The organism is Pseudoalteromonas thalassia (assembly GCF_049257215.1).
Classification (GTDB): domain Bacteria; phylum Pseudomonadota; class Gammaproteobacteria; order Enterobacterales; family Alteromonadaceae; genus Pseudoalteromonas; species Pseudoalteromonas lipolytica_C.
The window spans coordinates 57,672-115,342 of record NZ_JBMMUE010000013.1; the positions used below are offsets into that span (position 1 = coordinate 57,672).

The following is a 57,671-nucleotide window of genomic DNA, read 5'->3' on the forward strand; positions in this document are numbered from 1 at the left end:
TAAAACGGCGCAGCCCTGCATGATGCGTCAATGCACTGACCTCTCCGGTCTCAATATCATAACGGTATAAGTCAGAAATACCCTGAATAGCGCCTTTAGCAACGGTTGTTGTGGCGGTGAAGAACAGGGTATTTTCGTCTAACCACTGTGGGTTTTTTATGCCCTGTCTATTAATTTGATGAAGCACATGTTTTTGTTTACGTTTAAAAACACGCGGTGCTTTATCAGCAATATCAGCAGGGTCATCATCGAGTAGCGCTTGCTGTTCTTTCGCAAAGTCATCTGCTGCCTGTTGATTATCATCAGTGCTGTAAATAACTAAACGCGTTTCGTCATCTTTGTTTCGCTCAACAATAGCAAGTTTACTGTTATCTAAACTTAAAACAGGGTTCGAGGCGTATAAATCAAGTTCTAACCAAAGCTTACTTGTAAGTGCTTGCTCACTTACTTCTTTAGCCATAGCTTTGTAAGTATATTCGGCAATAAAACGACGATAGAGTCGCTCTGGTGAGTCGTCAAATACGCCGCTAAAGGCCTCATCAAAATCACGCGATTTAACCGCTTGCATGCGCGTCCAAACTGCATCAAGAGTTTGCGCTGAATAGCTCTCTTCAAGCCATGCAAGAAAGCGAGACCCCATTAAATACGCCATAGAACCAGCTAAAAAGCCCCCTTCGGTGCTGCTTAGCTGACCATACCGTGGCAGCGCACCTTGTTGTGCAAATTCAACCAGTATCGCCTCTGAAAGGTTATCGTATAAACGCCCGCGACCAGTCATTTTCGACTCAAGTAAGGTTGCATACCCTTCGGCGGCCCAGCGCGGCATTTCACCATCAACTAAATCGTAAATATCCCAACTATTGCGAATAGCTTGGCGTAAATCGCTTCGTGTAGGCTGAGCAAGGTGCACTAAATGAATATATTCGTGCAAAATCAATAGTTGCTGCCAACCATCAGTATTAGAAATCACGGTGTCAGATTGCGGTGGTGTAGTAAACAAGGCCATTAAAGGCTTGTTTGTCACCGGTAGAGCAAAGCCATTCGAGGCGTTGAATGGGTCGAAAACCAACACATCGACGACTTCATCAAGGGCACGGTTTTGCTGTTTTAATACCTTATCGCGGACAATTTCAAGTTCGGTTGCCGCGGAGCGGGCCCATTGCTGGTTCTGCGTACTAAAATGCACGTTAAAGTGTTCGGTATGAATAGTTTGCCAAGTCTCTTGACTTGAAGCGTGGCCAGCGGCAAGTAGCGCCACCGTTAATAGGGCTTTTTTCATCACAATCCTTGATTAGCAAGTTGCTTAGTTCAAGGATTAGTATGCGTACATTTTTTAAGTGATTGTAGTAAAAAAATGTAAGAAATTAATCTATTTTAATTGGCCTAACTAAACCGAGCAGTTGATAGATTATAAAAATAGTCGCAGCAAACATTAAACTACTTCTTAGCGCACCTAAGCCAGCCAGCATCATGGTCATTGTTAACAACAAAGCGATGCCTGTCACAGCAAAGCTAACACACAACCCGGTGCACTCTTTTTTAGAATGAACAAAGTACAATAAAGCGACAACACCAAAGATAGCTAGAGTAGGTAAAAAATAAATCATTATGAGCCCAGTTACTTAACACTGCGCTATCATACCTAAAATCAACACAAAAATAAAGTTATTGAGAATTATTTTCATTTAAAACCAATTCCGCTCAACGCCTTCTATTTCATATAGGGCGAAATCAGCAAACTGCTCAGCCAGCTCTGCTTTTAAGTAAGGCATTGATACAGAACCAGAAGCTAGTTGTATATACAAGCTTTTAAGCTGTGATCGGCGCATTAAGTAAGTGCTTGTTGTTGTAACACTTTGCGTTTTGTAAATTTCAAAAACACGATATTGAATACCTAACATGCCTGTTTTAAATACAGCAAAGAAACGGCCATCATGTTCATACATCGCCATACCTGTTTTTTGATAACTTAAAAACACACCAATCATCAACAACAGAGCCACTAAAATGCTCCAAAGCATCATAGTAGCATTAAATAAAGCATTGAAAATTAAAGCAGAAACTATAGTTGGCAGTAGCACGTATAAAAGTGTGTTCTTATAAAGTAAAGCCCGCTCTGGCTTTATAAAGTGAAGCTCTGTTAAATCAACAAACCAAGGAAATAACCAACGACACACAGTTTGCACTTGTTCTTTAGTTAAGACTGGCATCACAAAAGTTTGTTTATTTTTATGTGCCGCGACCCCAGCGGCTATACCGCCACTACTTACTTGTGGGCAAATTAAGGTATAGCGATTAAGGAGCCTAGCAATAATATTCTGTTTGATTTGCACACTTTGAATTTTCAAAACACTAATCGATAGTTGCTGACGCTCAAATAAACCTGCCACACGCTTAAACTTATCGTCCTGAAAATAAAGCTTAAAATTAAAAAATCGCACTAAAGCCATCACTACAGACAGTAAAATGGCAAACAAAACAATTGCAATAACCATGATTAACACTGCTATTGCGGCGGCGCTGCCAACGAAGGCAGCTTGCTCATTAAGCATGGCCTCAAGGCGGTTTATGATATTTTTTTCGAGGTACTCAAGAATCACATTCATAAATGGAGCCAGTGCGGCTAAGGCCAAAATCGCCATGTTCGACATCAAACCAAATTTAGCAATTTCAGCATTGCTAATCGTTAAGGTGTGCGACTTGTCAACGGCTTCGCTTTGCTCAATAGGCGGCTGATTTTGTTGTTCTAACTGAGCCTTAAACGCCATCACTTGTTCGCGTACATGCTCGGCATAGCTAAGCTTTACTCCCGGGATCACAGCTTCTTGAGCGCTACTTCCGGCAGCATCAAATATACAATTAACTAAATTAACCGGCTGAAAATAAAAAGGTTCAGCAATATTTACGTTTTGTACTCGAGCAAACTTTAAGGTTAATCGCTCTTTCTTGAATACCCCTTTATTGAGCAGTATTTCGTTACCATCCGTTATGCGATATTTAAAATTACGATAATAAGCAAAGGCATATAACATTAAAAATATTGAAGCGACTGAAGCGGCTACCTGCCCCCAAAACAGCTTTTGCTCTACTTGAGTGACAAATAGCACCAAAATTGGCAATAAGTTCAAAAGGCCATCTTTTATAAAGCGCAGTGCAAAATGAACAATAAAGTACAGTATTGCCCATGGCGAGACACGTTGCCATTGCTGATCATTCATCGGCAAACTCATTATCTTGAGCTGATGTGATATCACCATAACCCTGCACAAACTGACGGACATCATTGCATTGTTCGTCAGTTAACCCGCTGATATGTAAATCAGCACTCATGCCACCCGCACTGTAAAGCCTGAGTGTTGCTAAGCCTAATTTTCGCTCAATTGGGCCGCGATGAATTTCGGTATGCTGCACGCGAGAAATAGGCAATAGGGTAACTTGTTGCCAAATTAAACCTCGTTTAAATGCAATATCATGTTCGCGTACAGCCACGCCTTTGGCGCGCACACTAAAATAGTTATAGCTCAGGGAGATTACGACAAGGACAGGTAAAATAGCTAACCAAGGTGCTGCAACTGCCTCGGTCAAACCTTGATTTAAGTGCCTAACCACAATAATTGTGAGCATCAATGGGATGTAAAATAATAGCCAATTTATTTGTACTTGCCAGATAGCATTTTCTGCAAGTGGCTGAAATTGAATCGTTTGATGCTTTGGAAGGGTTTCTATTTGTTGATTACTAAACACGGTAATTCCTTGTAAAGGCCAGCTGTGCCGGCCTTACGTGCTAACACTGAGTTTATATACCCAAACCACCTCAAGATGCAGAATTCAGCGTTTCACAGGTGCTTAATATCAAGGCGTTACTTTGCAAGAATGGCAGTCCCTTTTAAGAAGTAACAACGATGAGAGTAAGTGCCTGTGAAGCGCCCAAAGGGTTGGTTTAAAAGCGATTTATACTGCGTTATTGATTTTAATAATAGAACCACTATTACTTGCAATCAATGCCTTGCCTAAATCGCTTTTAATTCCAACTGAAACTCGCATCTTGAGGTGGTTTGGGTATAAGTTACACCCAGCGTAGTTTTGTTGCAAGTGTATGGCTTGCACCGGGTGCAAGCTCTACTGCATCGTCAAGTACATTAGCGGCTTCTAGACACAACATCACGTGATATTCGTCATCAGCAAAATTTGATAACCGTTTTGATTTCTCGATCCATGGGTTCCAAAGTACACACGATGTTGAATTTTCGCGGCCTACTTCAATAATGCCATCTGGCGTGATGATACGTTGCGTATCTTTCGCTTCGGTGTAAACCATGTCAGTTTCACGTGCAAACGATACGAGTTCATTTTGCTCAAATGGTCCTTCTGCAAATTCGATGTATTTCGCACCTTGCAGACCATCTACTTTTGTTTCTTCGATTGCAGGCGTTGGGAAATATGTGTGCAGTGCTTGAGTAAACTGAACGGTTTGGTTATCTAAGTTAGTGGTTGTTAAACGCAGCTCTAAACTAGAGGTTAAAATAAACTCGGCTAATAGCTTAGTTTTATAAGGCCAATACTTTTCATCAATTTGCGTCATAGGCAATGACAAGCTGATATAAATAGAATCGTCTTGTTCTTTTACTTCTTCAGCACGCCATAAACTTGTACGAGCAACACCATGCGCAGGCCAGCCTTCATGTTGGCTTACACCAAACCATGGCCAACAAATCGGAATACCACCTCGCACACCTTTACCTTCTTGGTAATCTTCTAATTCAGAGACCCATAATAGTGGCTTTTTATCGGTTGGCGTGAACTCAGTAATTTGTGCACCTTGTAAAAAAATCGTCGCTGTACAAAACTCGCTTGCAACCTTAATAAACTCAAGTCCGCTTTCACTTTGCTCAATCGTAACTGATGGCGATAACTTCATAACTCGTCCCATTTGATGAAAGAAAAACCAACCTTACCCAATGCAACCGTCATTAGTAAATAATATTTAGTTATTTACATAAATTGTTTTACTACAAAAAGGTAAGTCACTTTATAAGTGCATGTTAAGTCCTAAGAACATTTACTAAAGTTAATTGACTAAATTTAAATTTTTATTCTTACTCTAAACAAATAATCCACCTCAAAACCAGCGATATTAAACAGTATTTATAGCTTAGATAGCCATTATTTATTTGAACTCAATTTATTAGACATGTAATATTTCGCGATTGCGGCTGTGAGCGTCGCCAATTTAAGAGACAGAAACATGCAAAAGTATGACGAGCTATTAGTGTCGTTACGTAAGGTGATTAGAGCTATCGACCTACACTCTAAACAACTCAATAAAACATCAGGGTTGACAGGCCCACAACTACTCATTATGAACGAAGTTGCACAAACCGATGGCATTACGGCAAGTCGAATTGCCCAGAATGTGAACTTAAGCCCTGCAACCGTGACAAATATTTTAGACCGCATTGAGAGCCGAGAGCTCATCACCCGCGTGCGCAGTCAACTTGATAAACGTCGTGTCAGTTTGTATTTAACCGAGCGCGGAAAACAGCTGCTTAATCAGGCTCCGCAGCCCTTACAAGAACACTTCATAGAGAAATTCACCGCTCTTGAAGAATGGGAGCAAAGCTTACTACTTTCATCTATGCAACGAGTCGCTGCTATGATGGATGCTGATCAGCTCGATGCTTCACCACTTCTCGAAGTTGGCGCAATCACAAAGACGTTTGAACCATAAAGAAAATTTAAACTAGTTGATTAATATTAATTTTATGTGGCTAGTCTTGGGTTCATCACAAATATCATCTATGCTTTATAGTACCGATTCCAATACTAGCGATTATTCATGCTTAAACTTTCAAAGTTAGCCCTTGCTATTGCTTTGGGCACTACTTCTAGTCTTAGTCAGGCATCTGAAATCGATGACCTTCAAAAACAGTTACAGCTTCTTCAGCAACAAATGCAACAACTTCAGCAAAAGCTAGATGCTGCAGAAGAAAAGTCAAAACAGCAAGCTGCAAAGCAAGAGCAAATTGATGCACAAGTAGCAAAGCAACAAAAGCAACTTGAGCAGCAAACAGCTGCTGTAGCAACACCTGAGAAAAAATCAGGTATTAAAGTAGGTGGCGCTGTACGTACCAACTTTAGTCATACATCTTACAATGACGGTAATAAAAATCGTGGTGGCGACTTTGACTTTGATATTTTCAGGCTTAATTTTGCAGGTGATGTTGGTGATGTGCAGCTAAACGCTGAGATCCGTTTTTTCGATTACATGACCGCTGTTAAGTATGCCTACGCAGCCTATGACTTTGCCGAAGATTGGCAGGTGCAGGCAGGTATTACTAAAGTCCCTTTTGGTAACTGGCCGTATAATTCACATAACTACTTTTTTGGTACCACTTACTATGTTGGTTTAGAAGATGACCACGACTTAGGTGTACTATTTAAACGTAAACTGGCCGATAACTGGCAAATTGATCTTGGCTTTTTCAAAAATGATGAGTTAGGTGGCGTTGACGGTTATGTAAGCGACAGAAGTGACCGCTACTCTTACGATGTAGTTGGTTTTCGCTCAGCCGAAGAAGGTGTATATGCTGAACCAGGCAATGCTATTGGTGAATACAACACTTTCTCTGGCCGATATGGCTATCACTTTGAACATGACGGTGGCACAACAGAGCTTGGTGTCTCAGCTCTTTCTGGCGGACTACATGATGGTGAAGATAAAGCCGGCGATTACTATGCCTGGGCTGTGCACTTAAACAGCACAATTGGTCCATGGAATTTCCAACTACAGCATGGTGAGTATAACTACGATATTGATAACGTAAACCGCATGGCCGTGGGTGCTTATGCCTTTTACGATAGTATCGCCGCAGAAGCGACCATGACCAATGCCAATATCGCTTATAGCCTTCCTGTAGAATGGGGTCCGGTAACGAACCTGCAGTTTTATAATGACTACGGCATTATTTACGACAAGTCAGACAACAGCGAAGATACATGGATGAACGTAACCGGTGTATCTGTCGCTGCAGGTGGTTTATTCACTTACTTTGATTTTGTACAAGCGAAAAACCAACCATTTGTTGGTGGTTCAATTGCTGGCGACAGCGACGAGACTGAAACCCGCTTCAATATCAATATTGGTTATTATTTCTAACACCAATACGCATAAGCAAGGAGCTAGTCTCCTTGCTTTATCTTTACTCGAAAACACACAACAATTCTACGCTACTTTTAGCGCTCTGTAGTTATTAGCAAACTTCTTACCTCACGACCCAAGTGCTGACAGTTCTATTGATGCAGGTCCGATCTGTACCTATAGCAAAAACATTTTATAGCTATACAAATGAAAATCATTATTATATAGCACCATTCTGAGCTAGATTTATTGATAAAAGCTGTATAGTAGCTATATCAAATTAGCTCTTAGAAATTATGGGTATAGACCCTATGACAACATCAACTACCCCGTGCATTTACTTTGAAGACGTTGCAGAGGAACATATTCATGTCAATACTCGAGCTACTTTCTCGAGCTGAAAAGCTAAAACAAGCGATAAACACCATCACGGATGATATTGACCATCATCTATTAGCACTAGCGCCTAGTGCTGATTTAGATAACTATAAAAAGTTTTTAACCTTACAGTATGCCTTTCAATCAGAATTAAAAGGTCTATACGAACATGCTGGTTTACATCAGTATATAGATAACTTACATGATCGTACGCGATTATCTTTAATCGAGCAGGATTTAAACGATTTAAAACACCCGTTACCAAATCATAAATATCAACCCTGTCGCTTTCAAAATGCAGACTTTGCCTATGTACTTGGTTGGCTGTATGTAGTTGAAGGGTCGCAATTTTCTGCAACTACATTAGGTAAACAAGTTGAAGCTGAGCTAAAGTTAAATAATCAACGTGGTGCGCGCTACCTTGCTAAAGCCAGTAAGTACTCTAAAGGCTGTCAACTAAGTCATCTTATTGATAACCTTGAGCTCAGTGAACAGCAACAGGCCACCTTGATAGAAGGTGCAGAGCAAGCACTGCAACGATTTAAGTTTTATCAGGCCCAATTTTATTGATGAATGTGAGAGCGGCGTTTACCGCCTATAAAAATGGCTGCTATCAATTACTCGGGTTATTGATGGTGGGTTTAGGTATCATAGGTATTGCATTACCTGTGATGCCTACAACTATCTTTTTTATACTAGCATTGGCGTGCTTTACCCGCTCATCACCTAAGCTCTCTGCCTGGCTGCTAAACCACCCTAGATACGGCCAGCCTTTAAGGTTTTGGCAAGAATATAAGGTCGTTCCTACTCGCGCTAAGTTCTTAGCAGGTTTGGGCATGGCTATCGGGTATGTTTTTTTACTACAAAGTGCCGCGCCAATTTGGGTTATGTATTTGGTGGCGGTGATTGAATTAAGCGTTTTAGCCTATTTAATTAACCGCCCATCAGCGCCAAATAAACCAACCCTAATTCAAACTAAACTGACCACACACACCCGCTTAATGTTGCTTGCTTGTTTTCTCAGCTCGCAACTTGCGGTAATGGCTTATCTTGCTATTCATTTCTAACGCAAAGAAATGTAAAGAACGTAAACTCGCTTGTTATCACTAATGCAAATCATTATCATATACGTATAACAAACAAATACACCTAATTATGTTTTCTTTAAATAAACGCAGCTTTTATAGTGTAAGCCGTGCCTTACATATATACCTTTCAACTGCCCTATTCTTTTTACTTATTTTATTTTGTGTCAGCGGCATTATTCTGAATCACGTTAGTTGGCTCGAAAATGATAAACATAATGGTCAGAACCAACTACTTGTTTCTGCGGAGTTATTCGAAAAAGCACAAGCTAATCTCGACACGTTACCGAGCCTATACCCTGAAATAGAACAGTACATGCAGCAGCAATTTTCACTCAGTAATGTAAAAAGTATTGAGTGGGAAAAAGAAGATGCTTTGGTGATGCTCGACTACCCGCTGCCAGCAGGCTTTGCTTACGCCGAAATCGATTTTCAAACGGGCGAGCTCAATATTGATTATCAAACCGGTGGCTTTATGAGCCTGATTGGCGACCTACACAAAGGCCGCCATACAGGTAAAGCATGGAGCTGGGTCATTGATATCTCGGCTGTTTTGATGATTCTGTTTGCCATCACCGGATTAATTATTCTCTTTCAAAACCGTAAAAAACGGGCCGCAGGCCTTTGGTTAACGCTTCTTGGTGTTGCCACGCCTTTGGTCATTTATCTAGTTTGGGTGCCTCAACTTAAAGGAGTATCTTAATGAAACAAGCCCACTACTTAATCGCCGCTCTATTGATCAGCTGTTTATTCAGCCCACTGAGCTTTGCAAAAGACGCCAACCTAACCGTTGAGTTCACCTTACCAGAGCTAGATGTTTCTCCATATCATCGCCCTTACGTAGCGCTATGGCTAGAAACACCTGAACGTAAACACGTTACCACTATTGCACTTTGGGTCGAAAAAGCTGAATGGTTTAAAGACTTACGTCAATGGTGGCGAAAAGCCGGCCGTAGCAACGACAACTTCGATGGTGTGACGGGTGCAACAAAACGCCCTGGTACTTATACCATTGAGTGGCAAGGAAAAGATTTAAAAGGCAATCCAGTTAAACCTGGTAGCTACCTACTTAATGTCGAGGTTGTTCGTGAAGAAGGTGGCCGAGATTACACCCGCGTTGAAATCGACTTAACGAAAGACGGCAAAGTCACAATTAAAGGCGAAAAAGAGTTCGCTACTAGCTTTGTTACCATTACCAGTAATTAAGGACAAACAATGAAATTAAGATTATTAAAAACGGCGCTGATTGGCGCAGTGACCTTCACAGCAATCGCGTCTGGCTATGCACAAGCACATGCCCGTTGGTTAATGCCATCTCACACTTCTTTATCAGGTGAGAAAACTCACTATGTGATGATCGATGCCAGTATTTCAAATGAGTTGTTTAGCCCAGATAAAGCATACCGCCCGAAAGAAAAAGGCGCAGAGTACGACGACAACCTATTAATTGCCCTTGCTCCAGATGGTAAACCGGTTGAAGAAACAATTCGCGCATACTACTTAAAACGCAAAAATTCAGCGGCAGTAAGTTTATCTCAAGACGGTACTTACCATATTGCTATGCAGCAAAAACCAATGCTAATGACTTTTTATAAAGACAAAGACGGTAATCGCGGTCGTGTGTTTGCAGGTAAAAAAGAAGCAGACCTACCGGCAGGTGCAACCGACGTGCGAACTGTAAAATCAATCGCAACGGTTGATACTTTCGTTAGCCGAAATGGCACTTCTAAGCCAACATTGCTTGGTCAGGGCTTAGAAATTTCAGGCCCAACTCACCCGAACGATCTGTTTGCAGGTGAAGAGGCTAAATTCCAATTATTAATGGATGGCAAACCAGCTGCTGACGTTGAGCTTGCTATTGTTCGTGGTAGTGCTCGCTACCGTAATGAGCGTGACGAAGTTAAAGTAACAACCGATAAAAAAGGCTTCTTTACGGTGACTTTCGCTCATGCCGACATGTATCTGATTGAAGCATCTGTTGATCAAAAGCCAACAGAGGCAGATATCGATAACGTACGCTACTCATTATTCACAACGCTTGAAGTGGCGCCTGAATAATACGCTTAATTAGGCCTAAACGCGGCCTAATTCGACTTTCGAGGAAGACTGTAGTCAACAGTGTGATCGCAGCTACCGTCTTTCTCGCAATCATTAATCCCATCACCATCGACATCCCAGCTTGGGTGCATGCCTTTTAGTGCACTTTTTATTACGCTGATGTCTACTGTAAAGTTACTTTGCTCATCACGACGCGCTGCATTGCGCATCAAAAACACCCGAATCACATAATCACCATCATCAGGGATGTTAATCTCGGCATGATCTCCTTTTGCCGGGCCAACAAACAAAGCGGTTGGGTTACCTTTTGGTAAAATATTAAAGTAGTTACTCGAGTTTGTAGGAGCCAAATCAACCATTAAGGTATTGCCTTTATTAAGGTTTATTTGATATTCCAGCATCTCATAACCTTTAATTGTGTCTTTAACTTGCCAGCTTTGCTGCACCGCAATATCTGAAGCTAATAACTCATAATGACGACTATTTGGTAAATTTTGATTAGCAAACACCAAGCTGCTTACAGCCACCGAAAAACTAAACCCTATTAATAACAACAACTTCATATTCAACCTCCTTTAAAATTCTCTTTTAAAGAATGATTGGCGCTAAATTTACAATTTTTAATTCTTTTAAAGTGAACTTATAGTTACTCCATCGCAGACACACTACTTAACTAAACAGGATACCTACTATGAAACTTTTTACTTTAATAACAGCACAACCACAATTACAAAATATTAGCACTTTATTGGCACGTATTGGTTTATCGGCGATCTTTTTACTAACTGGCTTTAGCAAAATAGAATTCTTTGATGCAACAGCGCAATATATGAGTAGTGTCGGTTTACCAGAGTTCTTACTGCCGTTTGTGATTGCATTTGAGATTGTGGGCGGGTTATTTATTTTACTGGGCTTTTTAACACAACTAACCGCTGTCGCTTTTGCTGGTTTCAGCCTAGTCAGTGCTTTGTTATTCCACTTTCAACTTGATGATCAAATGCAATTTTTAATGTTCTACAAAAACATTGCAATGGCTGGCGGCTTTTTAGCATTAGCGAGTGTTGGGGCAGGCAAAATCAGCCTAGATCAACTAGTTTTAAAGCGTAGTCAGGCATAATATTAATCCCAGCCAATACCCTAGGTTATTGGCTGAGTTTATTTTTAAGAGGCGCGAGCATGGCAAAATTATTAACAGCAACCAGCCACGATATTGGTGGGCTCGATGTAAAACGCATCTTGCCGCATTTTGACAAGAAAATGGTAGGCCCATTTATCTTTTTTGACCACATGGGGCCGAATCACTTTCCTCGCGGTGAAGGCATAAATGTAAAGCCTCACCCTCATATTGGCCTGTCAACGCTCACTTATTTATTTACGGGCAGCATTTACCATCGCGATTCGTTAGGTAATAGCCTGCAAATAGAACCCGGCGATGTTAACTGGATGACAGCAGGTCGCGGTATAGTGCACTCAGAAAGAGAAAGCCTTGAGGTGCGGGCGAGCGAGCACGACATCAATGGCCTGCAATGCTGGGTTGCTTTACCTGAGAGTATGACCGAAATAGCACCGCGCTTTGAACATATCAAAAAACAGCAACTACCTGAAAAAATAGAAAAAGGCGTGTTGATGCGACTCATCGTGGGTGATGCCTATGGCTTAAGCTCGCCGGTGAAAAGCTACTCACCGATGTTTTATGTAGATACGGTAGCCGAGCAAGGTAGTCATATTACTAAACCGCATCCTCATCATGAAACCGCCGTGTATGTTATTTATGGTGAAATTAGTGTGGGTGATACTCGCTATACCCAAGGCGACTTTGTGCTACTTGATGACAGCGAGCACGAAATAACGACTCTGCTGCACAGCCGCTTTATTTTACTCGGTGGCAGTAAATTCAATAAAGTCCCTTACTTGCACTGGAACTTTGTTGCTTATAGCAAAGAGCGTATCGAGCAAGCAAAACAAGATTGGCAAGCACAGCGCTTTGCAAGCATTCCCGGTGATGAGCTTGAGTATATTGAGTTGCCCACTGCTAAAAAGTAAACTTTTCCAGCATTTACAGGTACTATTAAGCAGTTAAGTAAGCAAAGGAACATCATGCTAAGAATTACGCTAGAACAGTGGCGCATGTTTCGTGCTGTTGTTGAATTTGGAGGCTTCAACCAAGCCTCACAAGGCATTCATAAAAGCCAATCGAGTATTCATAATGCGGTTGGTAAGATTGAATCTGCACTCAATGTAAAGTTATTCAGTATCCAAGGCCGTAAAACAGTACTCACTGAATCTGGTGAAATGATACTGCGCCGTGCCAATTACTTACTTGATGAAGCTGCAAAAGTTGAGGCCATAGGTCAAACCTTAGGTGAAGGTATCGAAAGTAAATTACGCATTGCTGTTGATGCTATTTTTCCGCAGCAATTGCTTTATAAAGTGCTTAACGATACTTCGTCGCAATACCCGCAACTGCGTATTGAACTGCATGAGTCTGTGCTGATGGGGGGCAATGAGCTGCTCGAAAACGATCAGGTTGATATTGCCATTACCGGCTTTCCGATAGCGGCAAACTTTCACGAAGAATTATGCGATATCGAATTTATCGCTGTAGCTCACCCAGATCACCCTTTACATGCGATAGAGCGTGAAATCACTCTCGAAGATTTAAAGTCACACCGCCAAATTGTTGTTCGCGACTCAGCAAAAAAACACAAACAAGATGGTGGCTGGTTAGGTGCCGATCAGCGCTGGACCGTTACTCATATGCGCACTTCGATTGATATGATCAGTAATGGACTTGGCTTTGCATGGCTACCAAAAATAGCGATCGAAAAACAACTCGCTGCTGGGCAAATGAAAGCGCTCAATTTAACTCATAACAGTAGTCGTAGCGCTAAGTTACATTTGCTCTTTAAAGATGGTGACAAACTAGGTCCGGCAGCACGCGCATTTCTTGGCGAATTGCGTTATCAAGTGATGGAAAACCTATAGTTTTAGGGGCGTTTCAGCAATACCTTTAACGCCCGGCTCAAGAATAAACACGCCCCCACTGTGCGGGTAATCAGCGAGCACCGAGTCTTCTAACCCTACTGCCGCAGTCGTCACCGCAAGATGTGTGAGCTCCTCGCCGACAAATGCGACACTCGTAACACGCGGTGCGGGCAAGCGAATAAACTGCACCTGCTCACCACTTGGAGCAAAACGATAAATGCCATAACCATTCCATGCGGCAACCCAAAGATGATCTTCGCTATCGACGGTCATGCCATCAGGAAAGCCCATATTGTCAGTAAAGCGAATAAAATCTTGTTTATCAGCAAGTTCGCCTTGCTCACTCAGAGTGAAGCGGTAGATTGTTTGTTTATCTGAGTCTGTAGAATATAGAAACTGACCATTTTTACTTACCGCAGGGCCATTACTAATAGTGTAGCCATGATCTACCGCTGTCGGAGTCTGGCCATGACCAAAACGGTATAACTTGCCACTACTGCTTTGCTCTTGAGAGTCCATTGAGCCAAAAAAGCCAAAGCCTTGGCGAGACGTTTTACCATCGTTTAAGCGGTTTTGTAGCGGTTCGTGATCTATTGCATAAACTAGCTCGCGGCTAAAGTCTTCACTATTTAGCTTATAAACACCTTTAGCAAAGCCTGCCACTAATTCGCCTTGCTCGGTTTCCATCACCCAGCAAATAGGTTCTGGCATAGTAAACTGGCTAACGCGCATTGATTGGCAATCTAAACGAAACAAACGTTGCCCTAAAATATCGACCCAAAATAAACAGTTATGCGCCTTGGCAAAATAGGCACCTTCGCCTAATTGGCATTGACTAGAAATGATTACTTTAATGGTGTCATCGAGCATAGGCTTCATTACACAAACAGCTGAACTATCCTCATTCTATCTGTGTATGAAAATAAGTGCTAGGCCAGATAAACCAGCAACCAGTAAGATGATGCCGCGAATGGCCTTTTCATTGAGGTTATTGTTGATCACAAACGACAAGCCCCAGCCAATTAAAATTGCGGGTAAGCAGAAAAAGAACAACTTCACATCAGCCATATCGGCAGAGCCTGTAAGCATCAGTACAACAATGCCAAACAAGTTTATAAATACGAAAAAGGCGCTTAGGTTAGCTTTAATTTTGTCTTTATCTTCAGCTTGATAGAGCAGCCCCATTGGCGCGCCACCAGCTGACGTTGTGGTACCTAAAAAGCCCGACGACATCGACGCTAGCAAGCTTGTAATGGTGGAAATTTTCGGTTTCATACCTATGATAGACAATGCCACCACCACCAAAATACTCACCCCAAGCAATAGCTGATATTGCTTCGCATTGACATACAACATCACAATAGCAGCAAAGATAACCCCCACAGCTCCACCAATAATGGATATGCCTGTTTGTTTCATGTCTATCGCGCCACGGTGTTTAATCATTAACACCGACGTTAAAAACAGCGCATTCAAAATCATTGGTCCCGGCACCAGCTCTGGCATTAGCCAGTAAAGCACTGGCACACATAACATGCCTAAACCAAAGCCAATAACACTTTGCAGGCAAGCGCCAATAATCAGAATTAAATAAACAAGCACAAAGTCGGTCAAACTTTCTTACCACCTTCCTAACTATGAGATTTCAAATGTTTTAAATAATTATTTATTATTATAGTATCATTTGAATTGTGTAAAATTTTTTCTTTGCTTTAAGTTAATGCAACTGACAATTTAGTTAAGTCCAACCTGCATCCACTATCAGTGATTGTGCTGTCATCATGCAGCTATCATCAGCGGCTAAGAATAGCGCGGCATTCACTACATGGTCTGGTTGAATTGTTTCGTTAATACATTGACTTAAACGAACATCTTCAATCATTTCTGGGGTTAGCCAATGAGTAATTTGGCGCTCAGTCATCACCCACCCCGGAACCAGTGAGTTCACACGAATATTATCTTTACCATATGAAGCAGCCAATGAACGGGTTAAACCTTCGATCCCCGCTTTGGCAGTTGTATAGGCAGGCATACCTGTTTGCTTAATACGCCAGCTAACCGACCCCATATTAATAATGCTACCACCACCTAAGCGCTGCATCTGTTCAACCACAGCTTGCGATGAAAAGAAACACGGGCGTAAGTTAACAGCAAACTTATCTTCCCAATATTTCACATCCATATTTTCAGCTGCATGACGGGTGTCATCGGCTGCATTATTAATTAGCACACCAATGTCACCCTGTTGCTGACGAGTTTGCTCAATGGCCGCTTTTAAGGCTTCTACATCGCGTATATCGCAATGAATAAATTGCGGGTCAAACTCATATTTACCAGCTAATTTCGCACATAACGCATCGCTTTGCTCGGTTGCAATATCAACAAAGGTGACTTTCGCGCCCTGCTCGCAGAACCGCGTTACCATTACTTCACCAATTCCCGATGCACCGCCAGTAATAAACACACTCTTACCAGCAAGGCTTGGGTAAACTGTTTTTAGCTCGTTTGAATTTGGCATGATAACCTTTTGTTTTAAAGTAATTACAACGTCAAAAAGCGATACTTATTGAGCCGCTTCTTTATCAGCGATTTCTTTTTCAATAAACGCCATTGCTTCATCAATCATGTATGTCATCATGTTTTTAGCACGCTCAGGGTCGCCGCTTGCAATCGCGTTATACACTTTAAAGTGCTCTTCAGCGATGGCCTTCTTATTGCCCTTAGCAGGTGTAGTATGTTGAATACTCACGTGTAATGCGGTGCTAATAAAATCACGTAATTGATAGAAGAAACGGTTACCACTAGCATGTAAAATTGCAGTGTGGAAGGCAAGATCTGGCTCATGCATTACGCCTTCTGGCTCTTCTGCTGCCGCTTGCATTTTATCGAGTGCAATTTTAATTTCTGCAATGGCTGCTTGGTCGCCTTTTCTTGCTGCAAGTGCTGCTGCTTGTGGCTCAATCGCCAAGCGCACTTGTAAGAATTCTTTTAATACGTACAGCGATGGGCTGCTTTCTAGCAACCATTTTAATACGCTTGTATCGTATAAATTCCAGTTATCCGCAGACTCAACACGAATACCTTGTCGTGGACGAGAAGAAATCAGTCCTTTTGCTGCAAGCATTTTCACTGCTTCACGAACAGCTGTGCGGCTAATACCATACACTTCGCATAATTGTGCTTCGGTTGGTAGCCCCGTTTCAGAGTTATAATCTCCAACAATAATTGCCTTACCAAGCTCATTGGTAACTTGTTGTGATAGGTTTAAATTTTCTAAGCGCGCCATGTGTGTTCCTCAAAAGATCTGAGTAATATGATACATCTATAAAGCTATTCCGTCATCCTGGAAATAATTGATTAAAATCAATAACAAACAAAAAATAGCCTAATACAAGTGTCTATAAATTGCGCAATCAAGTCACCATTTCAACTACATAGTGTCACCTTATTTTAACAAATCTCTTTCACTCAGCCTATTTATAATATAATATTTTTATTAGACAACTAAAAAGCAAAAATTCTCTTTCAAAATTAGGTGGAACACACGATGGTCGAACTAAGTACCTTAGACTGGGCAGTGCTAGCAGGATTTTTTGTCCTGTTACTGGGCGTTGTCGTGATGTCTATGCGACAAAAAGAAGAAGACACCGCTGATTACTTTTTAGCGGGTCGTAATGCAAGTTGGTTAGTGATTGGTGCCTCTATTTTCGCATCAAACATTGGCTCGGAACATTTAGTGGGCCTTTCAGGTTCAGGTGCACAATCGGGTATGGCACTGGCTCACTGGGAAATGCAATCGTGGATCATTCTACTACTCGGTTGGATTTTCGTGCCTTTTTATTGGAGTAGTAAAGTCTACACCATGCCAGAGTTCCTTGAGCGCCGCTTTAACTCTAAATCACGTACCTTCTTATCTGTTATCTCATTGATTAGTTATGTATTAACCAAGGTTGCGGTGACGGTTTATGCTGGTGGTATCGCGTTTAAAACAATCTTAGGTATTGAGAGTATTTGGGGTATCGATTTCTTTTGGATTTCAGCCATTGGCCTTGTGGTGATCACTGGTATTTATACGGTACTTGGCGGTATGAAAGCCATCATGTGGACCTCGGTGTTGCAGACCCCTGTGCTGATTATTGGTTCCTTAGTCATATTAGTTGTTGGTTTAGATAAAGTAGGTGGCTGGGCAGAAGTTGAGCGTATCAACGATGCTAATATGCACCTTATTCGTAGTGCTTCAGATGCTGAATTCCCATGGCCTGGCATTGTGTTTGGTTCATTCATTATTGGTTTTTGGTATTGGTGTACAGACCAATACATCGTACAACGTGTTTTATCCGCAAAAGGCATTAAAGAAGCCCGTCGCGGTACCATGTTCGCCGGTTACTTAAAATTACTTCCTGTATTTATCTTCTTAGTACCAGGCATGATTGCATACGCATTGAATGTTAAAGGTATTATTAGCTATGAAACTGCTGACCAAGCCTTCCCAACGTTAGTTGCTGAGCTATTACCAGCGGGCGTAAAGGGGATTGTAATCGGTGGTTTAGTAGCGGCTCTTATGAGCTCTTTAGCATCATTATTTAACTCATCAGCAACCTTATTTACCATTGATTTCTATAAGAAATTCAAACCAGAATCATCTGAGAAGCACCTTCTGAAAGTAGGCCGTATTGCCACTATCGTTATTGTTATATTAGGTCTTCTGTGGATACCCGTGATGAGCTTAATTGCCGATGTGCTTTATGAATATCTGCAAAGTGTGCAGTCTCTTATTGCACCAGGTATTGCTGCGGTATTCTTACTCGGTTTATGTAGTAAACGCATCACTCCAACAGCGGGTTTTGTGGGCTTAGTATCAGGGTTTGTACTGGGTATGATCCGCTTAGTGTTGCTGCCATTTAAAGATGATTTAACAGGTTCATCATTTGCATGGATCACCACGATGAACTGGTTGTATTACTGTATTCTGCTATTTGTCGTGGTCGTTGCGATTATGATTGTGGTGAGTATGTTCACCAAGCAAGCAGACGAAGAACAATTGAAAGGTCTTACTTTCTCAAGCCTAGATAAAGCAACCATGAAAGAAGTGGCTGCCGGCTTAGATAAGTGGGATTACATTCATACCGCAGGTATTATTGGTATTACTGCCTTTATTTACTACCGCTTCTGGTAATCGTTCGTTCCCAAAGTTGTAGGGCGCCAATTGGCGCCCTTTTTTAGTCTGCGAGTTCTGGTGAGAACACTGGAAAACCGTTTTTATCCCACGTAATAATGCGTGCTCGCGCATGGCGATTTGGGTCTGTAAGCGGTGTGCCTTTGAGCTCTTTATAGTCACGACTGTGATAAATCATTAAATCGGTTACACCATCTTCAGCTTTTACAAAACTGTTATGCCCAGGGCCAAAACGACCTAGCTCAGCATTGCTGGTAAACACCGGCTCAGCCTTTTTATGCCAGCTAGCAGAGTCAAGTAAGTCAGCATTCACATCTGCCCATAGCAAGCCCATTGCATATCGATGATCGGTGGCACTGGCTGAATAAGTGACAAATATTTTATCGCCATGAGTGATAACAGCAGCACCTTCGTTGACCTTATAGCCTTGCACTTCCCACTCTAGGGTTGGCTCTGTAATCGCAATAATCGGTTCTTTAATTGATGTTGGTGAGTCCATTTCAGCTAACCATAAAGCCGAGTTATAGGTTGCAGGCTGGTTCTGCTGCGCCCAAATCATGTAACGCTTACCCTTGTGCGTAAAACTTGTGGCATCAAGCGAAAAACTATCAAGGTGACTGGTGACTTGCCCCATTTCTTGCCACTCACCTTGCATCGGGTTAGCGCTGTCGTTTTTAAGTGCATACATGCGAATACTAAACGGCTTTTCGATATCACCTGCGGCAAAGTAGATATACCAACTGCCATCAATCTGATGTAGCTCAGGGGCCCAAATATTGACACTCATTGGGCCTTTATCGCGCTTTTGCCAAATAACCTTCGGCTCAGCTAATTTTAAATCGTTTAAACGACAAGCTTGGCGCAGCTCAATTTCATCAAATTTCGGCGAACTACCTATAAACGTATAACAGCCACTTTTTTCATCACGAACTAACCAAGGATCAGCACGTTTAAGTACAATGGGGTTATCAATAGGCGCTAAAGTCTTGCTACTATTAGCATCAGCAAAGGCTGACAATGACGAGGCGCTTAACGCACTAACAAGCGTTAGCCGAGATATTTTTTTGAGCATAATGTGTCCTGTATTTCGTCTCGATTTTATTGTTAATATTGTATTACATATTATATAGTAGCTGGATGAACACAAGAGTTAAAACAACAAAAGGTATTCAAGCATGAGACCCGTAAGTAACGTGACACAAGCGATGAAGTGGCTTTCAACAGGGCTACTTTTTTCTGCCGCAGCCGTATCTGCAAAGCAAGTTGAAGTACATGACCCAGTGATGGCGAAAGAAGGCGATACATATTATGTATTTAGCACAGGCCCTGGTATTACCTATTATGAATCTAAAGATTTAACCAACTGGAAACTTACAGGCCGGGTATTTAAAGACGAGCCTAGCTGGGCAAAACGCGTGTCACCTAATTTTGGTGGCCACTTATGGGCACCCGATGTGTACGAGAAAAATGGTAAGTTTTACCTTTATTACTCAGTCTCTGCATTTGGCAAAAACACTTCGGCAATTGGTGTAACAGTTAACGAAACCCTTGACCCATCGTCACCTGATTACAAGTGGATTGACTACGGTATTGTAGTCGAGTCTGTGCCCGATCGTGACGATTGGAACGCGATCGACCCTGCGATTATTGAAGATGATAACGGTACACCGTGGATGAGCTTTGGTTCGTTTTGGGGCGGCTTAAAACTAGTACAACTTGATGATGACATGGTGCGCTTAGCAAAACCTGAAAAATGGCACCACATTGCGAGTCGTCCAAACACGGAACATGGTCCGATTGAAGCACCTTATATCTTTAAAAAGAATGGCTATTATTACCTGTTTGTATCATTTGATAAGTGCTGCCAAGGGGTAAAAAGTACGTACAATGTACGCGTAGGTCGCAGCAAAAACGTTGAAGGGCCATATTTAGATCAGCAAGGTCGATCTATGGTTGATGGCGGTGGTAGCTTAGTTATTGAAGGTAATAAAGATTGGGCTGCTCTTGGCCACAATGCTGCATACACCTTTGATGGCAAAGACTATTTAGTATTACACGCCTACGAAACCGCCGACAACGGCGTGCAAAAGCTACGTATTTTACCTATGAGCTGGAAAAACGATTGGCCGGTTGTTAACCCCGCCGACCTAAATAAGCTCAAAACCAAGCTCACAAAGTAATTATTCAAACCAAAAAAACCTGCAAATTGCAGGTTTTTTATTTACTTAAGCAAGCTAGCTTAAGGCTCCAGTTAGATATTATTAATTAAAATCAACCAAGGTAATATCAACGAGCATGGGGCTTTGACAACCTTGCTGATGCTTTTTATCAATAAATGAGCTGTACACATCGCGCGCAAGGTGTGCAGGAATTAAAACCTCAAAGCGACTGCCTTTATTCATTAATTGCAATGCTTCTTGCAAGCCCACTATCGCCTCTGCAATTTCGTACTCTACAGCAGCACCTTGCTTGCGAGTATCGAATAACACCCGACCATTTTTAAGGGTAACCCGTTGATGCACAGTCACTGTGGCATCCCAACTAGGCTTACCGCCCTGACCTTGTTCAATTACTCGATAACCAAGCCCTGTCGGTGTGTGGTAAAAACTGTGTTGCTCAGCGCTATTATCTAAAAGCGACGGTAAAACATGCTCTTTAGCCGTCGCAAACACATTGTTGCTTAACATAGCCAACTCTTTATTGTGCGTTAATTAAACGAATACCATAGATACCACCGGCAACAGAGTCTTTGTCGGCAGCAAAACGTAAGATAAGCGTTTTCGACTTTTTCATGGCTTCTGTTAACGGGTAATCAATGGTGTAGAACTCATCAGTTGGTTTACCTACAGGCAAACTAACTGCTGCTAATTGCTCACCATTTAAATTAATTGAGAAATGACGATTCACATCGCCAATAAAATAGCGAACACGCAAAGCAACCGCTTTTTGTTCTGGGTTACTAAGCTGATACTCAAACCAACCTGTCGCATCGCGCCAATGGTGGCCATTATTAACACCTGCACGGGTTCCTTCACCTTTAAAGCCATGTTCAACTTCTGGTTGTTGCTCACCCGGCGTAATTTGATCAACGGTTAATAAACGAAGCTGCTCTTTCGCTTGCTCCGCTGCTTTTGCATCGGCAACAAATTGCGTGAACTCAGCTTCGCTTTGCTGCGGCCAATACACTTGGTAGCGACTATCGTGTAAGCGGAAGAACGGAATTAGCTCTGTACTCTTAGTGTTATCGATACCTTGCTTGGCAATTGCCACATTTTTATCGGCGATAAATGCGAGCTCTTGGCCCGGTTTACGAGTGAGATCGGCAATAAATTTTTCAGGCTCGCTCAGCATAATTGGTAGAGCCTCTGGCGGACAAGTCGGCCCTGCGGCAATGTGGCCCATACGGCTATTATCAGCAACAAAGTTAAGCTTTTCATTGGCAAATGCTTTTACTTTAGTGGCCATTACAACAGGTCCGTACATCACCGAATAATAATGCTGACCATCTGGTAGCTGCTCAGTATAAAGCTTAGGGTTAAGCTCAAAGGCAAGTTTATCACCACTTTGCCATGCATGGCTGATGCTGTAGTAACCGTCTTTTTCGATTGCGCTGACAGCTTGTCCATTTAAAGTAAAGCTCAACTCACCTTGTTGCCAAGACGGTTTACGAATATGAATAACCGACTCAGCACTTTGCCCTTCAGACAAACGATTCACGGTCAATGAGACCTTGTTATCATCTGGGAATTGGCTTTCTTGCGTGATCTGTAAGCCCTGCTGTTGCCAATTTAACGTGCTTGGAATAAACAAGTTTACCCATAGCTCTTTGCCAGTATTGCTATAAATCAGCTCACCATATTTGCTGTGATTTTCAATACCTGAGCCTACGCAACACCACATTGAATCTTGCACTGACGAATACATACGGTAATGTCCAGGACGCATTGAGGTAAAGTACACAAGACCACCATGCTCTGGGTGTTGTGACGATAAAATATGGTTATATGTGGCGCGCTCATAATAGTCTAAATAGCGCGTATCGCCGCTTTTTAAAAACAATAACTTACTAAGTTTCATCATGTTGTAAGTGTTGCAGGTTTCTGGGCCTTCAACATCTTCAACCATAGGCGTGAAGTCACTTTTATCATGAAAATGCTCACGTACTGAGTTACCGCCAATTGATACTGAGCGCTCTTGGCTGACGGTTTTCCAGAAAAAGTCAGCACCTTGCTGCCATGCTTTGTCATCGCTGGCATTTGCAACTTTCAACATGCCAATAATTTTTGGAATTTGCGTATTGGCATGCAGGCCAGTTAACTTATCTTCTTTGTGTAATAAGGGTTCAATAATGATGTTATGAGAGAACTGGCGGGCTAGTTTTAAGTAGCGCTCATCATCACTAATAAAGTACATATCAGCAAACACATCATTTAAGCCACCATGCTCTGAATACAGCATTTGTTGAACTTGTTCATCAGTTAGCTTTGCAGTGGTCGCTAAGAACCATTCGCCTAACTTAAATAGCATTTGTTTGGCTTTATCACTACCGGCTACGTCGTATGCATCACGCAAGCCATGGAAAATTTTATCGATGTTATAAAGCGGTACCCAGCGGTCGTTTAAGCTGAATAAATCGGCTTTGATTTCACCCTTTTCAATCTGCTGCCACATTTCATCGCCATTTGGGATACCGCCTAAGTAACCACCTGTGGCTTGTTGAGCGCGATCCAGCTCGCTTAGCATATAATCTAAACGCTGCTTTAATTCTTCGTCACCGGTGGCTGCCCACGCAAGACTCAAGGCAGAAAGGTAGTGACCACCAATATGGCCATCAAGACCTGTGCTTTCCCAGTTGCCATAATTAGGCGCTTTTGGTTCAAGGCCAGCTTCACGCAGGTAAGGAGCAAGTAGCTGATCAGGATGAAGTGCCAATAAATAACGCACATTAGTTTGCTGCGCATGTAAAAACGGGCTGGCGCTTAAACTTACTTGGTTTAGGGCAAATAAATGTTGTTCGCTGGTATGTTCAGCATGCTCTACAGAAGCAGCGCGTTTACTATCTGTTGGCAGCTCACTACAACCGGTCACAGTTAATAATGCAGCACAAATGCTTGCTAAATAGCTAACTTTTAATGTGTTCATACTGTTTGTTGCCTCCCAGCGAATTGTTATTTTAAAGAGCAAAGCGCACACCCCGTTTAATGTGCGCATTTAAAGAGTGGTTATTTTGGTAGGCGTTTATGAATAACCATATCCGTATAGTACTCATCGGTAATTTTGTATTTTTTCAAGATCAAACCTAGTAAGGCGTGAAATACACCTGGAATGATAGTTAGCATCAGTGCTAAGCCCATTAGGGTGAACTCGGTTTGCTCAACGTTAGGCTTGTACTCAAAGAATGCCAGTAATAAACCACCTGCTAAGCCAGCTAAACCGCCACCAGCTTTTTGGCAGAATGAAATGCCGCCAAACGATAGACCTGATGCACGAACACCGTCTTTAATTTCACCGTAATCTACAGCTTCAGCAATTGCAGACCAGAATACTGGCGCGTGTAAATCAACCACAAATGACAAGATGATATAAAGCACAAACGCCATCATCACATCACCCGGTTGCACCACAAAATACATTAGCAATGAGATGAATAACACGGCAATTTGTGATTGACGGAATAGCTTCATTTTACAATAACGCTGCGTGATCCACGTACTTGCCACCATAGAGACAATAGATGCAGCAATACCCGCACTGGTAAAGGCACCTGCTAAGTCTGGTACACCTAAATAATACGTTGCGTAATACATAGCAACACTGCCACGAATCGCATAACCAAGCGTACCTAGTACACATGCAGCACATAGTAGTAACCACTGGTCGTTTTTAAGTAGTACTTTTAATTGCGTAAGCACGCCTTCGGTTTGTGGCTCATGAGTAATACGTTCGCGGGTAGTAAAAAAGCAGAACAAGAACAACGCAACAGCACATGCTGATACCAATGCCATTGCCAGTTTATAACCATACGATAAGCTGCCATCTCCCCAATATGAGGCAAGTAGCGGAACTGAAAATACAATGACTACATTAGCAATTTTAGCGAAGAACATACGGTAGCCATTGGCTGACAAACGCTCTTTAGGATCGGCAGTTAATACACCAATGTAAGAAATATAAGGGATAGCAACACCGGTAAACATCAAGGTCGCAAACAGGTAAGTGGCATAAGCCCAAGCTAACTTCATGTTGTAGTCGAAATCAGGCGTGGTAAATAACAGTACGACCGACAAACCATAAGGTACTGATAAAAATAAGAACCAGTGACGGAACTGACCCCAACGAGTTTTCACTTTGTCGGTGATCACCCCCATTAATGGATCGGTAAAGGCATCAACAAAACGCGCCACTAAAAACAACACACCCATATCAACCGGATCAAGTCCGTAGATATCGGTGTAAAAGAAAGACATAAAATAGAATAACGCTGCAACCATGACATTCACTGCCATGTCACCGGCACCAAAGCCGACCTTTTCTACAACGGATAACTTTTGAGATTCCATACAACAACACCCTAATTGGTCAATAATGAGTCGCAACTCACTATTTCAAGCAATGTCGAAAACCCTCAACATTGCGTATCAAATAAATTTACAGCCTTAGATATTACACAGCTTGGCCATAGCGTTCGTTATTTTTGTAAATTTAATGCTAATCTAATTCATAGTATTATCATACTTATTAAATCGCAACTCTTTTCGACCGATAACAAACGCTTGCTTTTCAGCAATAAAAAACCCCAGCTAAGCCGGGGTTTTTGGGTCTATTTAAGAAAATTAGAAAGAATAACGAATACCAAGCGCAAATGTGCGGCTAAATAATGCACTATTTGAGTTATGAGTAGTTGGGTACTCATAGTAAGTCTGTGCAATCTCTTCTGTTAAGTTTGTACCATCAAACGTGACCATGAAATCTTCGTTGATATCGTAACTTAACTGAAAATCTAAGCTCTGCTCTGGACGACGATAAACACCTAACGGATTAGCAAATTGAGCGGCCTCATAGTTGTTTAAGAAGTCATCACGCCACACATAAGCTAAGCGCATATCAAAATCATCTCGCTCATAAATAAGCACGGTTGAATATGATGATTTTGAAACACCGAACATATCGCGTTTATCATAACCTGTAAGCTGGCCATCTTCGTAAACCGGAAGCTCTTGTTCTGAGTCTAGGAAAGTCGCACTTGCCTGAATACCCGCCCCCATTAACCAATCAGGTAAATTGTCTGGAAAATACACTAACCCTAACTCAAGACCATCTAAAGTACCATTTGATGAGTTATCAGGTTGATTTAAGATATACGGGTATGGCGCTTCATCATCTGGCCCTTGGTATTGAACAATACGATTTGAGCCATATACAAATCCTTCTATTTCACGCTTAAATAGCGTGCCGTAAAGTGAACCATCATCAGAGAAGTACCACTCAAGTGTTAAGTCATAGTTTTGCGACTCAACCGGTTTCAAATCAGGATTACCACCGCTAGCAGTACCATAGCCAATATTAGTTACATCTTCGGTGTAATAAATAAAAGAGTTTAACTGAGAAAAGTCTGGTCGACGTATTGTTTCTGTATATGCTGCACGCGCAATCACATCTTCACTTAAGTGATAACGAAGCACAATACTAGGCAATAACGCAGAAGAACTATTTTCTGCACTACTAACAGCGGTTGGGTTTTGGTCGATATCAAAAAAAGTCATATCGGCTTTTGCATGCTCGTAACGCAAGCCCAGCTGACCATCTAATTCTAGGCCAAACAGCGAAGTTGAAAAATTACCCTGTACATACGCTGCATAGGATGTTTCATCAATGTCAAAGGTCTTTTCTAAAACGACATCATCGGCATTAATACCGTAAAGCTCTCGGAACGAAGCGCGGTTGTTATAAATATAGTGACCATTTGGTACAACCCAACTTGATGGCCAATTTGCGTTACCGTCAAAAAAACCTTCGTTAATTGATGCAAGACCTTCATCTAATGAACTAAGAGGTTGACCTAAAATACCACCGCCAGCTTCACGGCTTGAATCAGTCGCGCCACGGCTGTCATAACGCACACCAAACGAAACAGTATCAAAACCAAAGTTATCAACGAATAAATCACCATCTAAAGTGAAAGTTAGTGCATCACCTTTCGATGTCCCACCGTTATCATATAGCTGAGCGACATTCCACTGCGAGGTGTCAGCTAAATCAGCTTCATTGGCTGCGGTGTCGGGATTATCAGCATACTCTAAAGAAGGAATGCCACCTTTATCATTAAAATCAACATTTAAACCATAAGCCACGCGTTCACTTCGCATTGCTAAAAAGTCTGTTTCATATTGACTATCTTGATAATATATTTCTGATGCAAGATTAAAATTATCTGTAATAGTCCATTCACCACCAAGTGCAAATACATAACTATCTGTTTTGCTTACAGTCAAGTCACCACTATTAAACCCATATGGGGCATCAACATAACGCTCTTTAATGATGTTAGTACCATCAAAAGTTACAGGCGGATTTTGCGTATCAACATTGCCCCACCAATCAACAAAGGTAAAACTTAGTGCGTTAAATGATTCATTACGAAAGCCATTATAGAAAGCTTCGAATGTGTACTGAGAGTCATCGTTAGGACGCCATTGTAAAGCAATATTCGCCGCTGGACGTTCACGCTTACCGGTAAAGTCACTGGCAAACACAGCATCACGCGATAAATAATACTCGGTTGGAACACCGTTTATGTTGAGTGTTGAACCGGATTGAAACGGTAAACCATTTTCAAGGCCTGGCTGCCATATAAGCTCTTCGCTCACTCGACCATCAGTAGTTTGTATTCGTTCTAGTGGGCCAAATCCAGCAGCTGGATTTAGTGTCATAAATGGCACCATCGCACCCGCTGCAATATTTTGGTCACGATAATTTGTTTCGCCGTATGAAACGTTAACTAATGCACCAAACTCACCAATATTCGATTCCCAGCGGTTACTCGCAAGTACCGACACATTAGGGTCTAGCTCTTCAGCTTGTTCTTGATAAATGCCGCGCGCAGAAACCACCACTTTCGAGCCATCAAAATTAAATGGTCGCTGTGTTTTAATATCAATTTGCCCGGCTATACCACTGCCCACCTGAGAAGCTGAACGCGTTTTGTACACATCAACGCTTTCTAATAAAGCGGCGGGAATGTCTGCAAGCGCTACACTTCGTCCTGCTGCTGTAAATATTTGTCGTCCATTAACTGTCGTTGTTACATCAGTTAAGCCACGAATTGAAACAGTATTTACCTCTCCAGCGCCTCGGTCTGTAACCTGTATGCCCGTAACTCGCTGCAATGCTTCAACAACATTATTGTCTGGGAATTTACCAATATCCTCTGCCACAATAGCGTCTACAACTTGGAATGATTGACGCTTAATGTTTAAGCCTTTATTTAAACTGCCACGAATACCTGAGACTTGAATCACTTCAATATCACCAGCCTCACTTTGTGTATCCTGCTGCTCCTGAGCGTATGCTAACTGACATGAAACTGCCATCAGTATAGCGCTTGCTATGTGTGTTTTTTTGAACATGTGTGCTGCTCTCCGATTCTGTTTACCCAGAAGGTGGTCCTTCTGTCCCCCCCATACTTACGATGCTTGTTGTCAGTGCACTTATAGGGTTATTTTAGTTATGTTAATTGTATGCTGCCTTTATTAATATTATTGTATGATTAATTAACAGTCAACTTACATTACAAAAATAATAATCGATTAGAACATGCAGTTCTTTACGCCCATAAAAAAATAAGCCATTTAATATCATAAAGTTAAAATAAAAAAGCGTAATGCAAAGACAAATGTGATTGTTGCCCTTCAAAAATAAATACTATATTAATATTAAATATATTCTGCTATGTGAGTTTTGTTGACTCGAATCAGATATTAGGACAATAAAAACCCCGAGCTAAGTCGGGGTTTTTGGGTCTATATAAGAAAATTAGAACGAGTAACGTGCACCAAGTGCGAATGTGCGTGAGTAAATCGCATTGCTAAAGTTAAATAAATTATCGTTACCTTCTCCATAGTAGCTTTGATATACATCATCTAGAATGTTCGTTGCATCAAAGGTCACTACAAAGTCTTCATTCACATTGTAGCTAAACTGAAAGTCTAAGCTTTGCTCAGGACGACTCCAGAACTGAAGAGGGTTAGCAAAGATTGCCGCCTCATTACCTGTATAGAACTCTGAACGCCATACATATGATAAACGCATGTCGAACGAGTCACGCTCGTAGATACCTACGATGCTGTATGATTCATCAGAAACACCGGCCATTTCTGATTCAACATACCCAGAAATATCACCAGCTTCATCAAAATCAGGGGTATCTTGTGAAGAATCAAGTAGTGTGAAACTTGCTTGCACACCTAAGCCATTTAAATACTCAGGTAATTCTTCAGGGAAATAAACTAAACCTAACTCCAGACCTGATAACTCACCGTTAGAGGCATTGACCGGCGCACTTAAAACATATGGACGGGTTACACCGTCATTACCTTCACGTACAACAGTTTTACGTCCCGGAACAACTAAGCCTTCAATCTCACGCTTAAAGTAAGCAGCATAAAGAGAGCTTGTATCTGCAAAGTACCATTCTAGCGATACGTCATAGTTTTTTGATTCTGTTGGTTTTAATTCTGGGTTACCGCCAGTGCCTTCACCATAAATAGCTCCCTCTGTAAGTGGATCCGTCCAATACTGAAGTGCATTTAAGTCTGCGAAGTTAGGCATACGTAGTGTTTCTGTGTACGCAACACGACCTACTAGATCATCTGTAATATTCCAGTTAAGCATTAAGCTTGGTAAAACTTTACTTACATCTGCTGTTGCAGCACTGGTATCAAATACATTGGTATTAGTGCCTGTTTCAGCTGTGAACTTCATATCTTGTTCATAGCTCACATAACGTACACCAATTTCACCACTAATATTTTCTGTTAAGTAAAAATTCGTTGTTGCGTAAAGTGCGTATGAATCTTCTTCAATATCAAACGTTTTATATTTATCTTCAGCTTCAAGCCCGTAAATTCCTCGGATCTCATTCGCATTACTTAGTAAATAACCACCATCAGCAGTAATAAAACTATCAAAAACATCTGCACGGCCATCCAAATAATCATCCACTTGATAGACTACACCTGAACCATCACCTGATGCCCCTGCAGCTGCAAGTTGTTCAATTAAACTTGCAAGAGATGTATTCGCAATGCCACTTTCTTGAGTACGTGTAAATTCTTCTGCTGTGCGGCTTTCATAGCGACCACCAAATTTAACTTTATCGAAATATGTACCACCAATTAAGTATTCCGCATCAAAGGTAAACGTGAGAGCATCTCCTCGATTACCACCACCATTATCGTATAGTGTACTGGCATTCCAGTTTTCAATGGCTGCCATATCAGCTTCATTTACTGAAGTATTAGGATCATCCCAAAACGCGATGCCTGGCATGCCGTCGTTGTCATTAAAATCTACATCTAAACCTGGAGCAACTCGGTTAAACCGCATACCAAAAAAGTCACTTTCAAACTCACTTTCTTGATAAACAAGTTCAGTATTAATTGTTAGATAATCACTGGCTTGCCACTCTGCACCTAATGCATATAAGTAGCTGTCTGTTTTTTCAGAGTTAGAGTCGCCACTCTGAAAGCCACCAGCACCAATTGCCTGCTTTTCTTTAACCACGTTAGTACCATCAAAAACGATTGGTGTTTCAATAAAACCGTTACCGTTTTCAAAGGTATTTGAGAACCATAATGCATTTTGAGATTGATTCTCATAGCCTGTATAAAAGCCTTCAGCTGTAATTTCTAGTGTTTCATCTGGAGCCCACTGAAGTGATATTGATGCAGCTGGACGTTTACGCACACCAGTAAAAGAGGTACCGAAGATCGCATCTCGAGCTAGCAAGTACTCGGTTGGTACACCATCAACATTTAAAGTAGAGCCTGCAGATGAAGGTAACCCCCCCTCAAGCCCTGCCTGCCAAACTAAATTACCTTGAGAGTCATTATTTGGAATACGAGAATAAGGTGAATAACCAACGGCAGGTTTATCAGTAAAAAATGGGAATGCAGCACCAGCAGTCATCGTATCATCGCGATAATTAGTTTCAGCATAAGAGATATTAACTAATGCGCCAAACTCACCAGCACCATCAAGCTCCCAGCGATTACTAATTAACGCACTGATATTCGGATCAACTTCATCTGGCTGGTCTGAATAGATAGCTCGGGCAGCTAAAACCACTTTCTCGCCATCAAAGTTAAAAGGGCGATGTGTTTTAATATCAATCGCACCTGCGATACCGCGCTCAATTTGATCAGCTGAACGTGTTTTGAAAACTGTTACACCAGACAAAAGGCTTGCAGGAATGTCTTGTAATGACACATCACGGCCAGCCCCTGTAAAGATAGCGCGGCCATTGATTGTTGTATTAACGTCAGTAAGACCACGAATTGAAACTGCACTTACTTCACCAGCACCACGGCCCGTTGTTTGTACACCAGTTACACGTTGTAATGCTTCAACTACGTTGTTATCAGGGAATTTACCAATATCTTCAGCAACAATTGCATCCACGATTTGAACGCTTGCACGTTTTTCATCTAACGCTTTGTTTAAACTGCCGCGAATACCTGATACTTGAATAACTTCCATCTCATTAACGTTATTCTCAGGAGTGTTTGGCGCTTCCTCCTGAGCAAAAGCAAATTGACAGGTAAATGCCATAATTACAGCACTGGCTATGTGTGTTCTTTTAAACATAAGCGGTGTTCTCCAAATTATAGTTATATCGGTGTCTGAACTTTCCCCATTCAGTTACCGAAGAGTGCTCACTGCATTGTGCATCGCGTGTTGTCAAAACGGTGCGTGATTAAGTCTCTATTTGATTTAAAGTATTGCAGTACAATTTTAATCATATTGTATGATTATTTATAGATCAACCGATTATATTAATTTAAAAATAAAACCATCTCGCTAGTGTAAAGCGTATTAATAAAAATATTTGAACAATGTAAAAGACAAAACAAACACACATCAAAAAACAATAAACCAATAAATTTCAATAGATTAAAAGCATAGTTTTATTTTAAAGGCGTGAAGTGTAGGAAAAAAGACCAACAAATTATTTACGTAAAGTATTTTACTGTTACTATTGAAATAAAGATACAATAATACAATTAAGGTTTTTTGCTTCATTTCCAATGAATTGTTTCATGTAAACAATCAGTTACTCAGTATAATCCGCCTTACACTGTGTATTATCTGCGAATGAGTAAAGAGCTGAATTTAAAACAACAATTAGCCACAGAGGACACTCATGAGTAAATTGAAAGCGTTAGCGCTACCACTGCTTTTTTCGAGCAGCTTAGCCGTTGCACAAAACCCATTATTCACCGATGTTTTTACTGCAGACCCTGCTGCACTTGTTCACAATGACACCGTATACCTTTATACAGGTCATGATGAAGCCCCTAATAATGATGTATTTTTTGAAATGCATGACTGGCTTGCCTTTTCATCTACCGACATGGTGAACTGGAAAAAACACGGCCCAATCATGAAAGCCACAGACTTTAAGTGGGCAAAAGGCGAAGCGTGGGCTTCGCACATGATTGAGCGTGATGGCACTTTCTATTTCTTTACCACAGTTCGCCACAACGATACAAAACCAGGTTTTGCAATTGGTGTTGCAACGTCTAAGTCACCGACAGGCCCATTTAAAGACGCCATTGGCCATGCGCTTGTTACTGACGATATGACCAAGCACACGCCAAATGATTGGGACGATATCGACCCGGCTATTTATACAGAAGAAAACGGCGATACTTATATGTTCTTTGGTAACCTAATGCCAAAATACGTAAAGCTAAGCGACGACTTATTGTCTCTTGATGGTGAAATTAAAACGCTTGATTTACCAAACTTTACCGAAGCGCTATGGGTTCATAAGAAAAACGACAATTACTATGTATCGTACGCATGTGAGTTCCCTGAGAAGATCTGTTATGCCATGAGTAAAAGCATTCATGGACCGTGGGAATATAAAGGTATCTTGAATGAGATAGCCGGTAACAGTGAAACCAACCACCAATCAATTATAGAATACAAAGGTAAAGACTACTTTATTTACCATACGGGTGCCGTACCACCAATTGATGGCAAACCAAGTGGCGGGCGTTTTCGCCGCTCAGTTGCGATAGAGCCTCTTTATTACAACGAAGATGGCACACTTAAGCGTATTATTATGACCACTGAAGGTCTTAGTAAACAAGACAAATAATATTAAAAAGGGCTCTGTTAGAGCCCTTTTTAATTGCTCAAATATTCTATATATACAAATTTAATGCCCAACCCCAAATAAGCAAAAAGCAGCAAAATTGCAACTTGCAAAAAAATCACAATAACGCCACACGCTATGTAAACAAAAAGACCAAGCAATTTACACAAAGGTTACTTTTGCAAAAACAATTGCACATTTCAAATAGTACTATAAAATTACAATACTACGTTCTTATTAGTTTGATATAGGCGCGCGGCAATTTTATTGACAACAATCGAATAAAAAATGAATCCCAGTTTCAAGAGGACACATAAAATGAAATTAAATAAATTAGCCATGGTCATAGCCTGCTCTTTGGCTGTGACAGGTTGTGGCAAAGAAGAAGGTACTAAACTGGACTCTGTACCAGCGGTTGCACAGCCGCAAAGTGCAAAACCGACTGTAAGCAGCAGTGTTGAATACACTGAATCTGGTAGCGTAATGGTTACCAATGTAAGCGTGCACGATCCTTCTGTCGTTAAAGTTGACGACACATATTATATTTTTGGTTCACACCTTGCTGCCGCTAAATCGACTGATCTCTTGAACTGGGAAATGATTTCGAGCCTTTCAGCTAACGAAGCCGTTAATGAAAGCCCATTATTTGATTACAACTACACAGGTGAAATTGCCGAAGGCATTGAATGGACAGACGGTTTCACAGGAAACTGGGCTGCTGATGTTATTCAGGCGCCAAATGGCAAGTTCTGGTTCTACTACAACCACTGCGCACAAGATAACCCAGATACGCCGGATGTTGTTGATGAAGTGTGCTGGAACCGCTCTTACCTTGGTTTAGCTGAGGCTGACAATATTGAAGGCCCATATAAAAACAAAGGTATTTTCTTACGCAGTGGTTATCGCTCAGCAGAAGAATTTTCAGCTTACCCACTTGATAACGGCCAAACAACATGGAATGGTGCCGTTGATCCTAACGCCATTGATCCTGCAGCCTTCTATGATGCTGACGGCAAACTTTGGATGGTTTACGGCTCTTACTCTGGCGGTATTTTCGTGCTAGCAATGGACGAAGAAACGGGTATGCCAGAAGCAGGTCAAGGCTATGGTAAAAAGCTAGTAGGCGGCGACTTCCGTGCAATGGAAGGTGCATTTGTAATGTACAGCCCAGAAAGTGAATACTACTACTTATTCTTCTCAGTTGCTGGGTTTGATCTTAATGGTGGCTACAACATCCGCGTTGCTCGCTCAAAAACACCGGACGGCCCTTACCTAGATAACGCAGGTAACGACATTGCAACAGTAGGCGGCTTAGAAGTTGGTGAAAAACTAATGGGCGGCTTTGAGTACACGCAAGAACTTGGCGAAACAGCACCAGCATGGGGCTACCAATCACCAGGTCACAACTCTGCTTACTATGATGAAGCGACTGGTCGTCATATCTTAATTACGCATACGCGTTTTCCACAAACGTCTACTGAGTTCCCTGAAAATACTGCAGCGCACCAAGTTCGCGTACATGAAATGTTTATTAACTCATTAGGTTGGCCAATGGCTTCACCGCAGCGCTATGTACCGCTTGAAGGCGACAACATGGTTGTGGCAGATGAACTTTACGGTTATTACAAATTTATCAACCACGGTAACGATGTTAATACAGATGCTATTCGTTCAATGCATATCGCACTAAACGAAGATCACTCAGTAACGGGTGATGATCCTGGTATCTGGTACATGATTGATGACTCAAGTATCAAGCTTGAGCTTAATTCAGGCACTTATTACGGGGTCGCAAAATGGCAATGGGATGATGCAACTAAAGCGATGGCTGTCACTGTATCAGCAACATCAAGCGAAGGTGCAACCATTTGGGCAACTAAGCGTGACGAAATTACGGCTACTGCAAACGTGCTGAGCACTGTTCAAGAAGTACTAGATATTAAAACTGAATTATCAATTGCTGACGAAGGCTATTCACTACCAACTAAAGGTAAAGATGGCGCCACAATTAACTGGGAAAGTAGTGATGAATACTACATCACCAGTGAAGGTTCAGTGTTTATTCCAACACCAGATCGCGGTGATAAAGCGGTTACTTTAACTGCTAATATCTCTTTAAACGGCCAGAGCACTACTAAAACATTCAATGTAAACCTAAAAGCGCGCCCAGAATTTAAAAATGCGATTGCGCACTATGCATTCGAAGATTCGCTAAGTGATGGCTTAGGTAATCTTGATGATGCAGGTGTAACAGACAACAACCTATTAAATGTGGGTAAAGGTACAGCAGCATATGCAGAGGGCCAAACTGGTAAAGCGTTTAACTTTGATGGTGCAACGGGTGTACGTTTACCTGATGAATTAGTAACAGGTAATGAGTACACCATTTCATACTGGTTTAAGCCAACAGTGCTAACAGATTTTTCTCCTACATTTTTTGCTGCCGCATCAGATACGCGCTGGATGAGTTTAATTCCGGGTAATACGCACTTTACAACTACACCACTGCTGTGGAGCTATTACCTAGCTGATGATGGTGCAGAAATGTGGAATCAAATCATTTCTGACTCACCAGCAGTGATGGATTGGAATCATATTGCAATTACTTATGCTAATGGCACAGCGACGCTTTATCGTGATGGTGTGCGTGCAGGGTCGATGCCACGTCCTGATTTCTTCAGCGCACAAACAGGCAACTTTGCTCTTGGTGTGAACTACGGCTGGAATTTACCTTTCCAAGGTCAAATTGATGAATTCATCGTCTATGACTACGCGCTAAACAGCCTAGACATTAATGGTGCAGCAATCAATAACCTGACAGATCCGACTAAATTCGAAGATTTCATAACTGATGCGCTTGATTTAGGTGATCTATCTGCCGTGCGTGAAAGCTTTGAGTTACCACGAGTAGGTCCATTTGTATCAGGTATTAGCTGGACGTCAAACAACGAAGAGTACTTAAAACCAGTTAACGGCACAGCTGTTGTGACACAACCAAGCGCCTCTGCTGGCGACCAAGTAGTAACACTAACTGCAACCATTAAGTATAAAAACTTTACTGATACTAAGTCATTCGATGTAACTTTAAAATCACTTGCACCGGCTGAATTCAGCTTTGAAGGCGACCTTAGTGCATTAAATGGTGCATATGCAGCAGGTAAACCGACCGGTGATTTTATCAATAACACTGGTGGCAACGTAATTTTTGTTGACGGTATTATTGGCCAAGCTGTATTCCTTGAAGGCTCAGGTGTTCGTTTACCTGACAACCTCATCACCACCAGCGATTACTCAGTATCTATGTGGCTAAAGCCAGAAAGCTTCACAAATTACACCACCGCATTCTTCGCGGGTGCAAATGCAGATACTTGGTTGAGCTTGGTGCCAGAGATGGATAACGGTCAGACTCGTTTGTGGGCAAATAACGGTGCCTTCTTCGATAATGCAGAACTCGATAGCCGTATTCCTGCTAAAAAGTGGACACATGTTGCTTTCACGGTTGATGGTACAAACGGTGATGTACTGAAGATGTATGTTAACGGTGAGCTTCAGCTAGAAACCGATGGCTTCCCACGTGTATTCACGGTTCCTGGTGAAACAAATGAGTTTGCTCTAGGTGTTAACTACTGGGATACACCATACCACGGTGCTATCGATGAACTGAAAATTTTCAACGGTGCGATTAGCGCTGAAGAAATAAAAGCACTCTACGATGCAGCTTCTGCACAAGAGTAAACTATTAAAGGTAAGCTGCCTTACCTAATAGTTTGTTGTCATAAAAAGCCAGACTCAGTCTGGCTTTTTTATATCTAGATTACTTTCAAAAAACCAAATCACACTGTATTGTAATATTTATAATATAAATAAGGAGTGTTTAAATATGTTGCGTATTCTCATTGCGACACTGTGCATAATCCCCTACCTATGCTCGGCAAAAATAATCGATTCAAAAGTACTTGATAGTGGTGGAAACGGCTCTTTTAATGCTGTTGCAACCAGCGATTCATCACTTGAAAACTATGTAATTTACCGCCCCAAAGACCTTTTAACTACCGTCAAAAACTCATCAAAATTACCCGTTGTTGTGTTTGCCAATGGTGGATGTATGGATACCTCATATCCATTTCAGAATATGCTCAGCAATATTGCGTCGCATGGGTATTTAGTCATCGCACTGGGGAAGATGCAATACAGCCTAGATGATAGACAACTCAATAAGGCTAGCAATGCGATGATCTCTAGAGCTATTGATTGGGCAACGGCTCAAACAGTTAACCCTCTTAGTGAATTTTTTCAAATACTCGATTTAAATAAAATAGCTATTGCTGGTCAGTCGTGTGGTGGCGCACAACTCCTCGCCACAGCTGCCGATAAAAGAATAAGTAGTTATTTAATGTTTAATTCGGGTATTGGCGATATGACTATGGCCGATGCAAATGAACAATCACTAAAAAACCTGCATGCGCCAATAGTTTACCTTGTAGGTGGGCCAACTGATATTGCAACTGACAATGCAAAACTTGACTATCAACGTATTAACCACGTACCCATTGTCTTTGCAAATCATCGGACAGCCGGTCACTCAGGTACATTTGAGCAACCTTATGGGGGCTCATTTTCAACTCTGGCTATCAAGTGGCTCGATTGGCAACTAAAGAATAATGACACCAATGCTGCGCTTTTTTTGAGTCCACAAAATACCTCGTTTCCGCACTGGGATATCAAGGCTAAACAGTTTTAGAAAGGAATATCATGAACACATCAGCACGAATCAAAAAATTGATAATGTTAGTATTTTTCACATTAATAACTCATAACACTCATGCATCATCGCTGAAACAAGTCAATGTTGAACAAGGTACGCTGGAAGGCACTATTGAAGCTAATTTAACAGTTTTTAAAGGCGTGCCCTTTGCTAGACCTCCCGTAGGTGAGTTACGCTGGAAAGCGCCACAACCACCTGCAAGCTGGCAAGGAGTCCGCGAAGCCAAAAAGTATGCACCCGCCCCCATACAGGCAGGAAACCCAGTTTCGGGGATCAGCGAAGATAGCTTGTATTTGAATATTTGGACACCCGCGAAATCAGCAGACGAGCAACTCCCTGTGTTTGTATGGATTTATGGTGGAGGATTTAGTTTTGGCAGTTCATCAGATCCTATTTTTGATGGCACTCAACTAGCGAATAAAGGTGTTATTGTCGTTTCAATTGCGTATCGAGTAGGCCAATTAGGTTTTTTAGCACACCCTGAGTTAAATAAAGAAAGTAAAGCGGGAGTGTCTGGTAACTATGGTCTACTTGATCAAATAGCGGCTTTAAAGTGGCTGAAAAAAAATATTAGCGCCTTTGGCGGAGATGCAAATAATCTGACTATTGCTGGCGAATCAGCTGGTGGAATTTCGGTCAGTATGCTTGCAGCATCTCCTTTAGCAGAAGGTTTAATTAATAAGGTGATTTCTCAAAGCGGTGGATCATTTGGCCCAACTCGCACCATCAATTACCCTGGAGAAAACATGTCAACACTAAAGCAAGCACAAGCTGAAGGAGTCGACTATGTTAAACAATTTGGCGCATCATCAATTGCAGAGCTTCGAAAAGTGGATGCCTCTAAATTTATTCCTAAGGGCTGGTCATTACCTGGCGGATGGCCAATTGTTGATGGTTATGTCATTAAAGACGATCAATATAAACTTTATCAACAAGGGCAATTCAATGATGTGCCTGCACTTATAGGTTATAACTCTGATGAAGGATTGAGTTTTGTATGGGATCCTGATGTGAATAAGTTTGTCGCTGGAGTCAAAAAGCGCTACGGCCCTTTTGCTGAAAGATTATTAGACGCCTACCCTGTTGCCAAAAATAGTATACCTCGTAGTGCTCGTAACCTCGTTCGTGATGTAGCTTTTGGCTGGCATACCTGGAGCTGGGCAAAGTTACAAACACAATACGGTAATGCGCCAGTGTACCTGTACTACTTTGATCATCACCCTAAACGAAAGCAGGGTGCAAAAGATGAAGACCATGGTTCCGCACACGGTCATGAAATTGCTTACATGTTTAAGAACTTGAATAAGTCTGATCCAAATATCACGCAAGATGACTTAAAAATGTCAGAAACAATGGCAACATATTGGACTAACTTTGCAAAAAACGGCCACCCTAACAATGATACATTACCTAACTGGCCAGCTTTTGATAATGAAAAACCCACTACCATGTACTTTCAAGAACAGCTAAAAATCGGACCGGTACCCGACAAAAACTCGCTCAATGTGCTTGATAGTTACTTTAAATGGCGTCGTACCCCAGAAGGCGAGAAATGGGCAAATAATGTAGCCAATTAAATATCCACCTTACTGATGTGCGGTTTTAAATTTTAAACCGACACATCAGTGATCTAGCAAGCTTTTACAGAAAACTGCATGACATTTCAGGTTTCAGGGTTGTAATCTAGATAATAAATTTTCTAAAGCTCACGTACCCCTTGCCGATACATAGCTATCTTTACCTTTTAACTCAATCATTATGGCTATTAACTCATTATCTAGTGCGTTAACTATCTCAAATGCAGATAAAGCAAGCAGTAATACCAACTCCAAAGTCGGCTACAAACTCAGCAGCCAAGAGATGAATAAACTCTCTGGTCGTGAAGTAGAGCCCACGCAAAAAGAAAAAGTATCTAGCGAACTCCCTGCGCATATCCGCAAAATGGTTGAACAACTAGAAAAACTCAAAGAACAGCTTGAACTTGCCAAAGAGCAATTAGCCAAACTGCAAGCACTTAAAAACCAAGAAGATGAAGCGGTTAAAGTGCAAGTTGAAACACAGACCAAAATGGTTATAGAAATCCATACGCAAATAATGTCTCTTAGCCAGTCAATTAGCGACGCGCTAAAAGAAGCAGGTATAAGCGATCCCGGTGTATTGATGAGTGTGTTGGTATAAAGTTCAGACCTCTGGCTTTAAACAGTATTGATTACGACCGCTCTTTTTAGCTTCGTACAGGTTTTCGTCGGCCTTTAAGAAAAGTGTCTTCCAATCTCTTGGAGATTCAGAAGCAGTCACCCCGCCAATTGAAATAGTTAAGTAGCCACAGGGTGAATCTTCATGAGGTAAATGCTCTTCGTGCAATAGGTCTATTATTCGTTTTGCCACCAACTGACAGCCTTCATAGTTAGTGTGTGGAAGAACAACAGCAAACTCCTCACCACCCCAACGTGAAATAAAATCAGTGTCGCGTGCTAATGCTCTTTTCACAGTGTTAGTAACTGATACAAGCGCTGCATCACCTGCCAAATGGCCATAACGGTCGTTATATTTTTTAAAATAATCAATATCCAGTAATAACACAGAGACTTCGGGTGACTCGTGCCTTGCACTCAGTTGATTCATCACCACTTCTAAATAGCGTCGATTAAAAACTTTCGTGAGCGAGTCAATCATTGATGCTTCTTTATGTTGCTCAAGCAAGGCACTGTATTTCAGCTCTTTTTCTACACGTTTTTGAAGAGTTACGGCACTGTAGGGTTTAGCAATAAAATCATTACATCCTGCGTCCCAAAACTTATATTCAAAGTTTGTATAATTTTCGCCCGTCAACATGATTACGGGCGTATGCTCAAACGCAGGAACACTACGAATGGTTTGACATAGGTCGATACCGTCCATACCGGGCAACCGATAATCAAATAAGAAAAGTGATACTTTTAGATCACCTAATTGCTCTAACAATGCTTCAGCTGTTGAGAAGCGGCTAACATTATATTGAGGTGATAACACTTTGTTGATAATAGTAAAATCAAGATTGCTGTCTTCAACCAAAACAACATTGCTATCAAGCGTTGCTTTACTCAGGTCTTTTTCAGCTTTTTTTCGTAACGAATTAAGCGAACTATCCATATAAAGTTTACCCTTGCTGGTTCATCGTTGAAGGTAGTTTGCATTATCAGGGTTTTCAAGTGACGGCAAATAGCTAAGGCCCAACATTTGGGTAGTATATTTCTGCCAAAGCCAACTTTACTCTTGTAACTCTCCCATCGCTAACTCCCTCTTACCTCCCTAAAAAGGGGCAAAACACAGTGAAAATGCGGGCTCTGAATTATCGATCAAGCAAATACGAAACTTCCTTAACCATTAAAAACACAATATTTTAAGCGCCTACTTTAAAAAATAAGCAGTGAAGAAACATAGTTTTTATATTTAAAAAACAAAAGCATATAATTTAAAATAAACCTAAACACTTCACTCTCAGTTAAAACGAGCAAAAACACAAAATAAGAAATAAGCATTAATACATCACTTCAAAAACCCTCTCATAGCACTTTTTCAGTATAGAATTTAACCAACCCAAACGTAAGATGGCTGCATCCCATGAATTAAGTAAGGTCATTCTATGCGTAACATTTTATTAGTTTCAGTAAATGGATTTACGTTTAAAGCATGTTTATTGATTACATGTTTATGGATGAGCTTTTTTGCTCAAGCAAAAGATTCAACTTCAATTGAAACAGCAAGAGCATGGCTTAAGCTTGTTGATAGCGGCCAATACGTGCAGAGTTGGCAGCAAACAGATCACATATTTCAGACAGCCACACCAGAGCCAAAATGGCGCTTGGCATTAGAGCAACTTCGTATTCCCCTTGGTCGCGTAATGTCTCGTACTTATTTTGATGTACAAGAATATTCATCACTACCCGGAATGCCTAATGGCGAATATTTAGTGGTTCAATTTCAAACAAGCTTCACCAATAAGGAGCATGCCCTAGAAACTCTGAGCCTGAGTAAAAATAGTGGCCAATGGCAGCCTTTAGGTTATTTAATTAATTAGGGGTTATGAAGGTGTAGGGATTATGTTGGGTTTCGCTTCGCTCTACCCAACCTACCCAAAAATGAACAGAGCAAGTGCTGAGAGGTACGCCACACATAACAACTCCACCGCTCAGCTTGGAGCTTTACTCTCGCTAACTTACAGTCTTCAGCCACAAAAAAGCCACTCATAAATGAAGTGGCTTTGGTTGAGTCGATTTTTTACTTATAACTTAATTTGGTTCACGCAGATGGAACACTTGGCACTTGTTACCTAAATCAGGTTGTTGTGCGAAGTTAGTGTTTTCAGCTAAACCACAGTCACTTAAACCAAGTGCTTGTTTTGTGTAGCGGTTGATAAGCATAACACCACCACCTTCTACCGGAGCAATACGCCACTGTGCTGTTTTCGCTGCACACGAAGCCATTTCTACGTTGGCACCTGGTACTAAGGCGTTATCAGCTACCGCAGCACAGAACTCGCTGTCAGCGCTTTGTTTAAGGCTTACATAGCCTGTATCTGTTGGTGTGAAGAACCATTGCTGTGCATCTTTATGCGTAAAAGCTTGTTGCTCAACATTGGTACCCGCTTTAACTGTATCTGCCACGCTAAGTGCTTTACCACTTTGTTGGCTTAATACGACAACACTGCCCATAGGGCGTAATTGCCAGTCGCCACACGCTGTTGCGTCGCTTTGCTGTAAAACCGCTTGGTTTTGTGCGGCAGAACAACCAGCAACCGCTAATGGCTTGCCTGTGTAACGGTTAGTAATAGAGACATTACCATCTGTGCTTGGTGCTACTTTCCATTGCTGGCAGAAGTTATTGCGCCATGCTGCAGATTGTACCTTAGCGTTATCAGCGTCATTACAGCTTTCAAGCTCTAAGAACTTACTGTCTTCACGGTTAGCTAAACGAACAAAACCATCTGTTGTTGCATCAATAACCCATTGACCATTGGTGCTTGCACACTGACGTTGAACTGCACGTGCATCTTGTGGATCAGCTGCAATGTCTAAACATAAGCCACTTGTTGCATTCACTAATTGATAGCGCTGACCTTGCACTCGCGTTACTAGTGGGCCGTATTCACCTGATGGCGGTGCGACTTCAACGCCTGGTGTTAATGGTTTACCAAAGCTTGGTGTACCATCGTCATTCCAAGTAAATTTTTGCGCACGTAATGAACGAGTCGCGCTACAACCGTGCTCTACCGAATCATTACCATGATAAACTAACCAGTCTTCTGTACCGTCTGGCGAGGTGAAAAAGCCGTTGTGACCTGGGCCAAACACTTCTTCTGTACGCTCAAATACTGGCTTGTCGTATTTTTTCCAGCTGCTCGCTTTAAGCGGATCGTCACCAACAAGCTCAAGCATACCTAGTTTGTAATCAGGAGTATTACAGAAGCTCGCTGAGTACGTCATAAACGTACGGCCATTGTGCTGTAAAATTTCAGCGCCTTCAGTTACTTTACGGCCACTGATTTCCCAATCTAGCTCAGGACGCGTGATCACCGTATGCGGTGAGTTCTCTTTCAATGTCCACGGGTTTTCCATTTCAGCAATAATGTTTAATTGCTGATCGCCTTGCCATTGTGAGTAGATCACATACAGCTTGTCTTTGTATGTTAGGTAGTTACCGTCGATGTTCCATACGTTAGGCATTAATGCGCCCTTGTATTCGTATGGACCCATAGGATCGTCACCAGCACTTTCTAATACATTTAAGTGTTGGTTATCTAAAGTGCCATCAGTACCAGCTGTGTACATCATGTACCAACGGTAGCCGTTTGGCCCTTTTAGGCGGTGGAACTCAAACGCCCAGAAGTTACAACAACGCTCAGGGTTTGAATCAGACCAAACATTGATAGGTGTTGCATCAGCAAGGCCAGCTAGTGTTGGTGATTTACGCATCACTAACTCAGATGTCCATGTTGTTGTGGTTAGGTAGTAGTTACCATCCCAGTACTCAAGCCATGGATCGGCACCATTAGGAAAAAGTGGGTTGGTAAAAATACCATTATCTTGAATTGGCGCTTTTGCTGTGGCTGCGACATCTGCTTTGGCTGTGTTGTCTTCAGCCGTAGTCTGACAGCCCGTCAGAGCGCCAAAAGACAAGGCAAATAGGCTGGCTAAACCGGCCTTATGCATTGTGCTTTTAAGCTTTGTTGTTTTCACGATTGTGTTCCTTTATTTTGTACCAAATTCGTACACGATGCGTGTTGAATACACGTCACCTGGCAGTAATGTTGTGCTTGGGAACGTTGGCTGATTTGGTGCATCAGGAAAATGCTGTGGCTCTAAGCAAAAACCACTTCTGAAATTATGCACTAAGCCAGACGCTTGCTGAGTACTACCGTCTAAGAAGTTACCTGAATAAAACTGTACCGCAGGCTCTTCTGTGTAAACTGTTAACGTACGACCAGAGTTTGCTTCGTAAACCGTCGCAGCTTCTACAAGCTCTTTGCTTGGCGTGTCTTTAAGCACAAAGTTATGGTCATAACCTTTACCAAGTTTCAGTTGCTCATTACTTGCTTTGATGTCTTGACCGATTGCTTTAGCTGTACGGAAGTCAAACGGTGTGCCTGCCACATCCATCAACTCACCAGTTGGGATCAAGCCGCCATCCACAGGGGTGATTGCTTTTGCGTTAATTTGCATTTGGTGATCAAGAATGTCGCCTTTACCCGCTAGGTTGAAGTAGCTGTGTTGCGTCATATTGATGATGGTAGGCTTGCTTGTTGTAGCAATAAACTGCATATCTAGCGTATTGTTATTCGTTAGCGTGTAAGTTACTTCTGTGGTTACTTCACCCGGGTAACCTTGGTCACCATCAGGGCTCACTAAGCTTAAGGTTACACCTGCGCTGTTTTGCGTCGTGAACGGTGTCATGTTCCATACTTTCTTATCGAAACCTTGCACACCACCATGTAAATGGTTGTCACCATCGTTAGTCGCTAATTGGTATTCAGTGCCATTTAGGGTGAATTTACCGTTTGCGATACGGTTACCGAAACGACCGATGATTGCACCATAGTAAGTTGTCGCTTTTGTGTATGCCTCTAGGTTATCTAAACCCAGTACAATATTACCCATTTCGCCTTTTGCATCAGGTGTTTCAATACGCGTGATAATGCCACCGTAGTTGATCACATCAACGCTAATACCATTGCTGTTCGTCAGTGTTACTTGATTAACGGGTGTTTGGTCAGCAAGTACGCCATAGGCTGTCATTGATGCTGAAGGGGAAGTCGTCATATTGTCTCCTTGATGAGCACACGCTGGTGTAAGGGCAATCCCACATGTCACCAACAATGCATAAAGCCCGCGCGACTTTTTCGTGTTCGAACCGGCTGTTTGATGAGTTGTTTTTAAACCTTGGAAAACACATTGCAATGACATATGAATAACCTTTTTGTAATTGTATTTATAGTTTTATAATACAAATAAGGGTGTCATTGCAAATTTAATCGCTAAAGTTGGATTTTGCCGTCTTTCACCATGATGCAATCCATCCCCGCACTTTTGGCGGCTTGGTAACCAATTTGCGTGTCTTCGAACACTACGCATTTACTTGGTTCAACACCTAAAAGCTCTGCTACTTTTAAGAATGTTTCAGGGTTTGGCTTGCCTTTACTTACATCACTTGCAGTCACTAAGGCACCAATTTTATTAATTAAATTAGTATCTGTTAGATGATCAATTGCATGTTCGCGGTCAGCGCCTGTGCCCACGCCCATAGGTAATACACCATGGTATTTCTCAAGTACAGCAACGGTTTCGTCAATCACCTGTGGATGGTGTTGTAAATCAACCCAAAACTGATGTTTATCTTTTGCCACAACCAGAGGATCGTGCTCTAAGCCAAATTTTTCGTTAAGCATTTCAATGGTTTTAACGGTCGGTATGCCACCCAAGCTATACATGTAGTCGTAATCAAATGGATAGCCATAGGCTTCACAGGTTTTTTGCCATGCCTGTAAATGACTGCCCATTGAGTCAATTAAGGTGCCATCCATATCAAAAATAATGCCTTGGTAGGCGCTTAAATCGATCATATCTACTCCTAAAAAGTTTCGCTTCACAATAGCATAAGCCAGCGAGGAGCAAGGCTCATCACTGGCTTAATCGACAACAAAATTTGACAGGGCATGCTAAACACATGCCCAAGTACTTTAAATATTCGTTTTACAGGCCACGTTTTAGCATGTAATAAGCTGCGTTATGACGAAGCTCTGTTTTGAAACCACGGATCGTCGTATCGTTATCGATGATCATCGTTTCAACGCCAGCCATTTCAGCAAAATCAACAATCATATCTGTTGTTACTGCTTGGCTGTATGCAGTGTGGTGTGCACCACCGGCGTGGATCCATGCAGCTGATGCTACAGATAGATTTGGTTTTGGTTCCCAAAGCGCTGAAGCAACAGGTAAGTGAGGTAAATCAGCTGGCGGAGCCACTGTATCTACTTCGTTGATTAAGATGCGGAAACGGTTGCCCATATCAATTGGTGATACGTTGATTGCAGCGCCCGGTTTTGCAGTAAACAATAAACGACCTACATCACATTTCACGCCAATAGTGTGCTGGTGAACTTCAAGACGTGGTTTTTGCGCTGCAATTGAAGGACACACTTCTAACATGTGCGCGCCAAGTACTTGGTCAGTCTCACCCATGTTGTAAGTGTAATCTTCCATGAATGAACAACCGCCGTCACGGCCTTCACCCATTACTTTCATGATGCGAACCATCGCAGCTGTTTTCCAGTCACCCTCGCCACCGTAACCATAGCCTTTCGACATTAGGCGCTGCGTAGCAAGACCCGGAAGACCAGAAAGACCTGATAAGTCTTCAAAGCAATTAGTGAATGCTTTAAAGCCGCCTTTCTCTAAGAAACGCTCCATACCAAGCTCTAAACGTGCTTCGTTGCGTAGCATTTTCACTGCGTAATCGTCTTGTAGAGTTTCGTCAGCAATTACGTAGTCTTGCTTATATAGCTCTAACTGTGCATCGACTTCTTCTTCAGTGATAGTATCAACAACTTTTACAAGCTCAGCGACACCAAACGCGTGTACTTCATAACCAAAGGTAATTTGCGCTGAAACTTTGTTACCTTCTGTCACAGCAACTTGACGCATGTTGTCGCCAAAGCGCGCAACTTTTAGTGTTTGGCTTTCTGCCCAACCTTTTGCCGCACGACACCAGTCATCTAACTGCTGTTGCACGTCAGCACGTTGCCAGTGACCCGCAACAACTTTACGCTCTTTACGCATTACAGTACCGATGAAACCGAACTCACGGTCACCGTGTGCACTTTGGTGCGTATTCATGTAGTTCATGTTGATGTCAGACCAAGGAAGGGCTGCATTGAACTGAGTATGAAGGTGTAACCAAGGCTTACGTAATTCGCTTAGGCCAGCAATCCACATTTTCGCAGGTGAGAAAGTGTGCATCCATAAAACTAAACCAACACAGTTAGGATCCGTATTTGCCGCTTGGCAAACAGCGTGAATTTCTTCAGGTGACTTAACGGTAGGCTTACATACCAAGTTTACTGGTAGGTTCGCTTCGTTGTTTAAGCCCGCTACAATTGCTTCGCTGTCTTTGGCAACCGTTTCTAACACCTTAGGACCATAAAGATGTTGTGAGCCGGTAACAAACCAGACTTCTTTCGTCATCGTCGTCATGTTAATAATCCTCTAAATTCTTGCTATTTGCTCTGACCGTAATACGCGTTTTTACCGTGCTTACGTAGATAATGTTTATCCATCACTGCTTTTTTAAGTTCAGCTGCGTGTGGATCTAAAGTGCGTGTTAAATACGCCATGCGTGCAATCTCTTCGAGTAGCGCGGCATGGTATACAGACTGAGCGGCATCTTTACCCCACGTGAAAGGCGCATGACCCGCAACAATCACCATAGGTGCAGCTTTCGGATCGCGGTCTTGATACGCATCAGTAATTTGAATACCGGTTTCTAATTCATAATCGCCATTCACTTGCTCATCGGTTAACTCACGAGTACAGGTGATATCACCGTGTACATAGTCAGCGTGAGTTGTGCCAAGGCAAGGAATGCTTTGTTTTGCTTGCGCCCATGCAGTTGCATAGGTCGAATGCGTGTGTGTTACACCGCCAATTGCATCGAAGTGGCGATATAAATGAACATGCGTTTTAGTGTCAGAAGACGGACGCATAGAACCTTCAACAATGTTGTTTTCAAGGTCAACGATCACCATGTCGTCAGCTTTCATTTGGTCGTACGAAACACCACTTGGTTTAATCGCAATCACGCCTTTGTCGCGGTCGATTTGCGATACGTTACCAAAGGTATAAATTACTAAGCCACGACGTTGCAGCTCCATGTTCGCTTCATAAACTTCACGTTTTAGTTCTGTAAAACTCATGCTTTGTCTCCGTTTACATAGCTTGCAAGTGCTTGGTAGTTGGCATAAAGCTCGTCATACACAGCAACGCGATCAGGGTTTGGTAAATACTGATGACATACAGACGACGCCATCACTTTTTGAGCATCTGCCACTGTTGCGTGCTCACCCGCAGCAACCGCAGCCATAATTGCCGCACCCAATGCACAGCTTTGCTCACTTTCTAAAACGTCGATTGGGCAATTCCAAACATCAGCACAAGTTTGCATTACGTAGTCTGATTTTTTAGAGATACCGCCGATAACAACCACTGACTCGATTGGTACGCCTTCGCTACGGAAACGCTCAGTGATAGCACGTGCGCCAAAGGCTGTTGCTTCAACAAGCGCTTTGAAGAACTTAGGTGCATCAGTGCCCATTTTTAAGCCTGTTAATGCCATGGCAACGCTTTGGTCAGCATCTGGCGTACGACGACCATTTACCCAATCAAGCGCCGTTACATCGTTGCTTGTTACAGGCAGTGCTGCCGCCGCTTTTGATAGCTCAACTAAGATTGAGTCTTCTAGCTTGTTAACTAACGCTTGCTCAGCGTCAGATAGATTTGTAAGTTGGCGAGTTGGCCAAAGTACTAGGTTCTTGAACCATGCGTATAAGTCACCGAATGCTGATTGACCGGCTTCTAAGCCAATTAACCCAGGGATCACTGAGCCATCAACTTGACCACAAATACCTTTAACGCAAGTATCACCTAGTTGCTCTTTTGACGTTACTGTGATGTCACAGGTTGAAGTACCCATTACTTTAGTTAAAACGCCAGGGCGAACATTGGCAGCGACTGCCCCCATGTGACAGTCAAATGCACCGTAACCAACAACAATACCTTGTGGTAAACCTAGCTTCTCGGCCCACTCAGCAGTTAAGTTGCCAGCAACTTGGTCGCTTGGCTCTGTAGTTGCATTTAACGTATCAACAACACCATCTAATAGTGGATCGATATTGCTGAAGAAACTATTTGGTGGGAAACCGCCCCACTGCTCGTTCCACATTTGTTTGTGGCCCGTTGCACAACGACCTAGCTTTAATGCTTCAGGGTGTGTTGTGCCGCACATTAGCGCGGTCATCCAATCGCAGTGCTCAACCCATGAATATGTGGCTGCTTTAACACTGCTATCAACGCGGAAAATATGTAATGCTTTGGCCCAGTACCACTCAGACGAGTAGATACCGCCCATATGTGAAAGGTAGTTCACATCGTTGTTAGTGGCAGCTGCAGTGATTTCATTTGCTTCTTTAATAGACGTATGGTCTTTCCACAAAATGAACATCGCATTTGGGTTTTCTGCAAATTCTTCAGTTAATGCCAGTGGTGTACCTTGGCTATTAATTGCCACAGGTGTTGAGCCAGTCGTATCAAAGCTCATACCCACTACTTTGTCTGCAGTACCCGCTGGAACTTGTGACCAAAGACCATTAACTACTTCTACAAGGCTATCAATATAGTCTTGTGGATGCTGACGAAACTGATCTTTACTTGGGTCACAATATAAACCTTGAGCCCAGCGCGGGTAGTTTACTAAATGGCTGGCAAGTTCTTCACCAGTCGCAACATCAACGAGTAATGCTCTTACCGAGTCCGACCCGTAGTCTAATCCCAACGTATAACGAGACATAATTACCTTTCACTAATTGCTTACTAACATTGTTAGTCATTATCTTTATTTGTATGATAATATCAACAATACCAGATTGTAAAGGTATTATAAAAATATTATTAACAGGATTATTTGCTGCTGACGGGCGATTTATTGCGCAGTTTTTCTGGATGATTAGATTGTTTTTTCAGCACAAATAATAGGTTAAAGCCACTACATTAACTTTTGTATGATAAGAATGGGATAGCTATGTCTAGTCAATTAGAACAACTTAAAGCAGTGACAACCGTTGTTGCTGACACGGGTGATTTTGAAGCAATCAACGAATATAAACCGCAAGATGCAACAACGAACCCATCACTAATCTTAAACGCGATTCAAATTGAGAAATATCGCCCACTTGCTGCCGAAGCCGTATCATGGGCAAAAGCACAAAGCAGTGACGCAACTGAAGTTGTAACAAAAGCAGCTGATAAGCTAGCGGTATTAATTGGCTCTAAATTAATGGAGCAAGTGCCGGGTTTAGTTTCAACAGAAGTGGATGCGCGTTTATCATTTGATACTCAAGCAACCATTGATAAAGCACTTGAGCTTGTTGCTTTATATAAAGAGCAAGGCATCGACACATCGCGCGTGCTAATCAAAATTGCTTCAACATGGGAAGGTATTCAAGCGGCTAAAGTGCTTGAAGCACAAGGTATCCGTTGTAACCTAACGCTGGTATTTGCATTTGCTCAAGCACGTGCTTGTGCCGAGGTGGGTGCTTATCTAATTTCACCATTCGTTGGTCGTATTCTTGACTGGTACAAAGCACAAGATGCAAGCGCTGATTTCGACGGTGCTAACGATCCGGGCGTTAAGTCAGTCACGCATATCTATAACTACTTCAAAAAGCACGGCTACGACACGATTGTAATGGGCGCAAGCTTCCGTAACATCGGTGAAATCCAAGAATTAGCAGGTTGTGACCGTTTAACTATCAGCCCTAAGTTACTTGCTGAACTAGCTGCAACTGACGCACCTTTAACTCAAAAACTATTACCAGCAACTGAAAAAGCAGAAGCGCCAGCAGCCATGACTGAGCAAGCTTTCCGCTGGGAAATGAATGAAGATGCTATGGCAACTGAAAAGCTAAGCCAAGGTATTCGTCAGTTCGCAATTGACCAAGAGAAACTAGAGTCAATCTTAAGCGAACTAGTTTAAACCGATTGTTTAAGCAGCAAAAAGCCCGCAAACCAAGGTTTGCGGGCTTTTTTATTGCCTGCCTTTTAGTAAAAGCAGGCTTATCGTGTTGCGATTACGATAATTTTTTCGCCAGTCACATTATTCAGCAAGTAATGCGTTTGCTTTTGCAACTAGATTTGCCACGGTGAAACCAAAGTGCTCAAGCAATACTGCGCCAGGCGCTGACTCACCAAATGTATCCATACCTAATACATCACCGTCTTGGCCAACATACTTGAACCAGAAGTCACGGTGTGCAGCTTCAACAGCAATCTTTGGTGTACCAGCTGGTAACACGCTTTGACGGTATGCTTTGTCTTGGCTGTCAAACTGATTCGTTGATGGCATAGATACCACGCGAACTTGCTTGCCTTGTGCTGTTAATTCAGCAGCAGCATTCACAGCTAGCTCTACCTCAGAACCCGTTGCAATAAGGATAAGCTCTGCGGCTTGTTCGCTATCAACAAGTACATAACCCCCTTTTGCAATGTCAGCAACTTGCTGTGCATCACGTGCCATTGCTTTTGTACCCTGACGGCTGAAGATCAGTGAACTTGGACCGGTTTCTTTTAATAACGCTTGGCGCCAAGCTACCGCAGTTTCAGTTTCATCACACGGACGCCATGCAGTCATATTTGGTGTCATGCGAAGATTAGCGATTTGCTCGATTGGTTGGTGAGTTGGACCATCTTCACCTTGACCGATTGAGTCATGGGTATACACAAAAATGCTCTGCGCTTTCATTAATGCTGCCATACGTACTGCATTACGTGCGTATTCCATAAACATTAAGAAAGTTGCGCCAAATGGAATGAAGCCACCATGTAATGCAATACCATTCATGATTGCGCTCATACCAAACTCACGTACACCATAGAATACGTAGTTACCATCAGCAGCATCTTGTAAACCTTTTGCTTCTGGCCATAAGGTTAAGTTAGAACCGGCAAGGTCGGCAGAGCCACCCATTAGCTCAGGAAGCTGGTTAGCAAAGAAGGTGATCGCATTTTGTGATGCTTTACGTGTCGCAATGTTTTGCATGTCGGCTTGGCATTTAGCAATGTACTCATCAGCTAATTCAGCGAAGTTAGCTGGTAATACTTTTTCAAGAACACGGCGTGTATATTCTTTTGCAAGTTCAGGGTGTGCTTTGCTATAAGCTGCAAATTTTTGCTGCCATGCACCTTCAAGCTCTTGGCCTCTCGCTTGATTATTCCACTCGTTATAAACCTCTTGTGGAACTTCAAATGCAGGGTGCGGCCAGTTTAGCTGCTCACGTACTGCAACGATTTCATCGTGACCAAGTGGTGCGCCGTGACAGTCGTGGCTTCCTGATTTATTTGGCGAGCCAAAACCAATCACTGTTTTACAACAAATTAGTGTTGGTTGCGTAGTGTTGCTTTGTGCCGCTTCGATTGCACCCGCAATTGCATTCATATCGTGACCATCAACATCACGAATAACTTGCCAACCGTAAGCTTCAAAACGTGCAGGCGTATCGTCGGTGAACCAACCTTCTACTTCACCATCGATAGAGATGCCATTGTCATCCCAAAATGCGATTAGCTTGCCTAGGCCTAATGTACCTGCCAGCGAACATGCTTCGTGCGAGATACCTTCCATTAAACAGCCGTCACCCATAAAGCAGTAAGTGAAGTGATCAACAATATCAAACTTTGGCTTATTGAATTGCGCTGCTAAGGTTTTTTCAGCGATTGCCATACCAACTGCGTTAGCAATACCAGAACCTAATGGGCCCGTAGTTGTTTCAACACCCGGTGTGTAACCATATTCTGGGTGACCCGGTGTTTTAGAGTGAAGCTGACGGAATTGCTTAATATCTTCGATGCTTACGTCGTAACCGCTTAGGTGTAACAATGCATATTGCAGCATTGAACCGTGGCCATTTGATAACACAAAGCGGTCACGGTTAGACCAGTCTGGGTTTAATGGGTTATGGCGGTGAAAGTTTTGCCACAATACCGCTGCAATATCAGCCATACCCATAGGCGCACCAGGGTGGCCAGAGTTAGCTTGTTGAACGGCATCGACAGCAAGTATGCGAATAGCATTTGCAGATTGAGAACTAGGCAGAGTCATCTTATTAGCTTCCTGTTAATATTATAATATAATTAATATCGCAAAAACTCACCCAAATAGCAACTTAATAAACCGCCAGCCCCCGTATAAACGGGAGCTAGCAACCTATTATTTGTTAATTATAAATACTTTAACCAAGGCTTATTAGCCTTACGCTTGTATTCACTAAACTTCTTGGTTGGCCAATAAAGTCCTATTGCCAGCAATAAAGTAATAAACCAAATACTAGATATATCACTGACTCCTAAGTATTGCCCTTGATTTGCCCCCCAGATCAGCATGCCTATTTGATACATAAATAGCAGTACATAAAGGTGGAAAATATAAAAGAACATAGGCACAGAGCCATACACTCGCAGCGCATTAGTAAAGCGGTTAAGTGGTCTTTCAAATAACCATAAGCCAACAAACATGCCTGCTAACGTGATCAGCAAAAAGCTCAGTGACGGTGGGTACTTAGTCACGTTAAACACTGACATCATGGTTTCGGTTGTTGTGCTCAACGTTTGCCACGGCAAGGTTTCACCATAAATATTAAAACCACGCAGCAGCGTAAATAACCCCACACATAACAGCGCTAACAGCAGCAATGCTCGTTTACGCGAATCCGCCGCTTGAGTGTGTGCATATAAAGGGCCTGCACAGTAACCCAATAAAATTACGCCAATCCAAGGCAGCACTGGGTAGCTAATTTTTACGTCAATTAAACCACCTTGTGATAAATAGCCTCGGTCATGCAAAATCGTCCACAGCGAGTAGCCAAACTCATCGGGCGTAAAGCTGATTGGGGTCAGTAAATTATGGCCAAATACAATAACCAAACCAAGTACTAACAATAGATTGCGTGGCAGCTTAATCAGTAATGCTAACACCAGCATACATAGACCAATCGCCCACATCACTTGCAGCCATATTGTGTGGTAGTAACCCATCCATGAAAAGCAAATCAGGGTCACTTCAAGGGCGATTAAAAATAGCCCTCGCTTGATTAAAAAGCTTCGAGCCGAGCGCGCCACACCACTTGCTGGGTGACTATAAAGCCACGCCGACAAACCGGTTAAAAAGATAAAGGTTGGCGCACAAAAGTGCGCAGCAAAGCGGCTCCAAAAAAGCCCCGCCGAAGTGGTATCAACCACCATGGGATCGGCCACCTGCATGTGCAAGAAAAATCGCTCTCGCACGTGATCAAGTAGCATCAGCAGAATAACGACACCACGCATGATGTCGATACTGTGAATACGGCTTTTAGCTTGCTCAGAAGTCATAGCTTATACCTAATTTGAATTGTGTTGGCGCACCAGGGTAAGCCCACAATGCATTGTATGAACTGGCGATATACTGCTCATCAAACACGTTATCAACATTCAGTGACACCTTTGTACGTTCAGTCGCTCGCCATTTAGCAAATAAACCAACGGTTTGATAGCTAGGTAATCGGAAGGTTAAATCAGCTGGGTCGCCTAAGCGGTCAGACACATATTGATAATGACCGCCAATCTTTATGTCTTGTGCAAATACACTTAGGTCATGGTTTAAGCCAATCGAAAGATTATTCTTCGGTACGTTCACAAGCGGGCTGCCTTTAGGTATTGGCACTAACCAATCGACATTTAGGCTGTCTGTGGCAGTTTCGGCATCAACATAAGCATAGGATAGGGTGTACTCAGTGTTATCACCCAATGACCCTGTTAAATCTAACTCAAAACCTGTGCTATTTGCTTTACCAACAGGTGCTGAATAACCGACATTTACTGGGTCTGCCACCAGCATGTTGCTCTTACTTGCATCAAAATAAGCAAGCGTACCGCTAATGTTGGCATAGCTAAATTTAACACCCACTTCAAACGAGTCACTTTCTTCAAAACCAAATGGCTTACCTTCGGCATCGGTGCCACTTAGTGGTAAAAAGCCTTCTGAATAGCTTGAGTAAAAGTTAATGTCGTCATTAAGTGCGTAAACCACCCCAAAACGTGGACTAATGCGACTTTCTTTGCTGTTTGATGCAACAGCAGACTTAGTCTCAAAGATGTCTTGCTCAATTTTATCAAAGCGCAGACCTAGCATCATTTTTAGGTTATCGGTTAAATCTAGTTGGTCTTGCAGATAAATACCGTACGCATTTTGCTGTTCGTTATTTTCGTACTGCATGCCTACTTCAGGGCCTTCTGTGGTACTGTACTCAGGCTCGTAGATATCAATGGTGTAAGTGCCATAACCGCCACGGTAGCGATAAAGCCCAGTACGCAGTTCATAATCGTAACCATCAACACCAAACAGTACATGATTGGTGATACCAGCAATATCAAAGTGACCGCTCAATTCAAAACGCAGTGATAAATCATCAGACTCATAATCACGGTATCTGTGTTGGCGAGTTAAGGTTCTGCCATCATCAAATAATGACTGTCGCGATGGTGAAAGCTCAGCATCTGACGAAAAACCCGTTAATGTTGCAGAACGGTAACTGGCACCTAATAACAAACTCCAATCTTGGTTTAGATCGTTGCTGTAATTTAATTGATGACCGCGTGAGTGCACCTTAGTTGGCGCATCATTTGGATTACCTAAAAAGCGCGATTCAGGCACGGTATCAAAATCACCATTTAGCACCACAATACCGCGGTCATACATTTGCTGTTGGTCAACGTATTCAAACTCATAGGTTAGTGATGAGTTATCGTTAATTTGATAATAAAGCGAAGGAGTAATGACGAATTTGTCATGGTGAACATAGTCTCTAAAACTGTCGCTATCTTGCCATGCACCATTGATTCTAAATGCTAAATCATCGCTTAGACCATTAGTGTAATCACCTTGAATACGCTTGTGATCATCGCTACCTAACTCGGCTTGAAGTTGTCCTTGCTGATAAAACTGTGGCTTTTTAGTAATAATGTTTACTGTGCCACCCGGCTCCGAGCGACCATAAAGAGCTGAGCCCGGCCCTTTTAATACTTCGATGTATTCAATATTTGATACATCACGCGGGCCTGCAAAACCGCGACCACCACTAAAGCCATTAACTAAATATCCAGACGGCATATTTTCGTTACCCGACAAACCACGTATTGAGTAGCTATCCCACAGCGCCCCGCCATTATTTTTACGGCTGATACTGGCAGAAAAATCCAGTGCGTCACGAAACTTAGTGATTCCATTATCGGTGAGCATGTCTTTACTTAATGTGGTGATCGACTGTGGTAAATCTTTTGCTGGAATATCACCACGGAACGCTTGTTTATGTTCGATGGTGATCGTTTCTATATCGCTGTTATCAGCTGCATATGTATTCGCTGCAAACGCCGCAGCTAAGGCTAAACTAAGTGTTGAGTATTTCATAAGGCTTAATTGTAGAAATTGATCAATATGTTTTGTTATATGATAACATAAACAAACATATTGATATAGTATAACAAATCATTTTATTCCGAAATTTTTACCTATCTTTTTTTGTTTACATAATGCAAGTTCACCTCTAGTATCAAAAATGAATAAAAAACAATCAAGTTAGGGAAAACTATGTATAAAATTATTTTTTCATTCTCACTTATCTGTTTATCAGCAAGTACCCTTGCAAACCCAGACTTATCTCGTAAATTTCCATTTGTAGATATTCAAGCGCAAGTTCTCGATACCACTACGAATACGCCTAGTTGGCAAAGACTCCCACCAATGACTCATGTACAGTACCCAACGGGACTGCTAAATCGACAAGGCAGTGGCTGTGCAATTGTCAACTTTCAGGTAACACCAGAAGGCAACGTAAAAAACCTTAATATCGAAAACTCAGCACCTAAGCGTTTTAGTAAAGAAGTAAGAAAAGCTGCAAGACAAATAGTGAGAGACTGGCATTGGCCTGAGCGCACCGATGAACAGGTGATTGAGTTAACCATGCGTTTTGACTACTGCTTAACACACGACTTCGATAAAAAGAGTGAAGCCGTAGCCATGTGTGTTGAACATTCAGAACAAGCCTGCGAGTAAACAATAAATTTGCCATTTAGATACTTGAGCCAATGCCAGGTATTGCCTACAATGGCGCACAATTTATTCAATGCAGATCGCAACTATGACTGATACACAAAAACCAGAATTACCAAACCAACTTTCTATCAACCCACGTAGTAAATTTTATGTGGAAGAAGTTTTCGAGCATGAAATTGGTGTAAAACTTAACGGCAAAGAGCGTTTTGACGTTGAAGAATACAATATCAGCGAAGGCTGGATCAAAATCGCTTCTCCAAAAGCGCTAGATCGCCGCGGCCAACCTTTACTATTAAAAGTAAAAGGAACTGTAGAAGTAT

Annotated in this window: 46 protein-coding genes and 1 pseudogene (2 of these 47 cut by a window edge); 21 read left to right on the top strand and 26 right to left on the bottom strand. The window is 42.1% G+C overall.

Annotated features, from left to right (window positions below; translation table 11 throughout):
- The 5 genes from AAEU31_RS15155 to AAEU31_RS15175 all read right to left on the bottom strand — a co-directional run.
- Positions 1-1,279: the 5' end (the start) of a TolB family protein gene (locus AAEU31_RS15155; protein WP_421967635.1), read on the bottom strand. It extends 1,544 nt beyond the left edge of the window; only the first 1,279 of its 2,823 coding nucleotides appear in the window; it begins with the start codon at positions 1,277-1,279; its stop codon lies off the left edge, out of view.
- 85 nt (positions 1,280-1,364) lie between these two features.
- The gene (locus AAEU31_RS15160) at positions 1,365-1,607 is read right to left on the bottom strand and encodes a hypothetical protein (RefSeq protein ID WP_135923016.1); all 243 of its coding nucleotides are present in this window, start codon (positions 1,605-1,607) and stop codon (positions 1,365-1,367) included.
- A gap of 78 nt (positions 1,608-1,685) precedes the next feature.
- Positions 1,686-3,218 (bottom strand): PH domain-containing protein, encoded by a 1,533-nt coding sequence (locus AAEU31_RS15165; RefSeq protein ID WP_421967636.1) that lies wholly within the window; start codon positions 3,216-3,218, stop codon positions 1,686-1,688.
- Entirely contained in the window at positions 3,211-3,744 is a 534-nt protein-coding gene (locus tag AAEU31_RS15170; RefSeq protein ID WP_135923018.1) for a PH domain-containing protein, read from the bottom strand. Before AAEU31_RS15170 ends, AAEU31_RS15165 begins: the two co-directional genes overlap by 8 nt.
- A 322-nt stretch (positions 3,745-4,066) precedes the next feature.
- The gene (locus AAEU31_RS15175; RefSeq protein WP_135923019.1) at positions 4,067-4,918 is read right to left on the bottom strand and encodes a D-hexose-6-phosphate mutarotase; all 852 of its coding nucleotides are present in this window, start codon (positions 4,916-4,918) and stop codon (positions 4,067-4,069) included.
- 327 nt (positions 4,919-5,245) lie between these two features.
- Here AAEU31_RS15175 and AAEU31_RS15180 point away from each other — a divergent pair, with 327 nt between their 5' ends.
- The 7 genes and pseudogenes from AAEU31_RS15180 (at position 5,246) to AAEU31_RS15210 (ending at position 10,659) form a co-directional block, all read left to right on the top strand.
- Positions 5,246-5,728, top strand: coding sequence for a MarR family winged helix-turn-helix transcriptional regulator (locus tag AAEU31_RS15180; RefSeq protein WP_135923020.1), 483 nt, complete (start codon positions 5,246-5,248; stop codon positions 5,726-5,728).
- A 108-nt stretch (positions 5,729-5,836) separates the two neighbouring features.
- Entirely contained in the window at positions 5,837-7,156 is a 1,320-nt protein-coding gene (locus AAEU31_RS15185; protein WP_253039024.1) for a porin family protein, read from the top strand.
- A 351-nt stretch (positions 7,157-7,507) separates the two neighbouring features.
- Positions 7,508-8,086 (top strand): biliverdin-producing heme oxygenase, encoded by a 579-nt coding sequence (locus AAEU31_RS15190; RefSeq protein ID WP_135923022.1) that lies wholly within the window; start codon positions 7,508-7,510, stop codon positions 8,084-8,086.
- Positions 8,086-8,475 (top strand): annotated as a pseudogene (locus AAEU31_RS15195) (YbaN family protein); the annotation flags it as partial. The gene AAEU31_RS15190 and the pseudogene AAEU31_RS15195, both read left to right, overlap by 1 nt.
- Before the next feature lie 196 nt (positions 8,476-8,671).
- Positions 8,672-9,304, top strand: coding sequence for a PepSY-associated TM helix domain-containing protein (locus tag AAEU31_RS15200; protein WP_421967637.1), 633 nt, complete (start codon positions 8,672-8,674; stop codon positions 9,302-9,304).
- Complete coding sequence (locus AAEU31_RS15205; protein ID WP_421967638.1) at positions 9,304-9,807, top strand: DUF2271 domain-containing protein; 504 nt, start codon at positions 9,304-9,306, stop codon at positions 9,805-9,807. Before AAEU31_RS15200 ends, AAEU31_RS15205 begins: the two co-directional genes overlap by 1 nt.
- Positions 9,808-9,816: 9 nt before the next feature.
- Positions 9,817-10,659 (top strand): DUF4198 domain-containing protein, encoded by an 843-nt coding sequence (locus AAEU31_RS15210; protein WP_199527190.1) that lies wholly within the window; start codon positions 9,817-9,819, stop codon positions 10,657-10,659.
- Positions 10,660-10,685: 26 nt separating this feature from the next.
- On the opposite strand, the gene AAEU31_RS15215 is transcribed toward AAEU31_RS15210, so the two are convergent.
- Positions 10,686-11,222, bottom strand: a complete 537-nt coding sequence (locus AAEU31_RS15215) for a hypothetical protein (protein ID WP_421967639.1) — start codon at positions 11,220-11,222, stop codon at positions 10,686-10,688.
- 128 nt (positions 11,223-11,350) lie between these two features.
- On the opposite strand from AAEU31_RS15215, the gene AAEU31_RS15220 reads away from it, so the two are divergent.
- From AAEU31_RS15220 to AAEU31_RS15230, 3 genes are read left to right on the top strand one after another with little or no spacing between them, the layout of a single operon-like run.
- A complete protein-coding gene (locus tag AAEU31_RS15220; RefSeq protein ID WP_138557840.1) occupies positions 11,351-11,776 on the top strand; it encodes a DoxX family protein in 426 nt (141 codons plus the stop codon).
- A gap of 59 nt (positions 11,777-11,835) precedes the next feature.
- Positions 11,836-12,702, top strand: a complete 867-nt coding sequence (locus AAEU31_RS15225; protein ID WP_295511656.1) for a pirin family protein — start codon at positions 11,836-11,838, stop codon at positions 12,700-12,702.
- 54 nt (positions 12,703-12,756) lie between these two features.
- Positions 12,757-13,644 carry a LysR family transcriptional regulator gene (locus tag AAEU31_RS15230; protein ID WP_135923029.1) on the top strand — a complete coding sequence of 296 codons (888 nt, stop codon included), beginning with the start codon at positions 12,757-12,759 and terminating at the stop codon, positions 13,642-13,644.
- Here AAEU31_RS15230 and AAEU31_RS15235 read toward each other — a convergent pair.
- From AAEU31_RS15235 to AAEU31_RS15250, 4 genes are all read right to left on the bottom strand, one after another.
- Positions 13,639-14,523 carry an SMP-30/gluconolactonase/LRE family protein gene (locus AAEU31_RS15235; RefSeq protein WP_421967640.1) on the bottom strand — a complete coding sequence of 295 codons (885 nt, stop codon included), beginning with the start codon at positions 14,521-14,523 and terminating at the stop codon, positions 13,639-13,641. The genes AAEU31_RS15230 and AAEU31_RS15235 overlap by 6 nt on opposite strands.
- Positions 14,524-14,550: 27 nt before the next feature.
- Positions 14,551-15,258, bottom strand: a complete 708-nt coding sequence (locus tag AAEU31_RS15240; protein ID WP_135923030.1) for a sulfite exporter TauE/SafE family protein — start codon at positions 15,256-15,258, stop codon at positions 14,551-14,553.
- Positions 15,259-15,382: 124 nt separating this feature from the next.
- Entirely contained in the window at positions 15,383-16,162 is a 780-nt protein-coding gene (locus AAEU31_RS15245) for an SDR family NAD(P)-dependent oxidoreductase (protein ID WP_235383104.1), read from the bottom strand.
- 45 nt (positions 16,163-16,207) lie between these two features.
- Positions 16,208-16,930, bottom strand: coding sequence for a FadR/GntR family transcriptional regulator (locus AAEU31_RS15250; RefSeq protein WP_421967641.1), 723 nt, complete (start codon positions 16,928-16,930; stop codon positions 16,208-16,210).
- Positions 16,931-17,191: 261 nt separating this feature from the next.
- Between AAEU31_RS15250 and AAEU31_RS15255 the strand changes: the two genes are divergently transcribed.
- Positions 17,192-18,820 carry a sodium:solute symporter gene (locus tag AAEU31_RS15255; RefSeq protein WP_421967642.1) on the top strand — a complete coding sequence of 543 codons (1,629 nt, stop codon included), beginning with the start codon at positions 17,192-17,194 and terminating at the stop codon, positions 18,818-18,820.
- A gap of 43 nt (positions 18,821-18,863) precedes the next feature.
- Here AAEU31_RS15255 and AAEU31_RS15260 read toward each other — a convergent pair whose 3' ends face one another.
- Positions 18,864-19,892: a glycoside hydrolase family 43 protein gene (locus AAEU31_RS15260; RefSeq protein WP_421967643.1), complete on the bottom strand. Its 1,029-nt coding sequence runs from the start codon at positions 19,890-19,892 to the stop codon at positions 18,864-18,866.
- A 103-nt stretch (positions 19,893-19,995) separates the two neighbouring features.
- Here AAEU31_RS15260 and AAEU31_RS15265 point away from each other — a divergent pair, with 103 nt between their 5' ends.
- Positions 19,996-21,000, top strand: coding sequence for an arabinan endo-1,5-alpha-L-arabinosidase (locus AAEU31_RS15265; RefSeq protein ID WP_421967644.1), 1,005 nt, complete (start codon positions 19,996-19,998; stop codon positions 20,998-21,000).
- A gap of 81 nt (positions 21,001-21,081) precedes the next feature.
- Here the strand turns inward: AAEU31_RS15265 and AAEU31_RS15270 are convergent, their stop codons facing one another.
- The 5 genes from AAEU31_RS15270 to AAEU31_RS15290 all read right to left on the bottom strand — a co-directional run bounded on the left by AAEU31_RS15270 (position 21,082) and on the right by AAEU31_RS15290 (position 31,684).
- Positions 21,082-21,507, bottom strand: a complete 426-nt coding sequence (locus AAEU31_RS15270) for an FKBP-type peptidyl-prolyl cis-trans isomerase (RefSeq protein ID WP_421967645.1) — start codon at positions 21,505-21,507, stop codon at positions 21,082-21,084.
- 10 nt (positions 21,508-21,517) lie between these two features.
- Positions 21,518-23,962, bottom strand: a complete 2,445-nt coding sequence (locus tag AAEU31_RS15275; protein WP_421967646.1) for a beta-L-arabinofuranosidase domain-containing protein — start codon at positions 23,960-23,962, stop codon at positions 21,518-21,520.
- An 80-nt stretch (positions 23,963-24,042) separates the two neighbouring features.
- Entirely contained in the window at positions 24,043-25,380 is a 1,338-nt protein-coding gene (locus AAEU31_RS15280; protein WP_138557847.1) for an MFS transporter, read from the bottom strand.
- A gap of 273 nt (positions 25,381-25,653) precedes the next feature.
- Positions 25,654-28,446, bottom strand: a complete 2,793-nt coding sequence (locus AAEU31_RS15285; protein ID WP_421967647.1) for a TonB-dependent receptor — start codon at positions 28,444-28,446, stop codon at positions 25,654-25,656.
- A gap of 406 nt (positions 28,447-28,852) precedes the next feature.
- Positions 28,853-31,684: a TonB-dependent receptor gene (locus tag AAEU31_RS15290; protein ID WP_421967648.1), complete on the bottom strand. Its 2,832-nt coding sequence runs from the start codon at positions 31,682-31,684 to the stop codon at positions 28,853-28,855.
- A gap of 556 nt (positions 31,685-32,240) precedes the next feature.
- Here AAEU31_RS15290 and AAEU31_RS15295 point away from each other — a divergent pair.
- From AAEU31_RS15295 to AAEU31_RS15315, 5 genes are all read left to right on the top strand, one after another.
- Positions 32,241-33,203: a glycoside hydrolase family 43 protein gene (locus AAEU31_RS15295; RefSeq protein WP_421967649.1), complete on the top strand. Its 963-nt coding sequence runs from the start codon at positions 32,241-32,243 to the stop codon at positions 33,201-33,203.
- 315 nt (positions 33,204-33,518) lie between these two features.
- The gene (locus AAEU31_RS15300) at positions 33,519-36,935 is read left to right on the top strand and encodes a LamG-like jellyroll fold domain-containing protein (RefSeq protein WP_421967650.1); all 3,417 of its coding nucleotides are present in this window, start codon (positions 33,519-33,521) and stop codon (positions 36,933-36,935) included.
- 145 nt (positions 36,936-37,080) lie between these two features.
- Complete coding sequence (locus tag AAEU31_RS15305; RefSeq protein ID WP_421967651.1) at positions 37,081-37,941, top strand: alpha/beta fold hydrolase; 861 nt, start codon at positions 37,081-37,083, stop codon at positions 37,939-37,941.
- Between the two features lie 11 nt (positions 37,942-37,952).
- Positions 37,953-39,542, top strand: a complete 1,590-nt coding sequence (locus AAEU31_RS15310) for a carboxylesterase/lipase family protein (RefSeq protein ID WP_421967652.1) — start codon at positions 37,953-37,955, stop codon at positions 39,540-39,542.
- Positions 39,543-39,723: 181 nt separating this feature from the next.
- Positions 39,724-40,143, top strand: a complete 420-nt coding sequence (locus AAEU31_RS15315; RefSeq protein ID WP_421967653.1) for a hypothetical protein — start codon at positions 39,724-39,726, stop codon at positions 40,141-40,143.
- 3 nt (positions 40,144-40,146) lie between these two features.
- Here the strand turns inward: AAEU31_RS15315 and AAEU31_RS15320 are convergent, their stop codons facing one another.
- Entirely contained in the window at positions 40,147-41,097 is a 951-nt protein-coding gene (locus tag AAEU31_RS15320) for a GGDEF domain-containing response regulator (protein WP_421967654.1), read from the bottom strand.
- 493 nt (positions 41,098-41,590) lie between these two features.
- Between AAEU31_RS15320 and AAEU31_RS15325 the strand changes: the two genes are divergently transcribed.
- On the top strand, positions 41,591-42,025 hold the full coding sequence (locus AAEU31_RS15325; RefSeq protein WP_135923044.1) for a DUF4019 domain-containing protein: 435 nt from the start codon (positions 41,591-41,593) through the stop codon (positions 42,023-42,025).
- 211 nt (positions 42,026-42,236) lie between these two features.
- On the opposite strand, the gene AAEU31_RS15330 is transcribed toward AAEU31_RS15325, so the two are convergent.
- From AAEU31_RS15330 to AAEU31_RS15355, 6 genes are all read right to left on the bottom strand, one after another.
- Positions 42,237-44,183 carry a family 43 glycosylhydrolase gene (locus AAEU31_RS15330; protein ID WP_421967655.1) on the bottom strand — a complete coding sequence of 649 codons (1,947 nt, stop codon included), beginning with the start codon at positions 44,181-44,183 and terminating at the stop codon, positions 42,237-42,239.
- Between the two features lie 12 nt (positions 44,184-44,195).
- Entirely contained in the window at positions 44,196-45,407 is a 1,212-nt protein-coding gene (locus AAEU31_RS15335) for an aldose epimerase family protein (protein WP_421967656.1), read from the bottom strand.
- 71 nt (positions 45,408-45,478) lie between these two features.
- Complete coding sequence (locus AAEU31_RS15340) at positions 45,479-46,063, bottom strand: HAD family hydrolase (RefSeq protein ID WP_199527174.1); 585 nt, start codon at positions 46,061-46,063, stop codon at positions 45,479-45,481.
- Between the two features lie 130 nt (positions 46,064-46,193).
- On the bottom strand, positions 46,194-47,693 hold the full coding sequence (araA, locus tag AAEU31_RS15345) for an L-arabinose isomerase (protein WP_421967657.1): 1,500 nt from the start codon (positions 47,691-47,693) through the stop codon (positions 46,194-46,196).
- Between the two features lie 23 nt (positions 47,694-47,716).
- A complete protein-coding gene (locus tag AAEU31_RS15350; RefSeq protein WP_054552270.1) occupies positions 47,717-48,412 on the bottom strand; it encodes an L-ribulose-5-phosphate 4-epimerase in 696 nt (231 codons plus the stop codon).
- Positions 48,409-50,061 carry a ribulokinase gene (locus tag AAEU31_RS15355; protein WP_421967658.1) on the bottom strand — a complete coding sequence of 551 codons (1,653 nt, stop codon included), beginning with the start codon at positions 50,059-50,061 and terminating at the stop codon, positions 48,409-48,411. Before AAEU31_RS15355 ends, AAEU31_RS15350 begins: the two co-directional genes overlap by 4 nt.
- 231 nt (positions 50,062-50,292) lie before the next feature.
- Here AAEU31_RS15355 and tal point away from each other — a divergent pair, with 231 nt between their 5' ends.
- Positions 50,293-51,246 (top strand): transaldolase, encoded by a 954-nt coding sequence (gene tal / locus AAEU31_RS15360; RefSeq protein WP_421967659.1) that lies wholly within the window; start codon positions 50,293-50,295, stop codon positions 51,244-51,246.
- Positions 51,247-51,366: 120 nt separating this feature from the next.
- On the opposite strand, the gene tkt is transcribed toward tal, so the two are convergent.
- The 3 genes from tkt to AAEU31_RS15375 form a co-directional block, all read right to left on the bottom strand.
- The gene (gene tkt / locus AAEU31_RS15365; RefSeq protein ID WP_421967660.1) at positions 51,367-53,367 is read right to left on the bottom strand and encodes a transketolase; all 2,001 of its coding nucleotides are present in this window, start codon (positions 53,365-53,367) and stop codon (positions 51,367-51,369) included.
- Between the two features lie 119 nt (positions 53,368-53,486).
- The gene (locus AAEU31_RS15370) at positions 53,487-54,632 is read right to left on the bottom strand and encodes an acetyltransferase domain-containing protein (protein ID WP_421967661.1); all 1,146 of its coding nucleotides are present in this window, start codon (positions 54,630-54,632) and stop codon (positions 53,487-53,489) included.
- Positions 54,622-56,706, bottom strand: coding sequence for a TonB-dependent siderophore receptor (locus AAEU31_RS15375; RefSeq protein WP_421967662.1), 2,085 nt, complete (start codon positions 56,704-56,706; stop codon positions 54,622-54,624). Before AAEU31_RS15375 ends, AAEU31_RS15370 begins: the two co-directional genes overlap by 11 nt.
- Before the next feature lie 180 nt (positions 56,707-56,886).
- On the opposite strand from AAEU31_RS15375, the gene AAEU31_RS15380 reads away from it, so the two are divergent.
- Positions 56,887-57,351, top strand: coding sequence for an energy transducer TonB family protein (locus AAEU31_RS15380; RefSeq protein WP_421967663.1), 465 nt, complete (start codon positions 56,887-56,889; stop codon positions 57,349-57,351).
- An 85-nt stretch (positions 57,352-57,436) separates the two neighbouring features.
- Positions 57,437-57,671, top strand: partial view of a DUF3297 family protein gene (locus AAEU31_RS15385; protein WP_171040424.1) — the 5' portion only. It continues 11 nt past the right edge of the window; 235 of the gene's 246 nt are visible here — the first part of the coding sequence; the start codon lies at positions 57,437-57,439; the stop codon falls past the right edge of the window.

What these genes read in the sequence shown, in the direction of transcription:
- AAEU31_RS15160 (WP_135923016.1), bottom strand. Translation starts at nt 1,607, where the DNA reads ATGATTTATTTTTTACCTACTCTAGCTATCTTTGGTGTTGTCGCTTTA.
- AAEU31_RS15165 (WP_421967636.1), bottom strand. Translation starts at nt 3,218, where the DNA reads ATGAATGATCAGCAATGGCAACGTGTCTCGCCATGGGCAATACTGTAC.
- AAEU31_RS15175 (WP_135923019.1), bottom strand. Translation starts at nt 4,918, where the DNA reads ATGAAGTTATCGCCATCAGTTACGATTGAGCAAAGTGAAAGCGGACTT.
- AAEU31_RS15180 (WP_135923020.1), top strand. Translation starts at nt 5,246, where the DNA reads ATGCAAAAGTATGACGAGCTATTAGTGTCGTTACGTAAGGTGATTAGA.
- AAEU31_RS15185 (WP_253039024.1), top strand. Translation starts at nt 5,837, where the DNA reads ATGCTTAAACTTTCAAAGTTAGCCCTTGCTATTGCTTTGGGCACTACT.
- AAEU31_RS15190 (WP_135923022.1), top strand. Translation starts at nt 7,508, where the DNA reads ATGTCAATACTCGAGCTACTTTCTCGAGCTGAAAAGCTAAAACAAGCG.
- AAEU31_RS15200 (WP_421967637.1), top strand. Translation starts at nt 8,672, where the DNA reads ATGTTTTCTTTAAATAAACGCAGCTTTTATAGTGTAAGCCGTGCCTTA.
- AAEU31_RS15205 (WP_421967638.1), top strand. Translation starts at nt 9,304, where the DNA reads ATGAAACAAGCCCACTACTTAATCGCCGCTCTATTGATCAGCTGTTTA.
- AAEU31_RS15210 (WP_199527190.1), top strand. Translation starts at nt 9,817, where the DNA reads ATGAAATTAAGATTATTAAAAACGGCGCTGATTGGCGCAGTGACCTTC.
- AAEU31_RS15215 (WP_421967639.1), bottom strand. Translation starts at nt 11,222, where the DNA reads ATGAAGTTGTTGTTATTAATAGGGTTTAGTTTTTCGGTGGCTGTAAGC.
- AAEU31_RS15220 (WP_138557840.1), top strand. Translation starts at nt 11,351, where the DNA reads ATGAAACTTTTTACTTTAATAACAGCACAACCACAATTACAAAATATT.
- AAEU31_RS15225 (WP_295511656.1), top strand. Translation starts at nt 11,836, where the DNA reads ATGGCAAAATTATTAACAGCAACCAGCCACGATATTGGTGGGCTCGAT.
- AAEU31_RS15230 (WP_135923029.1), top strand. Translation starts at nt 12,757, where the DNA reads ATGCTAAGAATTACGCTAGAACAGTGGCGCATGTTTCGTGCTGTTGTT.
- AAEU31_RS15235 (WP_421967640.1), bottom strand. Translation starts at nt 14,523, where the DNA reads ATGAAGCCTATGCTCGATGACACCATTAAAGTAATCATTTCTAGTCAA.
- AAEU31_RS15245 (WP_235383104.1), bottom strand. Translation starts at nt 16,162, where the DNA reads ATGCCAAATTCAAACGAGCTAAAAACAGTTTACCCAAGCCTTGCTGGT.
- AAEU31_RS15250 (WP_421967641.1), bottom strand. Translation starts at nt 16,930, where the DNA reads ATGGCGCGCTTAGAAAATTTAAACCTATCACAACAAGTTACCAATGAG.
- AAEU31_RS15255 (WP_421967642.1), top strand. Translation starts at nt 17,192, where the DNA reads ATGGTCGAACTAAGTACCTTAGACTGGGCAGTGCTAGCAGGATTTTTT.
- AAEU31_RS15260 (WP_421967643.1), bottom strand. Translation starts at nt 19,892, where the DNA reads ATGCTCAAAAAAATATCTCGGCTAACGCTTGTTAGTGCGTTAAGCGCC.
- AAEU31_RS15265 (WP_421967644.1), top strand. Translation starts at nt 19,996, where the DNA reads ATGAGACCCGTAAGTAACGTGACACAAGCGATGAAGTGGCTTTCAACA.
- AAEU31_RS15270 (WP_421967645.1), bottom strand. Translation starts at nt 21,507, where the DNA reads ATGTTAAGCAACAATGTGTTTGCGACGGCTAAAGAGCATGTTTTACCG.
- AAEU31_RS15275 (WP_421967646.1), bottom strand. Translation starts at nt 23,962, where the DNA reads ATGAACACATTAAAAGTTAGCTATTTAGCAAGCATTTGTGCTGCATTA.
- AAEU31_RS15280 (WP_138557847.1), bottom strand. Translation starts at nt 25,380, where the DNA reads ATGGAATCTCAAAAGTTATCCGTTGTAGAAAAGGTCGGCTTTGGTGCC.
- AAEU31_RS15285 (WP_421967647.1), bottom strand. Translation starts at nt 28,446, where the DNA reads ATGTTCAAAAAAACACACATAGCAAGCGCTATACTGATGGCAGTTTCA.
- AAEU31_RS15290 (WP_421967648.1), bottom strand. Translation starts at nt 31,684, where the DNA reads ATGTTTAAAAGAACACACATAGCCAGTGCTGTAATTATGGCATTTACC.
- AAEU31_RS15295 (WP_421967649.1), top strand. Translation starts at nt 32,241, where the DNA reads ATGAGTAAATTGAAAGCGTTAGCGCTACCACTGCTTTTTTCGAGCAGC.
- AAEU31_RS15300 (WP_421967650.1), top strand. Translation starts at nt 33,519, where the DNA reads ATGAAATTAAATAAATTAGCCATGGTCATAGCCTGCTCTTTGGCTGTG.
- AAEU31_RS15305 (WP_421967651.1), top strand. Translation starts at nt 37,081, where the DNA reads ATGTTGCGTATTCTCATTGCGACACTGTGCATAATCCCCTACCTATGC.
- AAEU31_RS15310 (WP_421967652.1), top strand. Translation starts at nt 37,953, where the DNA reads ATGAACACATCAGCACGAATCAAAAAATTGATAATGTTAGTATTTTTC.
- AAEU31_RS15315 (WP_421967653.1), top strand. Translation starts at nt 39,724, where the DNA reads ATGGCTATTAACTCATTATCTAGTGCGTTAACTATCTCAAATGCAGAT.
- AAEU31_RS15320 (WP_421967654.1), bottom strand. Translation starts at nt 41,097, where the DNA reads ATGGATAGTTCGCTTAATTCGTTACGAAAAAAAGCTGAAAAAGACCTG.
- AAEU31_RS15325 (WP_135923044.1), top strand. Translation starts at nt 41,591, where the DNA reads ATGCGTAACATTTTATTAGTTTCAGTAAATGGATTTACGTTTAAAGCA.
- AAEU31_RS15335 (WP_421967656.1), bottom strand. Translation starts at nt 45,407, where the DNA reads ATGTCATTGCAATGTGTTTTCCAAGGTTTAAAAACAACTCATCAAACA.
- AAEU31_RS15340 (WP_199527174.1), bottom strand. Translation starts at nt 46,063, where the DNA reads ATGATCGATTTAAGCGCCTACCAAGGCATTATTTTTGATATGGATGGC.
- araA (WP_421967657.1), bottom strand. Translation starts at nt 47,693, where the DNA reads ATGACGACGATGACGAAAGAAGTCTGGTTTGTTACCGGCTCACAACAT.
- AAEU31_RS15350 (WP_054552270.1), bottom strand. Translation starts at nt 48,412, where the DNA reads ATGAGTTTTACAGAACTAAAACGTGAAGTTTATGAAGCGAACATGGAG.
- AAEU31_RS15355 (WP_421967658.1), bottom strand. Translation starts at nt 50,061, where the DNA reads ATGTCTCGTTATACGTTGGGATTAGACTACGGGTCGGACTCGGTAAGA.
- tal (WP_421967659.1), top strand. Translation starts at nt 50,293, where the DNA reads ATGTCTAGTCAATTAGAACAACTTAAAGCAGTGACAACCGTTGTTGCT.
- tkt (WP_421967660.1), bottom strand. Translation starts at nt 53,367, where the DNA reads ATGACTCTGCCTAGTTCTCAATCTGCAAATGCTATTCGCATACTTGCT.
- AAEU31_RS15370 (WP_421967661.1), bottom strand. Translation starts at nt 54,632, where the DNA reads ATGACTTCTGAGCAAGCTAAAAGCCGTATTCACAGTATCGACATCATG.
- AAEU31_RS15375 (WP_421967662.1), bottom strand. Translation starts at nt 56,706, where the DNA reads ATGAAATACTCAACACTTAGTTTAGCCTTAGCTGCGGCGTTTGCAGCG.
- AAEU31_RS15380 (WP_421967663.1), top strand. Translation starts at nt 56,887, where the DNA reads ATGTATAAAATTATTTTTTCATTCTCACTTATCTGTTTATCAGCAAGT.